Source organism: Burkholderia sp. Ac-20344, from assembly GCF_017104975.1.
In the GTDB taxonomy this organism is placed as follows: Bacteria; Pseudomonadota; Gammaproteobacteria; order Burkholderiales; family Burkholderiaceae; genus Burkholderia.
This window is the reverse complement of record NZ_JAAGPP010000080.1, coordinates 1-40,589: the sequence shown is the minus strand read 5'-3', so window position 1 is coordinate 40,589 and position 40,589 is coordinate 1. Positions and strand designations below refer to the sequence as shown.

The following is a 40,589-nucleotide window of genomic DNA, read 5'->3' as shown; positions in this document are numbered from 1 at the left end:
ACCGCGGGCCCGCGTCGTCCGGGGGCGGCAGCGCTCGCGCGTCGCGGCTGTCGATGCGGGGCACGGCGCGGCGTCAGACGGTGATGCGGCCGATCGGGCGCAGATCGACGTGCTCGCCCAGTTCCTGGTACGAGTACACGGGCAGCCAGCCCAGCTTCGCCTCGATCATCCGGCGCACGTAGCGGCGGATGTCCATCGACGTGACGAGCGCGACGCCGTCGGTCGGCTGCGGCCCGACGACCGCCTGGATCTTGTCGATCAGCAGGCCGATCTCGTCCGGCGCGAGCGCGAGGAAATTGCCCGTCGGCGTCTGCTTGATCGCCTGCCGGATGTGCTGCTCGATCGGCAGGTCGAGCAGCACGGCCGGCAGCGTGCGCTGGCCGCGTGTCGCGCGATGCGCGAGGAAGCGCGACAGGTCGCCCCGCACGTACTCGGTGAGCATCAGCATGTCCTTTTCCTTCGGCCCCCACGCGATCAGGCTTTCCATGATGGTCCGCACGTTGCGGATCGAAATCTGTTCCTCGAGCAGGCGCCGCAGCACGTCGGCGATCCGCTGCGGCGGCAGCACCTTCTGGACTTCCGCGACGAGCCCCGGGTGATCCTCTCCGAGCTGCTCCATGATCCACTGCACTTCCTGGATACCGAGGAACTGTGTCGCATGGTGGCGCATCAGCGCGACCGACGCGTGCGCGATGACCTGCTCGGGGCCCCACGCCGGAATGCGCGCCGGCACCTCGCGCGCGTCGACCCAGTGGGTCGGCCGGCCGCCGGGATCGATCGGCGGGCGCGGTTCGCCTTTCGCGACCAGCGCGTCGCGCTGCTGCACGTCCTCGGGCGACAGCGGCGTGCCCGTCGCGACGCGCTCGGGCTCCGGCAGCATGACCATGCCGGCCGGCAGCTCGACCAGCAGATGCGGCACGTCGTGGATCAGGATCTCCGCGTGCATCGCGGGCAGGCCAGCATGGGTCCACATCGTGATGCCGGGAAACGGCAGCCCCAGTTCTTCCTGCAGCCGCGCGCGCTCCGCGCCGAACGACTTGTCGAGCACGGGCAGCACCAGCCGCTGCATCAGGTCGGGGGCGACGCGCACGCCGATCGGGCAGGCGAACTGCGGTGCACGCGTCATGATCGAGGGCGTATCGGCCTTCGCGCCCGAACGCTGCATCGCCTGCAATCCGTCCTGGGCCGGCCCGTGCTGCGGCTGCCTGTCGTTCAGCTTGTACGCGATGAACGCGAGGATCGCGGACAGCAGCAGGAACAGCACGACGGGGAACCCGGGCACCAGCGCGAAGCCGAGCAGCAGCAACGCGGCGAAATACAGCGCGCGCGAACTCGAGCCGAGCTGGCGGCCGATTTCCTCGCCGAGGGAGCGCGGCTTGTGGCTGCGCTCGTCCGCGACCCGCGTGATCATCACACCGGCCGCGACCGACAGCAGCAGCGACGGGATCTGCGACACCATCGCATCGCCGACCGACAGCACCGAGAAGCGGTTCGCCGCCTCGCCCGCGCTCATTCCGTGATAGGCGACACCGACCGCGATGCCCGCGACGATGTTGATGGTCGTGATCATGAGGCCGGCGATCGCATCGCCTTTCACGAACTTCATCGCGCCGTCCATCCCGCCGTGCAGCTGGCTCTCGATGGCGAGCGTCGCGCGGCGGTGGCGCGCTTCCTCGGGGCTCAGCAGGTTCGCGCGCAGGTCGGCGTCGATGCTCATCTGCTTGCCCGGCATCGCATCGAGCGTGAAGCGCGCGCCGACCTCGGCCACGCGTTCCGAGCCTTTCGCGATCACGATGAACTGCACGGTCGTGATGATGATGAACACGACCAGCCCGACGACGAGGTTGCCGCCCACCACCAGCTTGCCGAAGCTGTCGATGATGTTGCCGGCCTCGGCATGCAGCAGGATCGACTTGGTCGACGCGATGTTCAGCGACAGCCGGTAGAGCGTCGTGAACAGCAGCAGCGACGGAAACGCGGACAGCGACACGATGTCCGGCACGTACATCGTGACCATCAGCAACGTGACGCTGATCGTGATGTTGATCGCGAGCAGGATGTCGATCAGCTCGGGCGGCAGCGGCAGGATCATCAGCGAGATGATCGCGGTCACCAGCAGCGCGATGCCGATTTCGCCGCCTGCCGGAATCTTGAGGGCCTTGAACATCGGAACGCTCAGTGAAGGGGTGGGGTAGAGGGCGAGCCGATCGCGTCGACCCAGCGCAGGATCGCGGCGACCGTCTCGAACAGCTCTTCCGGGATCGGCTGGTTCAGCGTGACCCTGTAGAGCGCCCGCGCGACGGGCGGGTTGCCGATGATCGGCACGCCGGCGTCGCGCGCCGCGCGCCGCAGCGACGCCGCGTCCGCATCCATGCCCTTCGCGATCACGACCGGCAGCGGGTGTTCGTCGGGCGCGTAACGCACCGCGACCGCGAAGTGGGTCGGATTGACGACCAGCACGTTGGCCAGGCCGACGCGCGGCTTCGGCGGCGTGCTCGCCAGCTCGCGCGCGAGGCGGCGGCGCTCGCCCTTGAGTTCGGGGCTGCCTTCCTGCTCCTTGTGCTCGCGCTTCACCTCGTCCTTGCTCATCTTCATCTTCTTGATGAACAGGAAGCGCTGCAGCTTGATGTCGACGGCGCCGACCAGCAGGAAAATGCCGACGGAAATCGCGCCGAGCTTCATCAGCATGTCCCGGAACATCAGCGACAGCCCGCCGAGCGGCTGGTAGATCGAACCGACCACGAGCGGGAACAGCCACTTGATCGACTGCCACATCACCCAGCCGAGGACGATCGCCTTGACGACCATCTTCGCGCAGTCGATCAGGCTCTTCGCGGAGAAGATCCGCTTGATGCCGCTCGCCGGATTCACCGTCTGCATGTTCGGCGTGACCGGCTTGGTCGCGATGCGGAAGCCGGTCTGCGCAATGGAGCCGGCCGTCGACGCCAGCGCGGCGGCGAACACGCACGGCACGATCAGCTTCAGCGCGGTAGCGCCGAGCCGGAACAGGTCGGCGTGCATGCGCTCCAGCGTGCGGTCCTGCGCGACGAACGACAGCGGGATCGACACGAGTTCGTGCAGCCCGTCGCGAAAGAGCGGCGCCGTCGCGACCAGCGCGATCAGCGCACCGGCCATCGACAGCGCGTCGGAGAAATCGGTGCTGCGCGCGACCTCGCCGTCCTTGCGCGCGTCCTCGAGTTTCTTGTCGGTGGGCTGTTCAGTCTTTTCGTCGCTCATGGATAAGCCCGCGGCACATCTCGGCCGGATCGGATCGATAAGGGGCACGCATTCGCGCCGCTGCGACGACCTTAGCGCCCGCCGCACGCGGCGAGCGGGCGCAATGCGAAGCGGCGCGGCGCCTGCCGAAGCGAGCGGCCGGCCGACGCGGCCCGCCCGGCACGCTTCGCCTCGCGCGCGCTGGCTTCGCATGCGCGGTGGCCGGCCGGGACGGAATTGCTATGTTGGCAGGCGTCGGCATGCATCCGACGGCGCGCCGCCGGCCGCACGACCGGCCGGCCCGTTTCCCTCTCATCGCAGGAGTGCGTTGCCATGACCGTAGACACGCCGGAGTACCTGAACTGCAGCCCGGAATTCATTGGCGGGCTGATCGAGACCGTCTCCGTGGCGCTGCTGGACAATTTTCCGAATACGCACGTCGACCTGTTCGACATCGAACAGGTGATCGACGCGCTGCGGCTGCTGCGCCCGCGCGTCGTCGAGATCGATGCGCTCGACGGCCTCCTTCGCATGGCGAAGGGACAGTGGCAGGAAGCGAACCAGGTCCTGCTGCGGGTCATCGAGATGCGCCCGCAGTTCGGCTATGCGAAGGCGCTGCTCGCGTTCTCGCTGTCGTCGATGGGCGATCCGTCGTGGCGGCAGATCGCGACCGAAGCGCTCGCGGACGATCCGGACAACAAGGACACGCGCGCGCTGGTGCGGGCGCTCGAAGTGAAGGACGAGGTCGATCGCGCGATCCGCGAGCATCGTCCGGGCCAGCCGTTCGTCGCCCCGGCGTCGCTCGAGGAAGCCGGCGCAAGCGCCGACGAACCGGAGCACGCCGCGCAGCACGACCCCACGCCGGCGGCCGAGATGTTCCACGGCGGCGCATTCCTGCGCGCGTAATTCAGAGGAGGTTCGACATGTCCATCGATCCCGTCAGCCAGCTCGCACCGGCCGCCCTGGATGCAACGACGGCAACGGCGGCAACGCCCGCGGCCGCCGCTCCCGCGACGACCGAGCTGGGCGACAAGTTCACGGCGCTGATGGCGCGCGCGCCGATGGCGCCACCCGAGCAAGCGGGCAGCCATCTGTCGTCGTCGGTGTCGAAAGCGATCGAAGCGCAGGACGTGCAGTTCCGGCACACGATCGAGGACGTCGGCAAGCTGACGGCCGACCTGCCGGGCATGTCGATGACGGAGATGACCCAGCGCACCATCCAGATGATGTACGAGATGACCAGCATGCAGATGAACATGCAGGTCAAGATGAGCCTCGCGGAATCGTCGAAGTCGTCGGTGCAGACGCTGATGAAGAACCAATGAGCACCGCGGTCCGCCAGCGTGCGGAGCGGAACGTCGCGAACGGCAGTGCCCGAAGGGCGGGGGGCAATTCCTTGAAGTCGAATCGTCGCGCGGCGCGCATTGCGGTCGTCGCGCTGTGCATCGCGCTGCTCGGCGGATGCAAGAAGGAACTGTACGGCAGTCTCACCGAGCAGGACGCGAACGAGATGCTGGTCGCGCTGCTGGAGCAGGGCGTGTCCGCGAGCAAGGACAGCCCCGACGGCGGCAAGAACTGGACGCTCAATGTCGACGACGCGCAGGTCGTGCGCGCGATGGAGGTTCTGCGCTCGCGCGGGCTGCCGCACAGCAAGTTCAACGACCTCGGCGAGCTGTTCAAGAAGGACGGCCTCGTGTCGACACCGACCGAGGAGCGCGTGCGCTTCGTGTACGGCATCTCGCAGGAGCTGTCGTCGACGCTGTCGAAGATCGACGGCGTGCTCGTCGCGCGCGTGCAGATCGTGCTGCCGAACAACGACCCGCTCGCGCAGGAGATCAAGCCGTCGTCCGCCGCCGTGTTCATCAAGTACCGGCCGGACGCGGACATCAACACGCTGATCCCGCAGATCAAGACGCTCGTGATGCACAGCGTCGAAGGGCTGACCTACGACCACGTGAGCGTCACGACGGTCGCCGCCGATCCGGTCGAGTTGTCGAAATACACGCCGCCCGCGTCGAACCCGTGGTGGATGGTCATGCTCGGTGCCGCCGTCGCGGCGCTCCTTGCGGGCGCCGGCTTCGCCGCGTACCGGTTCGGCGCAAGGTTCGGCGCGAACAGCGGCGCGCCGTCGCTGCAGGGGTGGCTCGACGCTTTCGCCGGGCGTTTCCGGCCGGCCCGCAAGGAGCCGTAGACGATGGCGGGATTCGCAGCGCCTGCCGGGCTCGACGCCGGCGTGCCGGCCGTGCGCGTCGCGACCGCGCTCGACCGCCATCGCGACAACGTCGATTCCGTCGCCGACTGGGTGCATCCGTCCTGGATCGCCGCATCGCTCGGCGTGCCCGAAGCCCGGCTGCAGGACTGGCGGGCGCTGCTCGCGGGCGCGCCGGCCGGCGCCGCCGTACGGTGCTCGCGCGCGCTGGTGCGCGCGCTCGGCGTGACGTCCCCGGGATTCGTCGAACTGTCGCAGGGCGGATTCGCCCGCATCGGCACGGCCGTCGCGCCGCAGCCTAACGCGTGCCTGCTGGACGTCGCGCCCGCGCCGCTGACACTGCGGATCTGGCGGATGCGTGCGCTGCTGCTGCGCCGCGGCGAGGTGCGGCGGCTGATCGACCGGCACGCGCAACGGCGGCTCGCCGACTGGACGGGGCTCGACGTGGACGTGCTGATGAGCGGCCCGAACACCGACAGCGCGAACGACGCGGCCCGTCTTGCCGCCGTCGCGATGCCGCCGCTCGCGTCGCTGGATGCGCAGACGCTTGCGGTCGAAGGGATGCTGCTGATGCTGCGCGACCTGAAGGGCGCGGCCGGGCTGCCGTTTCCGCTGTCGCGGCTCGCGTTGCCGCGCATGACCGACGTGCCCGCTTGGCTCAACGCGTTGCCGACGCAGCACGACGAAGCGGGCACGGCTCGATTGTTTCGTCGTCTGCCTGAATTGCTTCGGGAGTGGGCATGGTTATTTGGCTGAACAGCAGCCGGCTGACGGCCGGCACCGACGACGGGGGCGAGGGCGCCCCCGCGGTACGGTTCGGCGTGCACGGCGACGTGATCCGGCGCGAGACGTTCGGCCATCTGCTGTCGATCGCGGACGCCTATGCGCAGCTCGACGCGGATCGCGCGCGGGTGCTCGAGGACGCGCACGCCGAAGCCGCCGCGATCGTCGCGGCGGGCGAGGAACAGGCCGAGCTGCTGCTCGATGCGGCGCGCGACACCTACGAAACAGCTGAACAGCGCGGCTACCGCGAGGGCTCGAACCGCGCGCTGTCGGAATGGATGGAGCGGCTCGCCGACGCGACCGATGCGCAGAGCCGCCTGCAGGTCCGCATGCGCGAACGGCTGGCGGACATCGTCGCGTCGGCGGTCGAGAGCATCGTGCACAGCATGGATCGCGAAGCGCTGTTCGAGCGCGCGCTGTCGACCGTCGACCGGATCATCGACAATTCCACCTACCTGCGCGTCGCGGTGAATCCGCAGGATTACGAAGCGGCACGTGCCGCGTTCGACCAGCTCGCGGCGAAATGGCGCGACCTCGGCCGGCCGATTCCGGTGTCGATCGTGGCCGACCGGCAGCTCGAGCCCGGCGCGTGCGTCTGCGAGACCGATTTCGGCTCGGTCGACGCGAGCCTGAACACGCAGCTGCGGGCGATGCGCAGCGCCGTCGCGCGTGCGCTGAAGCGCTCGATCTACCTCGACGCGGCCGACGCGAACGGCGCCGCGGAGGACGCCAACGACCCGGCGGCCATCGCGGACGACGACGATGCGGAAAACGGCGATGCCGCGACGGCCGAGGTGTCGCGATGAAGGACGGCTGGTTCGACCGGACGCTCGGCTTCGAGCGCCTGACCGACGAAATCGAGCGCGAGATCCTCGCGCGGCCGGGCGTGCTGCGCACCGGCAAGGTGATCGAGGTGATCGGCACGCTCGTCAAGGTCGGCGGCCTCGACGTGTCGCTGGGCGAGCTGTGCGAGCTGCGCACGCCGGCCGGTGCGCTGCTGCAGCACGCGGAAGTGATCGGCTTCACGCGCGACTGCGCGCTGCTGTCGCCGTTCTCGCGGCTGACGGACATCTCGCGCTCGACCCAGGTGGTCGGGCTGGGCCGCTCGCTCGCCGTCAAGGTGGGCGACATGCTGCTCGGGCGCGTGATCGACAGCCTCGGCAATCCCGTCGACGGCGGCCCCGAGATCGAATCCGACACGCTGCAGCCGGTGTTCGCGTCGCCGCCCGAGCCAATGAGCCGGCGCATGATCGACACGCCGATGGCAACCGGCGTGCGCGTCGTGGACGGGATGATGACGCTCGCGGAAGGGCAGCGGATGGGCATCTTCGCGCCGGCGGGCGTCGGCAAGAGCACGCTGCTCGGGATGTTCGCGCGCGGCACCGATTGCGACATCAACGTGATCGCGCTGATCGGCGAACGCGGCCGCGAGGTGCGCGAATTCGTCGAGCTGATCCTCGGGCCGGCCGGCATGGCGCGATCGGTCGTCGTCTGCGCGACGTCCGACCGTTCGTCGATGGAGCGCGCGAAGGCGGCCTACGTGGCGACGGCGATCGCCGAATACTTCCGCGATCGCGGGCTGCGCGTGCTGCTGATGATGGATTCGCTCACGCGCTTCGCGCGCGCCGGGCGGGAAATCGGGCTGGCTGCCGGCGAGCCGCCGGCCCGGCGCGGCTTCCCGCCGTCCATCTTCGCGGAGCTGCCGCGCCTGCTGGAGCGGGCCGGGATGGGCGCGACCGGCTCGATCACGGCGCTCTACACGGTGCTCGCCGAAGACGAGAGCGGCAGCGATCCGATCGCGGAGGAAGTGCGCGGGATTCTCGACGGGCACATGATCCTGTCGCGCGACATCGCCGCGCGCAACCAGTATCCCGCCATCGACGTGCTGGGCAGCCTGTCGCGCGTGATGTCGCAGGTGATGCCCGCGCCGTTCGTCGACGCGGCCGCGCGGGTGCGCGCATTGATGGCGAAGTACCGCGAGATCGAGATGCTGCTGCAGATCGGCGAATACAAGCCGGGCGCAAATGCGCTTGCCGACGAGGCGATTGCACGGCACGACGCGATCAAGGCGTTCCTGTCGCAGCGCACCGACGAAATCGTCGCGCTGGCCGACACCGAGGCGCGGCTGCATGCGCTGACGGCAGCCTGATGGCGGACGCGAGCGGCCACCGCATCGCCGCGCTCACGCACGCGAATGCGCGGCGCACGCGCGAGATCGACACCTGGCGCGAGGCACTCGCCGCGCGGCACGACGAACGCGCGGGATTGCTCGCGCGCCGCGCGGCGAAGGTCGAGCAGATCGATGGCGAGACGCGGGTGATCGACGGCTATCAGGCGCGCGTCGCGCAGATGACGGGTGGCAGCGAAGGCTTTTCGATCGACGCGTTCAACCAGTGCGTGCGGTACATCGGCGTCGTCACCGACCGCAGGCGCGCGATGGTCGCGGAACTGGCCCAGCTCGACGGCTTGATCGACGCCGTGGAAAGCGAGATCGCGCGGATTCAGCGCGACATCGCACGCAACACGCAGCGGATCGACCAGTGCAGCGAACGGATCGCAGCGATCCGGCGGGCGATCGATCTCGCTCGCGAGGACGCGCAGGACGAAGAAAACGAGGAAATCGCCACGTCCCGGTTCGTCCGGGCGCGTGCCGCCCAGGGATGACACCGGATGATCCAGACGCTCGAACCGCTCGTCGGCCTCCATGGCCTCTTCATCGGCTACCTGACGGTCACCGGCGTTTGTTCGCTGAGGCTGTTCGTGCTGATGTTCGTGTTCCCGCCGACCGCGGACGGCGTGATCCAGGGCACGGTGCGCAACGCGATCGCGATCGTGTTCAGCGCGTACGTCGCGATGGGCCAGCCGATCGCGTTCATCGAAGCGCTGCACGGCCTGTTTCTCGCCGAAGTGATGCTGCGCGAGGCAGCCATCGGGCTGGTGCTCGGCTATGCGGCGTCGACCGTGTTCTGGGTCGCGGAAAGCGTGGGCGTCTATATCGACGACCTGACCGGGCACAACAACATCCAGATTACCAATCCGGCCAGCCAGGAGCAGAGCACGCCGGTCGGCACGTTGCTGCAGCAGGTCGCGATCATGGCGTTCTGGGCGCTCGGCGGGATGACGTTCCTGCTCGGCACGCTCTACGAATCGTATGGCTGGTGGCCGGTCGCGAAAGGCGCGCCGATCGCCGGCGATATCGTGGAATCTTTCGTGCTGCGGCAGACGGACACGCTGATGCAGTCGATCGCGAAGCTCGCCGCGCCGCTGCTGTTCATCCTGGTGCTGGTCGACATCGCGTTCGGCTTCGTGTCGAAATCGGCGTCGAAGCTGGATATTTCGAGCCTGAGCCAGCCGGTGAAGGCCGCGGTCGCGATCGCGATGCTCGCGATCTTTATCGGGTTGTTCGTCGACCAGGTGCACGGACAACTGGCCCTGAATTCCCTCGAAGCCCAATGGAATGGAATTTTCTCAAAACATGGGAAGGCAGATAATCATTAGTTTACTAATTCATTTCAAACTCAATCTTTCTCAAAAAATCGCCAGATATTAGATTAATTGAGTTTCTTCATATTTCATTCCATTACGCTGTTCTCCACGGCGGCCTGACAAGCCGGCACGCACTGGAGTCAGTTATGTTCTCGACACTTTATTTCCCGCTTGCGGCCTATCTGGGAACCCCGGATTTCGCCGCAGGGCGGGATCGTTTCGGCGCCATGCTGTTCAATGGCGACGTCGGCGTCGCGCGCCAGTTGGCGAGCCGCTGGGCGGACGAGGCCGATGCGACGCGCAATCCGCCACACGCGCTGCAACTGCACGCCGACATGCAGTTGCTGACCGGCGGCGACGTCGAAGCGGAGGAGTCCTATCGGGCCGCGCAGCGTCTGAGCAACGCATCGCGCCAGGCAATGCGCGCGGAATCGTGCCGCAACACCGCATGGCAGGCGCTCTTCCGCTACCGGCTCAATACCGCGCTGGCCTGCTTCGGCCGCGCAGCGGACGAAGACGACATCCCGATCGACCGCGTGCTCGAAGTCCGCGTCGGCATCGTCTGCGTGCTCTACGAACTGGGCCGCGTGAGCGAAGCGATCGGCGAACTGGACGAACTGCGCGAACTGGCCCGCGGGGCGCCGGAACCGACCATGCCGGCCTGGCATGAACTGCTCGCGGCGCTGAAGCTCGACATCGCGATGCAGTGCACGCTGCGTTCGTCGGCCGCGCTGCAGGATCACGTCTACTGGCAGTCCGGCTTGATGCACGGCCGATCCGCACGGGCGTCGCTGCACGCGTACCTCGATAGCGCGCAAAGCAGGATCGATCTCGCGAGCGTGCATATTCCCGTGCTGCGCGCACGCGTCGACTACCTGTGCCAGTTGCGCAATGCGACCGGCGCCGACCGGAATGCCGTCGACGGGTTGCTCAAGCATGTGAACTGGGCACGCGACCACAACCTGCGCGACTACCAGCGGACGCTGCGGCTCGAGATCGCACTCGCGATGCTGGCGTGCGATGCCGCGCAGATCGCCGACATGATCCTCGAGCCGCTGTACGGCGCCGCGCAGTCCGGCGTGGGCGGACACCGGCAGATCGAATACCTGTACTGCGTGGCCAAGACGCGCCAGGCGCAGGGGCGGCTGAAGGACGCGCAACAGTTCTACAGCCGCTATGCGCTGACCTCGATGGAGTGCCTGCGCGAAGCGCTGTCGGCACGCGTGCCGTTCCTCGAGCGCAAGATCCGCGAGACCGCGCAGCTCGACGACATTGGCGCGCGCTTGCCGGCCCGCTATCGGCGTGCCTACAGCTTCATGCTCGAGAACCTCGAGCACGCCGACCTGTCCGTGCGCGACATCGCCGCGGAAGTCGGCGTGACCGAGAGAGCGTTGCAAAGCGCGTTCAGGAAATTCCTGAACATGTCACCGACCGAGCTGATCCGCCGGCAGCGGATGGAGCGCATCCGCTCCGAACTCGTGGACGGCTCGGCGTCCGACGGCGGCGTGCTGGCCACCGCGAGCCGCTGGGGCGTGCAGAACCGCTCGACGCTGATCAACGGCTATCGAAAGCAGTTCGACGAAGCGCCATCGCACACGCTCGAACGATAACGAACCGATTTTTCCTTCCGTAACGGGTGTGCGACAGCGATGAGATCGAAGGCGATATTTTGCGCGGCGTGGGCCGTGTGGGTGATCGGCATGGGCGCGACGGCGGCAGCGCACGCGGACACGGTGCGCTGGCGCAGCAGCGTCGCGCACGTCACGGCCGAAGGCAAGGAACTGAAGGATGTGCTGCGCGACCTGCTCGCGAGCCAGGGCGTGACGGCGTCGATCGCCGACAACGTCCAGGGCACCGTGACCGGTCGCTTCGACATGCCGCCGCAGCGGATCCTCGACACGCTCGCCGCGACGTTCGGCTTCGTGTGGTTCTACGACGGCAGCGTCATGTCGATCAGCAATGCGAACGACGTCACGCGGCAGATCGTCCGGCTCGACAATGCGTCGATCGCCGATCTCAACAATACGCTGCGCGGCATGCGGCTCGACGACAAGCGTTATCCGCTGACCTACGACAGCAGCGCGCGCACCGTGATCATCAGCGGGCCGCCACAGTATGTGCAGATGGTGGCCGGCGTCGCGAAGCATCTCGACGAGAACATGCAGCGCTCGAACGGCACGGTGGTGCGCGCATTCAAGCTCAGCAGCGCGTGGGCGGCCGACCACAAGGTGCAGCTCGACGGCAAGAACGTGGTCGTGCCGGGCGTCGCGACGGTCGTGTCGAATCTCTATCACGCGCAGCAGTCCGGCGCGGGCGGCAGCAATGCGGCGCCCGCGATCGGCGGCCTGGAACGGCTGTCGCCGATGACCGACGCGAGCGGCGGCACCACGGGCGGCTCGCCGGTGCCGCCGCTGCCGCCGGGCATGGCGGGCGGTGACGCATCGCGCAGCCTGGTGAGCGGCCTGCTCGGCGGCGGCCAGTCCGGCGGCGCCAGGAACGGCGCGGTGACGGATGGGACGCAGGGCGGGGCGGGTGGTGCGATGGCGGCCGACCCGGGGCCGGGCGACCGGAGCCTGCCGGTGGTGGAAGCCGATCCGACCACCAACTCGGTGTTGATCCGCGACACGCCGCAACGCATCGGGCTCTATGCGCCGCTGATCGAGAAGCTCGATGCGCGCCCCAACCTGATCGAGATCGAGGCGCACATCATCGAGATCGACGACGACCTGCTGAGGCAGATCGGCGTGGACTGGCGCGCGCACAACAGCCACGTCGACCTGCAGACCGGCTCGGGCACGCTGCAGCAGAACGGCTACAACGGCAACATCAACCCGAACTTCGGCGTGACGACGCTGGCCGACGGCACCACGTCCGTCGCGGCCACGCCCGTCGGCGGTGCGATCACGGCGGTGCTCGGCAATGCCGGGCGCTATCTGCTCGCGCGGATCACCGCGCTCGAATCGACATCGGAAGCGCGGATCGACTCGAGCCCGAAGGTCGCGACGCTCGACAACGTCGAGGCCGTGATGGACAACAAGACGCGCTTCTTCGTGCGCGTGCAGGGCTATACGTCCGGCGATCTGTATTCGGTATCGACCGGCACGTCGCTGCGCGTGCTTCCGATGGTCGTGCAGGACAACGGCGCGACGCGGATCAAGCTCGACGTGCACATCGAGGATGGCCAGCTCACGGGCGATCTGGTCGATACGCTGCCGGTGATCACGAGCAGCGAGATCAACACGCAGGCGTTCGTCGGCGAAGGGGAGAGCCTGCTGATCGCGGGCTACAGCACCGACAAGGATTCGAACGGCGTCGCGCGGGTGCCGTGGGTGTCGAAGATTCCGCTGGTCGGCGCACTGTTCAGGAATACGGATCGATCGCACAAGCACATGGAGCGCGTGTTCCTGCTGACGCCGCGGATCATTCATTTCTGACCTGATCCGGCGCGGTGAGGCGAGGCGAGGCATTGAACGATGCGCCGGCCGGCGCTCGCCGCGCGTCGTCAATGCCGCGTCGCGTCCGACATCACGATATTGACCGTCTTGCTCGGATCGCCCGCGAGGCCCATCGCGGCCGCATCGTCGGTCGAATACAGGTACGGGCGGATCGCGTCGCCGTCGCCGGCAGTACGCCCGTCGGACAGCGTCACGGTCATGTTCTCGTCGTTGCCGGCGAAATCCTTGTCGCCGTCGACCTTGCTCACGTCCGGATTGCCCGCGCCGGACGCCTGACCATTGTCGGCCCCGCCGTCTTCGTACAGCACCTCGTCCGGATGCGTATTGCCGTTCGCGTCGGACGGCGAGATCCGCACGCCGATGTCGTGCGAACCGCCGACGAAGGTGCCGGTCTGGCCCGGCGCGAGCGTGAGGGTCGCCTTGTTCTGGCCTTGCACGGAGTACGTGAACGACTCGGGCCGGTTCGTGTTGTTGGTGACGTTGAAGGTCTTGTCGTTGCCCGTACCGGTGTTGACGGTTTGCGTCGACGCCGGGTCGATGCCGGCTATCGCGCCGGCCTGCGCCACGCCGCCGGCGTTGGTCGACCGTTTTGCCGGGCCGCCGGAAAGCGGCCCGACGGTCGGCGGGTTCTGGTCGTTCCGGGAGTTCTGCGTGTTCTGCGTGTTCTGCGTGTTCTGCGTGTTCTGCGTGTTCGGATCGTTCGGCGCATTCAGGCCGTTCGGCGGTGACGTCTGCGGCAAGGCCTCGTAGTTGGCCAGCGGCGCGGCGGACCGGCTCGTGCCGCCCACCGCCGGCGACGATGACGCATCGTCGCCGTTCTGTCCGGACAACAGGCTCTTGAGCGCCGCCATCAGTTCCTGGATGATCTGCGCGACCTGTTGCGAACCGGGGTTGTCCGCCGATCCTGCATCGGGCGCTGAATCGGCCCGGGAAATCGGGGCGTTGCCCTGGAGGGTAAGGGTGATCATGATCGCCGTTCTCCGCGGGGAGTGAGCAGGGTAGGCGCGTGCGTCGATCGACGAGCGTCGCCGTTTGCGCTGGCCGGACCGCGTCAGGCCTGCATCGTTTGCCGCTTGCCGCTTGCCGGCGGCATGCGCCGCAGGCCATTCGACTGTATGCCTCGGAGCAGCGTCCGGGCGGCGCGACACGAAACGCCGGCGCGCGGTGCGAAGCGCGGGAGCGACGCACGGAGCGCCCGTTCGGCCGCGACTTCGCCGCGACGGCGCCAACCGAGCGCGATTCCGCGCGCCGATTCGCAAACCCGTCGCCTGCTTCGCACCGGCCGCGCATGTCGCCCGCGACGCGGCCTATAGTCGGTCGAAGTGGCCCGTCAAGCGATTCCCGGAAGGAGACGTCATGTCCTTGTCAGTGAGTGTGAATTCCACAGGGTCGACGAATTTCGACCCTTCGCAGGATTCCGGTTCGAACCAGGCGCAGATCTCGCAGGTGCTGGCTCAGCTCGAGCAGATCCTGCAGGCGGTGTTCGCCGCGCTCAAGCAAGCATCGGCCGCCGACGGAACGCAGCCGGCCGGCGGGGGCAGCGGAGGCGGGATGCCGCAGATACGGCTCGCGAGTGACGACGGCGGCGGAAGCGGCGGCAACGGCACACCGCTTTCGTTCTCGCTGAACGGGCCGTCGTCGAACAACGCGGCGCCGGCCAACGACGCACCGCCGCCGAATGCCGGCGTACCGCAACCGCAAGGCGGCCCGAGCGACGGGCAGACGCGCGGCCAGAACGCGTCGACGCTGCCCGCGAACACCGGCGGCAGTGCGGCGAACGCGATCGCGGACGACCTGCGCAGCCGCTACGGGCTCAACGACACGCAGATCGCGGGCGTGCTCGGCAACCTGCAGCAGGAGAGCGGGCTGAAGCCGAACGTCAACCAGGGCGGCGCCGAAGGCGCGCCGTCGGGCAACTTCGCGGACGACAACGCGAACGGCTGGGGCCTCGCACAATGGGGCGGCGCACGCAAGCAGGGCGAGATCGCGTATGCGCAGCAGCACAACCTCGATCCGGGCAGCCTCGACGCGAACATCGGCTACATGAACCAGGAACTCGACGGCCCGTACAGCAAGACGATCTCCGACCTGAAGAACACGACGAGCGTGTCGCAGGCTGCCCAGGTCTGGGACACCGACTACGAGCAGGCGACCGATCCGCAAATGGACAACCGGCTCCAGTACGCGCAGAACTTCCTGAACGAAGGCCTCTGAGCCGTATCCGCCGTTCGGCGCGTCGGCGCAGGGCGGCGGCCCGTACACCCACCCGACTCGGCTCGGCCCGTATTGCGGCTGCAGCGGCGGCATACCCGCCGCGATCGTGACCGGCATCGCGCCCATCCCGACAGCGGCGTGCCCCCCTGACTGCGCGTCGGCGTCTCACGACACATCACCCACATCGTCCGATCGATCGGCGGCACTCGGCCGGACGGTGCGACGCGCGCCGGCTCGACAGCGACGAGAGGAATACGCGTCGCGGCGGTATCCCTGCGATTCGACAGGGCCTCGGCTGCCACACCGCCCGACATTTCTCCTTGCCCGACACCTCCTTCACTACGGCAAAAGCGTTCACACACACGATCCCGGGCCTGCCCGGGCCTGGATCGCTTTTGAAAGCCGTGGACGCGACAGGAGGCGACTCCAGATTCAACATTATAGAAATAATGTCAAATAATAGACTTCGATTAATTGGATATTTAACGGTTTACGTTATATTATTTACTAAATCATCGACCCAACCCCGCCATGTCCGATCTCGCCGCCGACGAATCCCGCCTGACCGCCGAAATCGAGCGCCTCAAGGCCGACTTCCCGAAAACTCGCGAGCTGTATCGCGAAGCCTGCGCGCTGCTGTTCTTCCGCTTCGGCATCACGCCCACCGCAAACCGCCTGTACCAGCTCGTCCGCAAAGGCAGCATGAGCACGCCGACGGCCGTCCTCGGCGAGTTCTGGGCCGAGTTGCGGGAAAAGAGCCGTGTCCGCATCGAGCATCCCGACCTGCCGGCCGATCTGCAGGCAGCTGCAGGTGAACTGGTTGCGGCGCTATGGAATCGGTCGAGCGCCGACGCGTCCGCTGCGCTCGAAGCCCTGCGCTCGGAAGTCGAGGCCGAACGGGTAGCAGCGCATGCGGAAGTCGCGGCACTGCAGGCCGAACTGGCCCGCACCGAAACCGCACTGGAGCAACGCACGGCCGCGTTGCTGGCCGCGCAGGTGCGCATTCAGGAACTGGAGCAGGCGAGGGCGGCGGACGACGCATCGCGGCAAGCGTTGCAAGCGGAGATCGAGCGCCTGACGGCCGACAACGCGGAAGGCGACCGCGCGCTCGCGCAGGCACGCGCCGATTTCACCACCCAGCTCGACCGGCTGCGCGACGACGCCGGCCGGGCCGAGGAACGCTTGCGCGCATCGGAGAAACGGGCGCTTCAGGAGATCGATCGCGAGCGGCTCGCAGCCGCGCGGCTGCAAAAGGAACTCGATGCGGCGGCCTCGCGCACGGAGCAGCGCGAGGCGCAGCAGCGGAAAGATGTGGCCGCGCTGCAGGCGCAACTCGGCGACGCGCTGCATCGATGCGGCGTGCTTCAGGGGCAGCTCGACGGTGCGCAGGCCACCGATGCGGCGCGCGGCAAGGAACTCGATGCGCTGCGGCGCGAGATGACGGTGCTCGCGCGCCGGGCACCGCTGCGTGGCGCCAAGGCAGCACCGGCCGCTCAACGGGACGAGCGGCGGGCGCGCACACGAAAGCGCGCAGATGAAGCGCCACGCTGACGGCGAAACCGCACGCGTGCGTCAGCCGAAGGCGACGCACGCCCGAAGCCTGCAAGCCCGAAGCCTGACAAGCAGGCAAGCAAGCAACCGAGACCACCACACCGCCGATCGCTCACCCACGCACCGATCCAAATCAACTCGCCACATACCGCGACGGCAGCGCCGGCGCGTCCGCCGGAATCGTGACGAGCGACGTGTTCAGCCAGGCCTGCGGCGTACCGTTCGACTGAGCATAAGCGCCGACGTAAGGCATCATCCGCGTCGTCTGATAGACCTGCGGCGTCCACCCGGCGGGCGCGAGAAAAATCGACGTCGCGCGCTTCTCGCTATACGCGGACGCACCATACGTCGAGATGTTCCACAGCGTCTGCTGATACGTCGCATAGTCGGCGTTGTGCCGCGACCCGCCTGCCTGCCAGCCTTCGAGCTGGATGAACGTGTTGTACGTGCCGGCGCCCGCGAGCAGGTTGTTCACCGTGCGCCCGTACAGGAACGACAGGATCAGCCCGCAATTCGCCGGCGCGAAATCGCTGCCGACGCTCAGGTAATAGCGGCCCGTCGTGTTCAGGACCGACGCGTAGTGCGAGTTGCCGATATCCGTCGACGTCGTCAGCCCGCTCGCACCCATGAAACTGTCGAACGCCTGCATCGTGACACCCGCCGGCAGGTCGCTCGCCGCGCTGATCGCGACGATATGCGAGCCGGCCGCCAGCAGCGTCAGGAAGGCGGAAAGCGTGCCCGCGATCCAGTTGCCCTGCGCATCGACGAACGGAAACGCGCGGTAGCCCGACAGCGCGAACACCGCCGGATCGGAGCCGGCCTGCCACGCGATCTGCGGCACCCACATCGTCAGCGGGCCGGCGTTCGATGCGCCGGACACGTACTGCTTCAGCGCATCGATGAGCTGCGCATCGGCAGCGGGCAGCACGCCATGTGCCGCGCCGTTCTGCCAGCGCTGCACCCATTGCGCGACGAAGCCCGCGAGCTGGCCGCCGGTGAAGTCGGCGGGCGGCACGTAGCCGAGCGGGCCCGTGCTTTGGTACGCGGACTGGATCGCAGCGGCCGTGCGCACGTTGCTGCCGAACATGCTGTTCGCGAAATCCTGGCCGTTGTTGGCCGGCGGCGTCGCGAGCTGCGCGAGCGGGACGACCCACGCGCCGTTCGCGGTCGCGACGCCGCGATACAGCGTGAGATTCGCGACCGAGTCGTGACCGGGGAACGTGGCGGCGTCGGCGCCCGACACGTAGCCGGCCGACGGCGTGACGCCGACGGTGGTCGGTTGCGACCCGAACGGATGCGTGTACGAGATCGCAAACGACGCATCGCCGCCTGCAAGACCGAACGATCCCGTGCAATCGCCCCAGCTGCTCGACGCGCTGACGGCGGTCGCTTGTCCGGTCGCGACCTGCGCTTGCGACGCCTGCGGCAGCGAGCCGCCCTGGCTTGCCGCATTGCCGTATGCGAGCGTCGTCGACGGGATCGCATTGACGACGTTGATCGTGATCGAGCGGTCGGCGATGCCGTAGCTGCGCGTGGACGCATCCGCGGCACCGGCGGCGGCAAACGACGACGCGGGCGTCGGGCTGCCGTCGCCGCCGCAGGCAGCCAGCGTGCCGACGAGCGGCGACAGGGTCAGCGCGGCGCCGCGCTGGATGAAGCGCCGGCGGTTCGGCGCGGACGGGCGTTCGGGTTTCGAAGCGGTCATGGGCGTTCCTGGTCACGGGTTCGATAGACGGCAGCGGACGATCCGGCGCATTGCACACGTGTGCAATGCCGACCGAAGCTTCCCGATTGCCGGCACATGCGCCGCACGTATTTAAGCGGGAGATCGATGAAACGCCCGCGACGAAACCGAGTCGAGCGTATGACGCCACGCACACCGCAACGTGCGGCAACGCGGGAGAGGAGGGAGGAATGCCGGCGCGGCGTTTGGGCGCCTGACCGGGATCGGGTAAAGTGCCGCTCAACATGCCGGATCGATGTTACTAGACGACCGGTCTAATCGTTGCTACCATACGCCATCATGAATGCATCTTCAGGCGCGGAAGTCCGCCAGCACATCCTGAATATCGCCAAGCCGATCATGCTCCACAAGGGGTTTTCGGCGGTCGGCCTGAACGAGATTCTCGCTGCGGCGGGCATCCCGAAGGGCTCGTTCTACCATTACTTCGGCTCGAAAGAGGCATTCGGCGAAGCGCTGCTCGAATCGTATTTCGACGGCTATCTCGCGCATCTCGACAACCTGCTCAAGCATCAGGCAGGCACGGGCGCCGAGCGCCTGATGACGTACTGGCGCAACTGGCTGCACACGCAATGCGCGGACGATCCGGAAGGCAAGTGCCTCGCGGTGAAGCTCGGCGCGGAAGTGTCGGACCTGTCGGAGGCGATGCGCGCGGTGCTGCGGCACGGCACCAGCCAGATCATCGAGCGGCTCGCGGGCGGCATCGAGGCCGGGCTGGCCGACGGTTCGCTGAGCGGGGTCGCCGATCCGTCGCATACGGCCGCGATTCTCTACGAGCTGTGGCTGGGCGCAACGCTGCTGGAAAAGATTCACCGCAACCGCAAGCCGCTCGAAAGAGCGATGGTCGAAACGCGGCGCATGCTGAACCTGCCGCCGATCGAGCATGACGGAGCGCAGTCGTAACCCGGGCGCGCATCGGCGCGCCTTGTTTTTACCCCGATTCTAGACGACTGGTCTACTCAAACACGTATGACGAACGTGCCACGCCGCGTTACGCTGTCCCGATTGTTTCAACCGCACGCAGGCGGCCGCGCCAGCCTGACCGCCGACGCTGCCGCCTGCGCGCGCCTTTCGCTGGTCCATCCCTGATTCGATCGTGCCCATGAAGCACGTCCATTCCTGTTGACGGAGGCTCACATGCCGCAAAGCAAGACCGTAAATCGCCAGATCATCCTGAATTCGCGCCCCGTCGGCGCGCCGACGCCGGGCAACTTCCGCGCCGAGACCGGCGACGTGCCGACGCCCGGTGCCGGCCAGGTGCTGCTGCGCACGGTCTGGTTGTCGCTCGACCCGTACATGCGCGGCCGGATGAGCGACGCGCCGTCCTACGCGCCGCCGGCCGAACTTGGCCAGGCGATGGTGGGCGGCACCGTCAGCCAGGTCGTCGCATCGAACCTGCCCGCGTTCCGCGAAGGCGATCTCGTCGTGGCCGGCGCCGGCTGGCAGGACTATGCGTTGTCCGACGGCCGCGACCTGATTCCGCTCGGCCGCGACTTCGCGCATCCGTCGTACGCGCTCGGCGTGCTCGGCATGCCGGGCTTCACCGCCTATACGGGGCTGCTGAAAATCGGCGAGCCGAAGGCCGGCGAAACCGTGGTCGTTGCGGCGGCGAGCGGCGCGGTCGGCGCGGTGGTCGGCCAGATCGCCAAGCTGAAGGGCTGCCGCGTGGTCGGCGTCGCGGGCGGCGCCGACAAGTGCGCGTACGCGACCGATACGCTCGGCTTCGACGTGTGCGTCGACCACCGCGATCCGGCGTTTGCCGCGAAGCTGAAGGACGCGTGCCCGAACGGCATCGACGTCTATTTCGAGAATGTCGGCGGGGCCGTGTTCGACGCGGTGTGGCCGCTGCTGAACGACCATGCGCGCGTGCCGGTATGCGGGATCATCGCGCATTACAACGACGCGGCATACGACGACAAGGCCGTGTCGACCGGCCGTGACCGCGTGCCGGCGCTGATGGGCACGATCCTGCGCAAGCGCATCCGGATGCAGGGTTTCATCATCCTGGATCACTATGCAACCGGTTATGCGTCGTTCCTGAAGGACATGAGCGAATGGGTCGCGCAGGGCAAGGTGAAGACGCTCGAGGACGTCGTCCCCGATCTCGCCGACGCACCGGAAGCGCTGATCGGATTGCTCGCCGGCAAGAACTTCGGCAAGGTCGTCGTGCGCGTGGGCCCGGACGAACTGGCCTGATGCCTCGGCACGGCGACACCCAACGGCTGCACGCTGGCGTCACGCAACGCCGGCTTGTGGCATGCTCGATTCCGCTATCGACGATAGGAGAATGACAAGATGGCGCTTCACGTGATTGCTTCCCTGTTCCTGAAACCCGAACACGCGGAGGCCGCCGAGGCCGAACTCCGCAGCATGGTCGCGAAGACGCGCACCGAACCGGGCAACCGGCGCTACGACCTGTTCCGCGAGCAGGACGGCTCGCCGAACCTGCACCTGTACGAGATCTACGACGACCAGGCCGCCTTCGACGCGCACCTCGCGAGCCCGTATTTCGGTGAATTCCGCACGAAGTCGGCCGACTGGTTCACCGCGCCGCCGGTCATCAAGGTGCTGTCGGCCATCGACGTCGCCGAGTAACACGCAGCAACACCGTCGCGGCCCGCTCCCACCCGGGTCGCACGGCGCCCGCTGCGCGGCGAGCGGCGGCGAGAACAACACCACGCGGCGCATCGTTCGCGCCGCTTCCCCAATACACCGGCCCCGGAGGCTGAATGATCACCCTCAACATCAACGGCGCAACCCGCTCGGTCGACGCCCCCGACGACATGCCCTTGCTCTGGGTGCTGCGCGACGTCGTCGGCCTCACCGGTACGAAGTTCGGCTGCGGGATCGCCCAATGCGGCGCGTGCACCGTGCATCTCGACGGTGTCGCCGCGCGCTCGTGCGTGCTGCCGGTCGCGGCCGTCGCGGGCCGCAAGATCACGACGATCGAAGCCGTCGGCGCGACACCGGCCGGCCACAAGGTCCAGCAGGCATGGCGCGAGCTCGACGTCGTCCAGTGCGGCTACTGCCAGTCGGGGCAGGTGATGGCCGCCACCGCGCTGATCGCGTCGAATCCGAACCCGAGCGACGCCGACATCGACGCGGCGATGGCCGGCAACATCTGCCGCTGCGGCACGTACAACCGGATTCGCGCGGCCGTGAAGCAAGCCGCGAAGGAGGCCTGAGATGTCGCGAGGACTGATCGAAGCCGGCCGGGCCGGCACAGGCGTGTCGCGCCGTTCGTTCATCAAGCTCGGCATGTCGCTGGGCGCGGCGGCGGGTGGCGGCCTGCTGCTCGGCTTCAGCCTGCCGGCCGCGGGCGACGATGCGCGCCGTTCGGTGATCGGCGGCGACGGCGATGAAACCGCGCGCGCCGGCGTGTTCGCGCCGAACGCGTTCGTGCAGATCGACCGCGCCGGCAAGGTCACGCTGGTGATGCCGAAGGTCGAGATGGGGCAGGGCGTCTATACGTCGATTCCAATGCTGATCGCGGAAGAACTCGAAGTGCCGCTGTCGAGCGTGACACTCGACCATGCGCCGCCGAACGAGAAGCTGTTCCTCGATCCGCTGCTCGGCGGCCAGCTCACCGGGGGCTCGACGTCGATTCGCTACGCGTGGGAACCGCTGCGCCGTGCAGGTGCGACCGCACGGACGCTGCTGGTCGCGGCCGCCGCGAAGCAATGGAACGTCGATCCGGCATCCTGCCGCGCCGCGAACGGCGAGGTGCAGCATCCGCCGAGCGGCCGTCGCGCGTCGTACGGCCAGCTCGCCGATGCCGCGGCCAAGCTGCCGGTGCCGAAGGACGTCGCGCTGAAGAAGCCGGCGGATTTCAAGCTGATCGGCACGCCCGCGAAGCGGCTCGATTCGCCGGAGAAGGTCGACGGCACCGCGCAGTTCGGGCTCGACGTGCGCCTGCCCGGCATGCTGTATGCGGTGATCGTGAACAGCCCGGTGTTCGGCGGTACGGTCGCGAGCGTCGACGATACAGCCGCGAAGAAGATCCCCGGCGTGCGTCAGGTCGTGCGCGTCGACAACGCGGTGGCGGTGGTCGGCGATCACACGTGGGCCGCGAAGCGCGGCGCGTCGGCGCTGGTCGTGAAGTGGAACGAAGGCGCGGACGCGAAGGTGTCGATGAAGGACATCGTCGCGGATCTCGCACACGCCGCGGAAAACGGCAAGGGCGGGGTCGCACGCAAGGAAGGCGACGTCGGCAAGGCATTCGCGAATGCGAAGACACGCGTCGACGCCGTCTACGAACAACCGTTCCTCGCACACGCGACGATGGAACCGGTGAACTGCACGGTGCACGTGCGCGGCGACGGCTGCGAGATCTGGGTCGGCACGCAGGTGCCGACGCGGGCACGCGATACCGTGCAGCAGCTCACCGGCCTCGCACCCGACCGGATCGTCGTGCACAACCACCTGCTCGGCGGCGGCTTCGGCCGGCGGCTCGAAACGGACATGATCGGCCAGGCCGTGAAGGTCGGCAAACAGGTCAACGCGCCGGTGAAAGTGATCTGGACGCGCGAGGAGGACATCCAGCACGACATGTACCGGCCGTACTACTACGACAAGATCTCCGCCGGGCTCGACGCGAACGGCAAGCCGGTCGCGTGGCAGCATCGGATCGTCGGCTCGTCGATCATCGCGCGCTTCGCGCCGCCCGCGTTCCAGAAGGGCGTCGATCCCGATGCGGTCGAGGTCGCGGCCGAGCTGCCGTACGACCTGCCGAACCAGCTGGTCGACTACGTGCGCCAGGAGCCGCGCCACATCCCGACCGCGTTCTGGCGCGGCGTCGGGCCGACGCGCAGCACGTTCGTCGTCGAGAGCTTCGTCGACGAACTGGCCGCGCAGACCAAGACCGACCCGGTGCAATACCGTCGCTCACTGCTCGGCAAGACGCCGCGCGCGCTGAACGTGCTCGACGTCGCGACGAAGGCGGCCGGCTGGGGTGGCGCGGCGCTGCCGACGGGGCAAGGGCGCGGTGTATCGGTGATGCACGCATTCGGCAGCTTCTTCTCGATCGTCATCGACGTCGCGGTGGATAACGGCGAGGTGCAAGTGAAGCGTGTCGTGTGCGCGGTCGATTGCGGCATGGTTGTGAACCCGAACACGATCGAGGCACAGGTGCAGGGCGGCATCATTTTCGGGATCACGGGCGCGCTGTATGGCGAGATCACGATCGAGGACGGCCGCGTCGTGCAAAGCAACTTCACCGATTACCGGATGATGCGGATCAACGAGACGCCGCCGATCGACGTGCATCTGGTGAAAAGCGGCGAAGCGCCGGGCGGGATCGGCGAACCGGGTACGGCCGCGACGGCCGCGGCGCTGTCGAACGCGATCTTCGCGGCGACCGGCAAGCGGCTGCGCAAGCTGCCGGTCGGCGACCAGCTGAAGACGGCTTGAGGAGAGGCGACGAACATGCACAACCTGATCCTGAAGATGCTCGGCACGTCGTTGCTCGCCGTGTCCGCGCTGCTGGCCGGCACGGCCGCACATGCCGCGCAGACGGCGCCGGCCGACAGCGCGCTCGTCGCGCGCGGCGCGTATCTCGCGAAAGCGGGCGACTGCGTCGCGTGCCACACCGCGCCGCGCGGCACGCCGTTCGCCGGCGGCCTGAAGATGGTCACGCCGATGGGCGCGATCTACACGACCAACATCACGCCCGATCCGGAGACGGGCATCGGCGGCTATACCGAGGCCGACTTCGCCAGTGCGTTGCGCAAGGGTGTCGCGAAGGACGGTCACAACCTGTATCCGGCGATGCCGTACCCGTCGTACGCGAAGCTGAAGGACGACGACGTGAAGGCGCTGTACGCGTACTTCATGCACGGCGTCGAACCGGTGAAGCAGGCGAACCGGCCGGCCGACATCCCGTGGCCGCTCAACATGCGCTGGCCGCTCGCGTTGTGGAATTGGGTGTTCCTCGATACGACGCCGTACGCCGACAAGCCGTCCAAGGACGCGGTGTGGAACCGCGGCGCGTATCTCGTGCAGGGGCTCGGGCACTGCGGGTCGTGCCACACGCCGCGCGGCGTCGGCTTCCAGGAGAAGGCGCTCGACGAAGGCGGCACGGCGTTCCTGTCGGGCGCGCCGATCGACAACTGGTTCGCGTCGAACCTGACCGGCGAGCACAACACGGGGCTCGGCCGCTGGAACGAGGCGGAGGTCGCGCAGTTCCTGAAGACCGGCGCGAACCGCCATGCGACCGCGTTCGGCTCGATGGTCAGCGTGATCAACCACAGCACGCAGGCGCTCTCCGGCGACGATCTGGCGGCGATTTCCCGTTACCTGAAATCGCTGCCGGCGGCGGGCGGCACGGGCGCGCCGCCGTACAACTACGATCCGAAGGCGACGCAGGTCGCGCTGGGGCGGCCGGCAGCCGATCCGGGCGCGAAGGTGTATAACGCTTACTGCCTGCATTGCCACGGTGCGGACGGGCGCGGCTACGCGCCGCTGCTCGCGCCGCTCGCCGGCAATCCGAACGTGCTCGAAGCCGATGCCGCGTCGCTGATCAACGTGACGCTGAACGGCAGCGAGACGCTCGTGATCGACGGCGTGCCGTCCGCGTACCCGATGCCGGCGTTCTCGAACCAGTTGAACGACCGGCAGATCGCCGACGTGCTGACGTTCATGCGCGCCGGCTGGAGCAACGGCGCGCCGGCCGTGCAGGCGGCGGACGTCGCGAAACTCCGCAAGGCGACGGCGGCCGCGCGCTGAGCGCGGCCCCATGCGGAACGATGGCGGGCCGGCGTGCCCGCCGCTGCCGGGTGCGTGCCTGCCCCGGCAGCCTGGCTTTTTCTGTCAACCGGCGCGCGGCCGCTCTCGGCAGCGCGCGTTTTATCGACGCAATGTAGGGGTGTCTGGATGGCTAACGTGACTTATACGGATACGCAACTGCTGATCGACGGCGAGTGGGTCGACGCCGCGAGCGGCAAGACGATCGACGTCGTGAACCCGGCGACCGGCCAGTCGATCGGCAAGGTGGCCCACGCGGGCATCGCCGATCTCGACCGTGCGCTCGCCGCCGCGCAACGCGGCTTCGAGGCCTGGCGCAAGGTGCCCGCGCACGAGCGCGCGGCGACGATGCGCAAAGCAGCCGCGCTGGTGCGCGAGCGCGCCGACGCGATCGCGCAGCTGATGACGCAGGAGCAGGGCAAGCCGCTCATCGAAGCGCGCGTCGAAGTGCTGTCGGCAGCGGACATCATCGAATGGTTCGCGGACGAAGGCCGCCGCGTGTACGGCCGGATCGTGCCGCCGCGCAACCTCGGCGCGCAGCAGACCGTCGTGAAGGAGCCGGTCGGCCCGGTCGCCGCGTTCACACCGTGGAATTTCCCGGTCAACCAGGTCGTGCGCAAGCTGAGCGCCGCGCTGGCAACCGGCTGCTCGTTCCTCGTGAAAGCACCGGAAGAAACCCCGGCGTCGCCGGCCGCGCTGCTGCGCGCCTTCGTCGACGCGGGCGTGCCGGCCGGTGTGATCGGCCTCGTGTACGGCGACCCGGCTGAAATCTCGTCGTACCTGATTCCGCACCCGGTGATCCGCAAGGTCACGTTCACGGGTTCGACGCCGGTCGGCAAGCAGCTCGCCGCGATGGCGGGCCTGCACATGAAGCGCGCGACGATGGAACTGGGCGGGCACGCACCGGTGATCGTGGCCGAGGACGCCGATGTCGCGCTCGCGGTGAAGGCCGCCGGCGGCGCGAAGTTCCGCAACGCGGGGCAGGTCTGCATTTCGCCGACGCGCTTCCTCGTGCACAACAGCATCCGCGACGAATTCACGCGTGCGCTGGTCCAGCATGCCGAAGGGCTGAAGGTCGGCAACGGCCTCGAGGAAGGCACCACGCTCGGCGCGCTCGCGAACCCGCGCCGGCTCACCGCGATGGCGTCGGTCGTCGACAACGCGCGCAAGGTCGGCGCGAGCATCGAAACCGGTGGCGAGCGGATCGGCTCGGAAGGCAACTTCTTCGCGCCGACCGTGATCGCGAACGTGCCGCTCGAAGCGGACGTGTTCAACAACGAGCCGTTCGGCCCGGTCGCCGCGATTCGCGGTTTCGACAAGCTCGAAGACGCGATCGCGGAAGCGAACCGTCTGCCGTTCGGTCTCGCCGGCTACGCGTTCACGCGTTCGTTCGCGAACGTGCACCTGCTCACGCAGCGCCTCGAAGTCGGGATGCTGTGGATCAACCAGCCGGCGACGCCGTGGCCGGAAATGCCGTTCGGCGGCGTGAAGGACTCGGGCTACGGGTCGGAAGGCGGGCCGGAAGCGCTGGAGCCGTACCTCGTCACGAAGTCGGTGACGGTGATGGCCGTCTGACGGTCGTCGATCGATCGCGTGCGCGGCGCCGCTGGCGTGGCGCGCGCGATCGGCGCGGGCCGGGCGCTACGCCCGGTCTCTCGCCGGTTTTTCCCGCCGGCCGTGCATTCGAACGGCAACCGGCCGGACATTTCAATACGCGCGCCACTTCGGCGGATTGTTTCAATTTCGTCATCAGCGACGACACACGCCACACCACACCCCTCGGTGAATGGGCGCCGGCACCCGGTGCCGGCCCGCGCGGAACGCGATCCGCTCGACACCGCTCAGGTCACATCGTCAGCAACCTGACAAGTACGGACTGCACCTCGTACCCGGGCGCCGCACTTTTTGGTATAGGTTATCCATAACCAACCATAACGACCGGTGCGTCAGCGTCGGCCCAATCTGAGAGGAAACGGATGCATCCGCGCTCGGCAGCGCCGTACTACGTCGTGCTCGCGGGGTCCTTGATAGCGTGCGCGCTGATGGGCCTCTGCGTGTTGCAGTTGTTCCAGAGCCGTCAGGACGCACTCGATCGCGCACGCGATACGTCGCGGAATCTGGCGCTCGTCGCCGAGCGCGATATCGAACGCAATCTCGAGTTGTACGGCCTGTCGCTGGAGGCCGTGATCCAGGGCCTTCGGCGCCCGGACGTGATGGCGGCCTCGCCGGCCTTGCGCCGCGGCTTCCTGTTCGATCACGCGATGACGGCGCAATTTCTCGGCTCGATGCTCGTGCTGGATTCGGCCGGCAACATCATCCTGGATTCGGCGAACGACGTGCCGCGACAGGGCAATTTCGGCGACCGCAAGTACTTTACGGTTCACCGGGACGATCCGAACGCCGGGCTTTACGTCAGCGATCCCTATGCGTCCCGCCTGCGCGGCGGCTCGCTCAGCGTGGCGCTGACGCGCCGCGTGTCGAATCCGGACGGCTCGTTCGGCGGCATCGTGATGATCGCGGTCAATCTCGAATATTTCCACACGCTGTTCGCCGGCCTCGCGCTCGGCTCGCATGGCGCGATTTCGCTGGTCGGCACGAACGGCATCATGTTCATGCGCCAGCCGTACGACGTGCACACCGTCGGTCGCGATATCAGCAAGGCGGCGACGTTTCGCCATTTCCGGACGGCGCCGGAAGGCTCGTTCGTCGAGACCTCGTCGATCGACCACGTGCGGCGCCTCTACTACTTCAAGACGCTGCCGCACCTGCCGCTGATCATCATGGTCGCCGAGGCGGAGCAGGACATCTACGCCGCCTGGCGGCGCCGCGCGATCACGATCGGCGCGCTGGTGGCGACCTTCGGCGCGGCGTTCATCGCACTGTCCTTCATGCTGGGCACCCAGCTGCGGCGCCGGATGCGAGCCGAATCCGAGCTGGTCATGCTCGCGCGCACCGACGGCCTCACCGGGCTCAACAATCGCCGGTCGTTCGGGGAAGTGCTGGACCTCGAATGGCGCCGAGCACGCCGGGCCCGCTCGGTATTCTCGCTGCTGTTCGTCGACGTCGACCGCTTCAAGGCCTACAACGACACGTATGGCCACCAGGCCGGCGACGACGCGCTGGCCGCGGTTGCCCGGTGCATCGGCGACAACATCCGGCGTCCCGCGGACACCGCGGCCCGCTATGGCGGCGAGGAATTCGTCGTGATCCTGCCCGATACGCCGGCAACGGGCGCGACCGAGATCGCCGAAAGGATTCGTGCGGCCATCGACGGACTGGCGATCGAACATGCGGAAAGCGAATTCGGGCGCGTCACCGCGAGCATCGGCGTGGCAAGCTGGGCCCCCGGGCAGGACGGGGAGGTCGAGTCGGTGATCAAGGCGGCCGACGACGCGTTGTACCTCGCGAAGGAAACCGGGCGAAACAAGGTCGCCGCGCGTGAAGCGGACACCTGACGCCACCGCCGGCGCGTATCGCCCGCTGCCGGTGGCGGGCGGTTCGACGCTCAATGCCGGCCGCTGCCGCGATAGCTTTCCACTTCCGCGTCGTACGCCGCCAGAAACGCCTTGCCGAATACCGACGCGAAATCGTCCTCGATCGCGAACACCGTGTCGCGATGGGTCGCCGCGTAGCGATCCCACATCCTCGCCTTGTACAGCACGGGCACGCGCTTCTCGTACCAGCGCATTGCGTCGCCCCGCTCGCGCAGACGTTGCGGCGAGAAGCGCGTCAGCAGGTCCATCAACGCGGCGCGCATGCCGGCGACCATGCCGATCTGGTGCGCATGCAGATCCTGGAACGCGTCGCTGACCGCGCTCTGCGGCGACATGAAGCCCGGCAGCGGCAGCCCGAACATCTGCCGCAGCACAGCGCCGCCGTCCGGCAGCAGCTTCAGCGGGTTGTTCTCGCGATCGAGCAGCATCGTCATGTGCGCCTTCACCTCGCGCTTCAGGATGCTGCGCGACGACAAAAGCTCGACCGTGCCGTTCGCGAACAGCGCCAGCAACTGGCCCGCGATGTACAGCTGTTCGGCCGACCACTGATGGGATTCGGCCGCCGTATCGAGCCCCGCGCCTTCGAAGAACGCGTTCAGCAGTTCATCGGGCGTCGGCGCGCGCGCCGCATGCGGCGCCGGTTCGTCGGCCGGCCGCGTATCGGTGCGCGCGGCGGCCGGCTGCACGCGCACGTGCTGGGTCCACTCGGGCGCATGGTCGGCCTGCGTCGCAGAGGACGCTTCGCGATCCGCGTTGCCGCGATCGACTTGCTGCGTCGTGCCGGCCGCGCCGAGATCGCCCGACGACTGCGCGAACAGGTCGAGCGGATCGGTCGACAGCTGGTGCAGGTCGCGCTGCGAAGGCGCGGGCGGGGCGGCCTGCGTCGCGCGGTTCGCCGGCTGCGCTGCATCCGCACGTGCGGGGCCGCTTGGCCGCGTACCGGCGTCCGCCACCTTGCCGCGCGGGGCGAGACGATCCTGGAGGAGCCCCCACAGCCGGTTGCCGGCGCCTTTCGTATCGACACGCGAAGGCGATGCTTGCCCGCGCGCCGCTGCTGCCGCTGCCCGCCTGTCGACGGGCAGGCCGGAATCGGGGGCCATGTCGATGACCGGTGCATCGCCGCCGTCGCCGCCATCGCCGCCGTCGTCACGTTCGGCACGCAGCACGTACGGCCCGATGCGGATGATGTCGCCGGTATTGAGCGGCCGCTCCTGCGCATAGCCGACCGGCTCGCGGTTCACCTCGATCGTCGATACGCTGCTCAGGTTCTTCAGCAGGCAGGCGTCGTCGCCGACCTGCAGCAGCGCCTGCAGCCGCGAGATCTGCCGCGTGTCGTCGCGCAACACGAGATGGTTGTCGCTGGCCCGGCCGATGGTGCCGCCCGGCGGATGAAACACGACGGCGTCGTAGGAGTCGTTTTCGACCGGCTCGCCGGCATGTTCGATCACGATCAGTTGCATGTCATACGTCGCTCGGTGAAGCGCTCGCGTGGAAACCGGCTCGTTCAGGATGACGACGCATGCTTGCGGCGCGCGAATTCGAACGCGGGCCCCCAGATCGGATGCCCCTTCTCGGCAGGGGACAAGTCGAAGCGCGGGTTGAGGTCGAGAATTTTCGAGAACTCGGCGCGGCACGGCGTGATGCGGTTCGTCACGCAATAGCTGAACGCGAGGAGCTTGTGCGCGGCAACCTGCGTATCGGTGTCGGCGCCGTCGACCTCCTTCGCGTGGCTCAGCAGCGCGATCGTGCGCCCGTAGTCGCCGCTGGCGTACGCGGCGCGTGCGCTGTCGACCGTCGCGCGGGCCGCCGACTGTGTCGGGGACGTACTGCACCCGCCGGCCCCCAGCAACCATGCGCCGAGGAAAAGAACGAGCGATGAACGACCTTTCATTATCGAAATTGAAGATTTGCGTAATTGGAAGGTGCCACACAAGCGCTGTTGGATTCTAGTGCCAATCATAAGCGCCGAACCAGCTGTTACGTTTTGTTTCATTTCGCCAATCCATTTCCACCTGAATACAGAATCGACTACGAATTTCAGCACTTGTGAATCCGGAAAAACGGCCTATAGTTCGCTGTGTTTTTCGGATTCGTCTGTTGTTTGGTCGGCGCACGTCAATGCACGAGAAACCGGAGCGTCCGTTCGTGCGCAACGAATAGCCGGTACACCTTCTGCGTCGCGAGCGCTCGTTGCCCGGTGGCCGGCCGGCTTGCGCCCCGAGCCCATCCGACAGGTGTTCACGCCATGAAACCGGGCCGCCAGGGCGCACCGGCCGGATTAACTTTTCCCATTAATCTATCAGTCTCAATTAAATAGCCCATCATTTATAAAAATCGACTTTCAAAACCCAGAATGATACGACCCGGCTTTTTACAAGAATAATTTGCCGGAACGAATTTCATTGGATGGATATGCGAGCCACACAATTACCGATCAATTAATTGTCCCTTTTAAAATCAGATCACCCGGTTTCGAAGTTGAAAACCGGCGCGCGGCTATTGGGTGGCGAGGGTGGAATATGCAATGGCGGTCGAGCAGTTTCATTGTATGGGGATGCGTGATGCTGTTGCCGGGATGCGGCGCGACGGAGCACGCCGCGGCGGTGCCGTATGCGATCACGGTTGACGTTGCGCCCGACGTCAACCCTGACATGAACCGCAAGCCTTCGCCGATCGTGCTGAAGGTGTTCCAGCTTCGCGCGGCGTCGTCGTTCGACAGTGCCGATTTCTTCTCGCTGCAGGACAAGCCGGAGAATGTGCTCGGCGCGGACCTGCTCGGCACCGACCGCGTGATCCTGCGGCCCGGCGAGTCGCGCACGCTGCACTATCGCGGCAACGTCGAGGCCGGCGCGATCGGCGTGGTCGCCGAATACCGCATGCTCGACAAGAACCGCTGGCGGCTGACGGTGCCATTGCCGCGCGCGAAGCAGCTCAATCTCTACAAGTTCTGGCAGACGTCCCCGGGCGAGCTGAAGCTGGCGATCGCGGTCAGGAACGGCGGCATCGCGCTGAACGATGCGAAGGGGCGCCCATGACCGAACCGACGATGTCCGCGACGCCGGTCGCGGCGCTCCGCCAGCGGGTGGTATGGACCGAGGGGATGTTCCTGCGGCCGCAGCATTTCCAGCAGCTCGAACGGCACTGGGAACGCTACGTCGCGCTGCGCTGCCTGCCGCTGCAAGGCTTCTACTGGGGCTTCGACATGCTGGAGCTCGATCGCGAGCAACTGGCGCTCGGCAAGGTCGCGCTGCGCACCGCGTCGGGCGTGATGCGCGACGGTACGCCGTTCGACCTGTCCCATCCGGACGATCTCCCCGAACCGCTCGACGTGCCGGCCGACGCGAAGGACCAGCTCGTCGTGCTCGCGCTGCCGCTGTGGCGCGGCGGCGGCGAGGAGGTGTCGTTCGGTGCTGGTGCTGGTGCTGGTGCTGGTGCAGGCGGCGGCCATGCCGCAACCGGCTCGAACGGTAGTGCCGACGTCGCACGCTACGTCGTGCGCGAATACGAAGTGGCCGACGCGAACGCAGTTGCGCTCGGCCCCGCGCTGCTGCAGACGGGCCGCCTGAACGTGCGGCTGATGCTCGAAGCCGAGCTGACCGGCGACTGGCATGCACTCGGCGTCGCGCGGATCGTCGAGCGGCGCACCGATGCGCGGCTGCGCGTCGACGACGGCTACATTCCGCCGCGCCTCGTCGCGCAGCACGACGCCGTGCTGCTGGCCTATACACGCGAGCTGCACGGGCTGCTCACGCAGCGCAGCGAAGCGCTCGCGGAACGGCTGTCGGAGCCCGGGCGCGGCGGCGTATCGGAAGTCGCGGATTTCCTGCTGCTGCAGCTCGTGAACCGCTATCTCGCGCTGACCTGGCATGCGCAGCAGCACGTGTCGACGCATCCGGAGACGCTGTTCTGCGACTGGCTGAAGCTCGCGTGCGACCTGAGCACGTTCACGGCGGCCGGCCGGCGCCCGCAGTCGCTCGCCGTCTACGTACACGACGACCTGCGCACGAGCTTCGCCGAACTGATGACCGAGCTGCGCCGGTCGCTGTCGACGGTGCTCGAGCAAAACGCGATCCAGATCGAGTTGCGCGATGCGGGCAACGGCATCCGCGTCGCGACGCTGGCCGACCCGGCGCTGCGCGACACGGCCGGCTTCGTGCTCGCGGTGCGCGCGGACGTGCCGGCCGACAGCCTGCGCACGCGGTTTCCCACGCAGGCGAAGCTCGGGCCGGTCGAGCGGATCCGCGATCTCGTGCAGTTGCAGCTGCCGGGTATCACGATGCGCCAGTTGCCGGTCGCGCCGCGGCAGATCCCGTATCACGCGGGCCATACGTACTTCGAGATCGACAAGGGCAGCGACCTGTGGAAGCAGCTGGCGCGCTCCGGCGGTCTCGCTTTTCATTTCGCCGGCGAATTCCCTGGGCTCTCGATGGAGTTCTGGGCGATACGCGGGTAAGGGCGGGGCGACGCGATGAATTCCTCCTCCGATTCGATCTCCCCCGGCACAGGCGGATTCGTGCCGCCGAATCCGGGCGGCATGCATCCGGCCGCGGCGGGCGCGGCCGGCCCGACCGCGACGCAACCGCGCCCCGGGCGCTGGGCCGCGAGCGGCACGAACCCGCTCGTCGCGGCCGCGAATCCGTTGCTCAACCTGGTGCCGCAGATCCGCTCGACCGTCCATCATCCGAATCCGGCGTGGCTGCGCGAGCATCTGGTGGTCGAGATCCGGCAGTTCGAGGCACGTGCGCAGGAGGCCGGCGTGCCGTCGGAAGCGATCATCGGCGCGCGCTACTGCCTGTGCACGGCGCTCGACGAGGCGGCCGCGCTGACGCCGTGGGGCGGCAGCGTGTGGTCATCGCACAGCCTGCTCGTGTCGTTCCACAACGAGACCTGGGGCGGCGAGAAATTCTTCCATCTGCTCGAACGTTTGTCGCAGCAGCCGCGCCAGCATCTCGACCTGCTCGAGCTGCTGTATTTCTGTCTCGCGCTCGGCTTCGAGGGCCGCTATCGCGTGCTCGACAACGGCCATGCGCAGCTCGACGCGCTACGCCACCAGCTCGCACTGACGATCCGCTCGGTGCGCGGCGAATTCGAGCCGGCGCTGTCGCCGCACTGGCGCGACGTCGTCACGCGCGACGTCGCGCGCCGGTTCGTCGTGCCGCTGTGGGTATGCGTGGCGCTCGCGCTGCTGATCGGTTTCGGCGTGTTCGTCGGGCTGCGGATCGCGCTCGCCGGGCATTCGGATCGGCTGTTCGCGTCGATCGACGCGCTGCACGTGCCGAAGCTGCAGCCCGCGCAGGCGCCGCCGCGCCCGGCGCCGGCGCCGCGCATCGCGAAGTTCCTGGCACCGGAGATCGCGGCCGGCCTCGTGTCGGTGCGCGACGACGCCGATCGCAGCGTGATCGTGCTGCGCGGCGACGGGTTGTTCAAGTCCGGCTCGACTTCCGTGATCGACCGCTACGTGCCGGTGCTCGCGCGGGTGGCCGATGCGCTGAACCAGGTGCCCGGCAACGTACGCGTGACCGGCTATACCGACGACACGCCCGTGCATACGGCACGCTTTGCGTCGAACTGGGACCTGTCGCGCGAACGCGCGGAAGCCGTGCGCGGCATGATCGCCGCGCGGCTCGACCATCCGGAGCGGCTCGCGGCGGAAGGGCGCGGCACGCTCGACCCGGTTGCGCCGAACGATTCGCCGGCGAACCGCGCGCTGAACCGGCGCGTCGAGATCACGCTGCTGCCGGCGCCCGGCAGTGCCGCCGCCGGCGCGAGCGCGACGCAGGGGGCCAACTGACATGAACCAGGCTGTCGCGCGTTTCGTCCGGCCGTTGCCGTCGCGGGAGATCTGGACCTTCGCCGGTCTTGTCGTGCTTGCGTGCTTCGTATGGCTCGCAGGCCCGCTGTTCGCGTTCGCCGAGGTGCGGCCGCTCGACAGCGGCTGGGCGCGCGGGCTCACGATCGCTGTGCTGTTCATCGCGTGGGGCGCCCGCGTCGCGTGGCGCAGCTGGCGCGCCGGCCGGCTCAACGCGCAGTTGCTGAACCAGCTGCGCGAGGCTGCTCCCGGGCCGGCCACCGCCGACGATCCGGCGAAAGCGCAGCTCGACGAGTTGCGCAGCCGCTTCGACGAAGCCGCGACGCTGCTGAAGAAAGTCCGCTTCGGGCAGGCCGACGCGGTGCGCAAGGGCCTGCCGCGCTGGTTCGACCGGATGTCGCGCCAGTACCTGTACCAGCTGCCGTGGTACGTGTTCATCGGCGCGCCGGGCTCGGGCAAGACCACCGCGCTCGTGAATTCCGGGCTCAGCTTTCCGCTCGCCGAGCAGTTCGGCCGCGCGGCGATTCGCGGCGTGGGCGGCACGCGGCATTGCGACTGGTGGTTCACGAACGACGCGGTGCTGATCGACACCGCCGGCCGCTATACGACGCACGAGGGCAATCGCGCACTCGACGAGGCCGAGTGGAAGGGCTTCGTCGACCTGCTGAAGAAATACCGCACGCGCCAGCCGCTGAACGGCGCGATGCTGACGATCAGCGTCGCCGATCTGCTCGGCGCGTCGGAGGCCGAGCGCACGCAGCACGCGATGGTGCTGCGCAAGCGGCTGCTCGAACTGCGCGCGCAGCTCGGGATCCGCTTTCCCGTGTACCTGCTCGTGACGAAGGCCGACCTGCTCGCGGGCTTCGCTGAGTATTTCAGCAGCTACGGCCGCACGGAATGCGCGCAGGTGTGGGGCTTCACGTTCCCGCTCGCGCAAAGCGAGGCGCCGGGCTTCGACCTGCGCGCCGCCTTCGACCGCGAATACCGGCTGCTGCACCAGCGGCTGAACGACGGTCTGCCCGAACTGCTCGCCGCGCAGACCGACGCGCGCCAGCGCGAGATGACGTACCTGCTGCCGCAGCAGATCGCCGACCTGCAGGACATGCTCGGCCAGTTCGTCGCCGAGGTGTTTTCCGTGTCGAGCTACGAGCCGATGCCGATGCTGCGCGGCGTGTACCTGACGAGCGGCACGCAGGAAGGCACCGCGTTCGATCGCGTGATGAGCGGCATCAAGCGCTTCCTGAAGATCGAGGGCGTGCCGCCGGTCGCGCAGGTCGGCTCGACCGGGCGCAGCTTCTTCCTGAAGGCGCTGCTGCAGGAACACATCTTCCGCGAAGCCGCGCTCGCCGGCAGCGACCTGCGCTGGCACCAGAAGCGGCGCGTGCTGCAGATTGCCGGCTACGTGCTGCTCGCGCTGGTGTGCGTGGCCGTGCTGGTCGCGTGGCTGCGCAGCTATTCGAACAATCGCGCGTATCTCGGCCAGATCGCCGCGCGCGTGCCGGCCGTCGATGCGCAGGTCGCCGGCGCGAAATTCTCCGATGCCGCCGACGTCGCCCGCCTGTTGCCCGTGCTCGATGCGCTCGGCGGCCTCGCGAATACGGGCGGCGTCGACTTGCAGCATCCGCCGCTCGCGTACCGGTGGGGGCTGTTCCAGGGCGAGAAGATCGACGAAGCCGTCGACGCCGTGTACCGGCGCGCGCTCGAAGACGTGCTGCTGCCGATCGCGGCGAGCCGGATGGAGGCCGCGCTGCGCGACGCACGGCCCGACGAGACCGAATACGCGTATGCGGCGCTGAAGGCGTACCTGATGCTGTACGACAGCGCGCACTACGATCCCGCGTTCGTGCAGGCCGTCGTCGATCTCGAAATGGAACGTGCGCTGCCGCCCGATTTCTCGCCGGCCGAGCGTACCGCGCTGCGTGCGCATCTCGCCGCGCTGTTCGGCAACCGCGTCGCGGTGTCGCCGTATCCGATGAACGAGCGGCTCGTGGCCGACGTGCGCGACCGGCTGCGGCAGGTGCCGTTCTCGCAGCGGCTGTACCGGCAACTCACGCTCACGCTGCGGCCGGCAACCGCCGCGTTCGACTTCAGCGTCGCGCGGGCGGTCGGCCCCGATGCTTCACTGGTGTTCCGCCGTCAGAGCGGCAAGCCGCTGTCGGAAGGCGTGCCGGGCCTCTATACGCGCAACGGCTATCGCAACGTGTTCGCGCCGCGCCTGGCCGGCGAGGTCGAAGCTTACGGTCGCGAGGAAGTGTGGGTGCTGAACCTCGGACTGTCCGAGATTCCCGGGCCGAACGATGCGGCCGCGTGGGCCCGCGATATCCGCCAGCTCTACCTGAACGACTACCTGAAGATCTGGGACGACTCTCTCGCCGACATCAAGCTGCAACGCACCGCGACGCTCGCGCAGAGCATCCAGGTGGCGCGCGCGCTGTCGTCGGCCGATTCGCCGCTCACGCGGCTGATGGTCGCGCTCGCGCGTGACACGGCGCTCGGCGATGCGCCGGGCGGGGCGCGCAATCTCGCCGCGCGCGCGCAGGACAAAGTCGACGAGGCGCGCAGCTCGCTGTCGCAGATCTTCGCGGGCCAGGGCAGCAATGCGAACGCGTCCGCGGCGGCGCCCGCGAGCGCCGAGCAGATCGTCGACAGCCACTTCGCCGGGCTGCGTGCGTTCGCGCCGGGCAGCGGCGACCAGGCCCAGGCGTTCAACGAGGTGTTGAAGTCGATCGACGCGCTGTACACGTACCTGACGGCCACCGACGACGCACTGAGGAGCGGCGCACAGCCGCCGCCGTCCGACGCGCCCGCCAGGCTGCGCGCACAGGCCGGCCGCCTGCCGACGCCGTTCCGGGAAGTGCTCGACGACCTGTCGAACGTCGCGAACGGCAGCGTCGCGACCGTCGAGCAGCGCAGCGTCGCGACGCGGGCCGGCGCGAACGTCGGCGACTTCTGCCGGCAGGCGATCGCGGGCCGCTATCCGTTTGCGCGCGGCGCGTCGCGCGACGTCGCGCCGGCGGATTTCGCGCAGATGTTCGCACCCGGCGGGCTGATGGACGACTTCTTCCAGAAGAACCTGCAGTCGATCGTCGATACGACGTCGCACCCGTGGCGCTTCGCGAACCGCAACGCGGACGCCGATCCGTCGGCCGCCGCGATGCTGTCGTCGTTCGAGAAGGCGGCGGTGATCCGCGATGCCTATTTCGGCGGCGGTGCGCGCACCGCGCAGCTGAAGGTGCAGATCCAGCCGCTCGAAATGGACCCGGCGATCACGGAGATGGTGCTCGACGTCGACGGGCAGATCGTCCGCTACGCGCACGGCCCGCTCGTGCAAAGCGCGGTGGACTGGCCGGGCCCGCGCGGCAGCAACCAGGTGCGGCTGCAGGTGTCCGGGCAGGCCGGTGCGACCGACGGCTTCACGGCCGGCGGGCCGTGGGCGCTGCACCGGCTGTTCGACCGCGCGGCCGTGTCGGCCGGGCGCGGCTCCGACCAGATGATTGCGCGCTTCACGGTCGACGGCAAACCGATCGTGCTGCAAGTGAATGCGGGCAGTGTCCGCAACCCGTTCAGGCTGCCCCAGATGGAGTCCTTTACATGCCCTCCGAAGCCATGAGCCCGACACCGCCGTTCACGCGTACCGACAGCGATGCGCCGGCCTGGTACGGGAAGATTCCCGGCGCCGGCGACTTCGTGAACAGCCGGCTGCCGCATGCACTCGCGCTGTGGTGGGAGCGCTGGCTCCAGCAGGGGATGGCCGCGATGCGCCAGCGCGGCACGGACGAGATCGAGCGCCATTACACGGTCGCACCGATCTGGAATTTCCTGATTCCGGCGGGCGCCGGCGCGTCGTGCGTGCAGCCGGGCTGCCTCGCGCCGAGCTGCGACCGCGTCGGGCGCTACTACCCGGTGATCGTCACGCTGCCGATGCGCGCGGCCGATTACTGGAACGGGCTGCCGGATGCCGCCGACGCGTTCTACTGGCAGGTCGGCCAGGCGCTGCTCGACGCGATCCGCCATGCGCGCGCGCCGGGCGATCTCGAGCGGACGCTCGAGCGCGTGCGGCTCGCACCGGGCGACGACCGGTACGCGGACATCGTCGACGGCATGCCCGCGCCGCCGCCGCAACGGCCGGCGCCGGCTGCGTGGCCGGGGCTGTCCGGTTACTTCGATCCGCACGGCGGCACCAGCTTCTGGTGGACCAACCGCGCGGACGGATCGCCGCTGCGCACGCATGCGCATACGGGCACGCCCGACAACGCGCTGTTCCTGACGCTGTTCGGCGGCGGCTAGCGACCCGGCTTGGGGCGGCGGGCTGGCGGGCTGGCGGGCGGAAAGGACGCGGTTTCGAGAGGTGGTGGAGATGAAGGACGCTGGATCGAGAGACAACGAGCACGACACGGCGACACGCGGCGACGCATCCGAATTCACGGTGCGGCCGCTGCCGCTCGGCCATCGCCTGGGCGAACTGCAGCTCGACGAGGTGCTGGGCATCGGCGGTTTCGGGATCGTCTATCGCGCGTTCGACCGCACGCTGCGGCGCGCGGTCGCGATCAAGGAGTACATGCCGTCGATGCTGGCCACGCGCGGCGGCGACTATACGGTGTCGCTGCGCTCCGAGCGGTTCGCGCAAGCCTTCGACGCCGGGCGCGGCGCGTTCCTCAACGAGGCGCGCCTGCTCGCGCAATTCGATCATCCCGGGCTCGTCAAGGTCCTGCATTTCTGGGAAAGCCACGGCACCGCGTACATGGTGATGCCGTTCTACGAAGGGCGCACGCTCAAGCAACTGCTCGACGGCGGGATGCGGATCAGCGAGACGCAGTTGCGCAACATCGTCGGCGCGCTGCTCGGCGCGCTCGACACGCTGCATCGCGCGCAGTGCTTCCATCGCGACGTCGCGCTCGACAACGTGCTGATTCGCCCGAACGGCAGCGCGATCCTGCTCGACTTCGGCGCGGCGCGCAAACGGATCGGCGATCTGGTCGACGATGGCGCGATGATGATCAAGCCCGGTTACGCGCCGATCGAGCAGTACACCGACGATCCGGCGTTCAGCCAGGGGCCTTGGACGGATCTTTATGCACTCGGCGCGGTGATGCACGCGATGATCACCGGCGAACTGCCGCCCGCGGCGGTCGTGCGCAGCATCAAGGACACGTACCGGCCGCTCGCGTCGCGCGAACTGCCGGCCGGCGAGGTGTACAGCCCCGCGTTCCTCGCGGCCGTCGATCATGCGCTGCAGCTGCGGATTCCGGACCGGCCGGAATCGGTCGCGGCGTTCGCGGCGGAGCTCGGGTTGCGGGACTTCGACCGGACAGGCGGTGGGTATGGCGCGGCGGTCGTGCCGCCGGTGAGTGATGCGGGCAGGAGCGGGGAAGGGAAGGGTGAGGCTTCTGCTGCGTCCGGCACTGCGGCCGCCGCCGCCGCGACGTCGATCGGCGCGGGCGGGAACGCTTCGGGCAACGCTGCGCCGGATGGGCGGGCGTCAACGCCCGCGGGTGGGGATCATGCGTCCAAGCCCACGGACACGGCATCCGTATCGTCCGGCGTGTCCGGCGCGTCCGGCGCCCAGCCGGAGACCGATGATGCGCCTTCGACGCTCAAAACGGCCGCGCAAGGCGCTGCGATTGCGGCTGCGGGCACGACCGCACCGTATCCCGCCGCATCGGCATCGACATCGTCATCGGGCGGCGCATCCGTGCCGACCGGCGCCCAACGCAGCCAGGCCATCGCCGGATCGCGCAACCGCCGCCTGCCGGTCTACGTCGGCAGCGCGCTCGTCGCACTGATCGCCATCGGCCTCGCCGCGACCTATCTGTCGCGTCCCGCCCGCGTCGCCGACGAGCCCGCGCCCGTCGCGAGCCAGCCGCAGGCCGGCATGCCGCCACCCGCGAGA

32 protein-coding genes are annotated in these 40,589 nt (G+C 68.2%); 26 read left to right on the top strand and 6 right to left on the bottom strand.

Translation table 11 applies throughout. The annotated features are described in order from the left end of the window. Positions 1-73 precede the first annotated feature (73 nt). Together sctV and sctU are read right to left on the bottom strand one after the other, a co-directional pair. Complete coding sequence (gene sctV, locus G3N64_RS23400; RefSeq protein WP_205786029.1) at positions 74-2,167, bottom strand: type III secretion system export apparatus subunit SctV; 2,094 nt, start codon at positions 2,165-2,167, stop codon at positions 74-76. Positions 2,168-2,175: 8 nt separating this feature from the next. Then, the gene (gene sctU / locus G3N64_RS23395; RefSeq protein WP_205786028.1) at positions 2,176-3,237 is read right to left on the bottom strand and encodes a type III secretion system export apparatus subunit SctU; all 1,062 of its coding nucleotides are present in this window, start codon (positions 3,235-3,237) and stop codon (positions 2,176-2,178) included. 312 nt (positions 3,238-3,549) lie between these two features. Between sctU and G3N64_RS23390 the strand changes: the two genes are divergently transcribed. The 10 genes from G3N64_RS23390 (at position 3,550) to sctC (ending at position 13,128) form a co-directional block, all read left to right on the top strand. Further along, positions 3,550-4,122, top strand: coding sequence for an HrpB1 family type III secretion system apparatus protein (locus G3N64_RS23390; protein WP_205786027.1), 573 nt, complete (start codon positions 3,550-3,552; stop codon positions 4,120-4,122). A 17-nt stretch (positions 4,123-4,139) separates the two neighbouring features. After that, positions 4,140-4,541, top strand: coding sequence for a type III secretion protein HrpB2 (locus G3N64_RS23385; protein WP_205786026.1), 402 nt, complete (start codon positions 4,140-4,142; stop codon positions 4,539-4,541). A gap of 71 nt (positions 4,542-4,612) precedes the next feature. Beyond that, positions 4,613-5,407 carry a type III secretion inner membrane ring lipoprotein SctJ gene (gene sctJ / locus G3N64_RS23380; protein WP_241021166.1) on the top strand — a complete coding sequence of 265 codons (795 nt, stop codon included), beginning with the start codon at positions 4,613-4,615 and terminating at the stop codon, positions 5,405-5,407. A gap of 3 nt (positions 5,408-5,410) precedes the next feature. Beyond that, on the top strand, positions 5,411-6,181 hold the full coding sequence (locus G3N64_RS23375; protein WP_205786024.1) for a type III secretion protein HrpB4: 771 nt from the start codon (positions 5,411-5,413) through the stop codon (positions 6,179-6,181). After that, positions 6,166-7,014, top strand: coding sequence for a type III secretion system stator protein SctL (gene sctL, locus G3N64_RS23370; protein ID WP_205786023.1), 849 nt, complete (start codon positions 6,166-6,168; stop codon positions 7,012-7,014). The genes G3N64_RS23375 and sctL overlap by 16 nt, the downstream gene beginning before the upstream one ends. Beyond that, a complete protein-coding gene (gene sctN, locus G3N64_RS23365) occupies positions 7,011-8,357 on the top strand; it encodes a type III secretion system ATPase SctN (RefSeq protein ID WP_205786022.1) in 1,347 nt (448 codons plus the stop codon). The genes sctL and sctN overlap by 4 nt, the downstream gene beginning before the upstream one ends. Further along, complete coding sequence (locus G3N64_RS23360) at positions 8,357-8,872, top strand: type III secretion protein SctO (RefSeq protein ID WP_205786021.1); 516 nt, start codon at positions 8,357-8,359, stop codon at positions 8,870-8,872. Before sctN ends, G3N64_RS23360 begins: the two co-directional genes overlap by 1 nt. A gap of 6 nt (positions 8,873-8,878) precedes the next feature. Continuing rightward, the gene (gene sctT, locus G3N64_RS23355; protein ID WP_205786020.1) at positions 8,879-9,706 is read left to right on the top strand and encodes a type III secretion system export apparatus subunit SctT; all 828 of its coding nucleotides are present in this window, start codon (positions 8,879-8,881) and stop codon (positions 9,704-9,706) included. Positions 9,707-9,840: 134 nt separating this feature from the next. Next, complete coding sequence (locus G3N64_RS23350; RefSeq protein WP_205786019.1) at positions 9,841-11,304, top strand: helix-turn-helix transcriptional regulator; 1,464 nt, start codon at positions 9,841-9,843, stop codon at positions 11,302-11,304. A gap of 39 nt (positions 11,305-11,343) precedes the next feature. Then, the gene (gene sctC, locus G3N64_RS23345; protein WP_205786018.1) at positions 11,344-13,128 is read left to right on the top strand and encodes a type III secretion system outer membrane ring subunit SctC; all 1,785 of its coding nucleotides are present in this window, start codon (positions 11,344-11,346) and stop codon (positions 13,126-13,128) included. 68 nt (positions 13,129-13,196) lie between these two features. On the opposite strand, the gene G3N64_RS23340 is transcribed toward sctC, so the two are convergent. Continuing rightward, complete coding sequence (locus G3N64_RS23340; RefSeq protein WP_205786017.1) at positions 13,197-14,117, bottom strand: hypothetical protein; 921 nt, start codon at positions 14,115-14,117, stop codon at positions 13,197-13,199. Between the two features lie 388 nt (positions 14,118-14,505). Between G3N64_RS23340 and G3N64_RS23335 the strand changes: the two genes are divergently transcribed. Beyond that, complete coding sequence (locus G3N64_RS23335) at positions 14,506-15,363, top strand: phage tail tip lysozyme (RefSeq protein ID WP_241021165.1); 858 nt, start codon at positions 14,506-14,508, stop codon at positions 15,361-15,363. A 531-nt stretch (positions 15,364-15,894) separates the two neighbouring features. Beyond that, positions 15,895-16,914, top strand: a complete 1,020-nt coding sequence (locus tag G3N64_RS23330) for a DNA-binding protein (RefSeq protein WP_205786016.1) — start codon at positions 15,895-15,897, stop codon at positions 16,912-16,914. Between the two features lie 133 nt (positions 16,915-17,047). On the opposite strand, the gene G3N64_RS23325 is transcribed toward G3N64_RS23330, so the two are convergent. Beyond that, positions 17,048-18,619: a hypothetical protein gene (locus G3N64_RS23325; RefSeq protein ID WP_205786015.1), complete on the bottom strand. Its 1,572-nt coding sequence runs from the start codon at positions 18,617-18,619 to the stop codon at positions 17,048-17,050. Positions 18,620-18,937: 318 nt separating this feature from the next. Here G3N64_RS23325 and G3N64_RS23320 point away from each other — a divergent pair, with 318 nt between their 5' ends. The 8 genes from G3N64_RS23320 (at position 18,938) to G3N64_RS23285 (ending at position 28,851) form a co-directional block, all read left to right on the top strand. After that, positions 18,938-19,558, top strand: coding sequence for a TetR/AcrR family transcriptional regulator (locus tag G3N64_RS23320; protein ID WP_205786014.1), 621 nt, complete (start codon positions 18,938-18,940; stop codon positions 19,556-19,558). 234 nt (positions 19,559-19,792) lie between these two features. Further along, on the top strand, positions 19,793-20,851 hold the full coding sequence (locus tag G3N64_RS23315) for an NADP-dependent oxidoreductase (protein WP_205786013.1): 1,059 nt from the start codon (positions 19,793-19,795) through the stop codon (positions 20,849-20,851). Positions 20,852-20,950: 99 nt separating this feature from the next. After that, on the top strand, positions 20,951-21,250 hold the full coding sequence (locus G3N64_RS23310; RefSeq protein WP_205786012.1) for a putative quinol monooxygenase: 300 nt from the start codon (positions 20,951-20,953) through the stop codon (positions 21,248-21,250). Between the two features lie 134 nt (positions 21,251-21,384). After that, a complete protein-coding gene (locus G3N64_RS23305) occupies positions 21,385-21,840 on the top strand; it encodes a (2Fe-2S)-binding protein (protein WP_205786011.1) in 456 nt (151 codons plus the stop codon). A gap of 1 nt (position 21,841) precedes the next feature. Further along, on the top strand, positions 21,842-24,064 hold the full coding sequence (locus G3N64_RS23300; protein ID WP_205786010.1) for a xanthine dehydrogenase family protein molybdopterin-binding subunit: 2,223 nt from the start codon (positions 21,842-21,844) through the stop codon (positions 24,062-24,064). Between the two features lie 15 nt (positions 24,065-24,079). Next, positions 24,080-25,378 (top strand): cytochrome c, encoded by a 1,299-nt coding sequence (locus G3N64_RS23295; protein WP_205786009.1) that lies wholly within the window; start codon positions 24,080-24,082, stop codon positions 25,376-25,378. A gap of 147 nt (positions 25,379-25,525) precedes the next feature. Then, positions 25,526-26,971, top strand: coding sequence for an NAD-dependent succinate-semialdehyde dehydrogenase (locus G3N64_RS23290; RefSeq protein ID WP_205786008.1), 1,446 nt, complete (start codon positions 25,526-25,528; stop codon positions 26,969-26,971). Between the two features lie 401 nt (positions 26,972-27,372). Beyond that, complete coding sequence (locus tag G3N64_RS23285) at positions 27,373-28,851, top strand: diguanylate cyclase (protein ID WP_205786007.1); 1,479 nt, start codon at positions 27,373-27,375, stop codon at positions 28,849-28,851. 50 nt (positions 28,852-28,901) lie between these two features. Here the strand turns inward: G3N64_RS23285 and tagH are convergent, their stop codons facing one another. Next, a complete protein-coding gene (tagH, locus tag G3N64_RS23280; protein WP_205786006.1) occupies positions 28,902-30,350 on the bottom strand; it encodes a type VI secretion system-associated FHA domain protein TagH in 1,449 nt (482 codons plus the stop codon). 44 nt (positions 30,351-30,394) lie between these two features. Further along, positions 30,395-30,781, bottom strand: a complete 387-nt coding sequence (locus G3N64_RS23275) for a TssQ family T6SS-associated lipoprotein (protein WP_205786005.1) — start codon at positions 30,779-30,781, stop codon at positions 30,395-30,397. A 628-nt stretch (positions 30,782-31,409) separates the two neighbouring features. On the opposite strand from G3N64_RS23275, the gene tssJ reads away from it, so the two are divergent. The 6 genes from tssJ to G3N64_RS39870 form a co-directional block, all read left to right on the top strand. Continuing rightward, positions 31,410-31,925, top strand: a complete 516-nt coding sequence (tssJ, locus tag G3N64_RS23270) for a type VI secretion system lipoprotein TssJ (RefSeq protein ID WP_205786030.1) — start codon at positions 31,410-31,412, stop codon at positions 31,923-31,925. Further along, on the top strand, positions 31,922-33,343 hold the full coding sequence (gene tssK / locus G3N64_RS23265; RefSeq protein ID WP_205786004.1) for a type VI secretion system baseplate subunit TssK: 1,422 nt from the start codon (positions 31,922-31,924) through the stop codon (positions 33,341-33,343). The genes tssJ and tssK overlap by 4 nt, the downstream gene beginning before the upstream one ends. A 15-nt stretch (positions 33,344-33,358) precedes the next feature. Then, on the top strand, positions 33,359-34,681 hold the full coding sequence (locus tag G3N64_RS23260) for a DotU family type VI secretion system protein (protein ID WP_205786003.1): 1,323 nt from the start codon (positions 33,359-33,361) through the stop codon (positions 34,679-34,681). Between the two features lies 1 nt (position 34,682). Beyond that, positions 34,683-38,309 carry a type VI secretion system membrane subunit TssM gene (gene tssM, locus G3N64_RS23255; protein ID WP_205786002.1) on the top strand — a complete coding sequence of 1,209 codons (3,627 nt, stop codon included), beginning with the start codon at positions 34,683-34,685 and terminating at the stop codon, positions 38,307-38,309. Next, positions 38,291-38,986: a type VI secretion system-associated protein TagF gene (tagF, locus tag G3N64_RS23250; RefSeq protein WP_205786001.1), complete on the top strand. Its 696-nt coding sequence runs from the start codon at positions 38,291-38,293 to the stop codon at positions 38,984-38,986. The genes tssM and tagF overlap by 19 nt, the downstream gene beginning before the upstream one ends. 70 nt (positions 38,987-39,056) lie before the next feature. Beyond that, positions 39,057-40,589, top strand: a 1,533-nt coding sequence (locus G3N64_RS39870; protein WP_241021164.1) for a serine/threonine-protein kinase, incomplete at its 3' end; no start/stop codon positions are given.

Excerpts from the sequence above, each read along its gene's own strand:
- G3N64_RS23315 (WP_205786013.1), top strand. The coding sequence starts at position 19,793 with ATGCCGCAAAGCAAGACCGTAAATCGCCAGATCATCCTGAATTCGCGC.
- tagH (WP_205786006.1), bottom strand. The coding sequence starts at position 30,350 with ATGCAACTGATCGTGATCGAACATGCCGGCGAGCCGGTCGAAAACGAC.
- G3N64_RS23360 (WP_205786021.1), top strand. The coding sequence starts at position 8,357 with ATGGCGGACGCGAGCGGCCACCGCATCGCCGCGCTCACGCACGCGAAT.
- G3N64_RS23320 (WP_205786014.1), top strand. The coding sequence starts at position 18,938 with ATGAATGCATCTTCAGGCGCGGAAGTCCGCCAGCACATCCTGAATATC.
- G3N64_RS23305 (WP_205786011.1), top strand. The coding sequence starts at position 21,385 with ATGATCACCCTCAACATCAACGGCGCAACCCGCTCGGTCGACGCCCCC.
- G3N64_RS23325 (WP_205786015.1), bottom strand. The coding sequence starts at position 18,619 with ATGACCGCTTCGAAACCCGAACGCCCGTCCGCGCCGAACCGCCGGCGC.
- G3N64_RS23330 (WP_205786016.1), top strand. The coding sequence starts at position 15,895 with ATGTCCGATCTCGCCGCCGACGAATCCCGCCTGACCGCCGAAATCGAG.
- G3N64_RS23340 (WP_205786017.1), bottom strand. The coding sequence starts at position 14,117 with ATGATCACCCTTACCCTCCAGGGCAACGCCCCGATTTCCCGGGCCGAT.
- G3N64_RS23275 (WP_205786005.1), bottom strand. The coding sequence starts at position 30,781 with ATGAAAGGTCGTTCATCGCTCGTTCTTTTCCTCGGCGCATGGTTGCTG.
- G3N64_RS23295 (WP_205786009.1), top strand. The coding sequence starts at position 24,080 with ATGCACAACCTGATCCTGAAGATGCTCGGCACGTCGTTGCTCGCCGTG.
- G3N64_RS23310 (WP_205786012.1), top strand. The coding sequence starts at position 20,951 with ATGGCGCTTCACGTGATTGCTTCCCTGTTCCTGAAACCCGAACACGCG.
- sctT (WP_205786020.1), top strand. The coding sequence starts at position 8,879 with ATGATCCAGACGCTCGAACCGCTCGTCGGCCTCCATGGCCTCTTCATC.
- G3N64_RS23375 (WP_205786024.1), top strand. The coding sequence starts at position 5,411 with ATGGCGGGATTCGCAGCGCCTGCCGGGCTCGACGCCGGCGTGCCGGCC.
- tssM (WP_205786002.1), top strand. The coding sequence starts at position 34,683 with ATGAACCAGGCTGTCGCGCGTTTCGTCCGGCCGTTGCCGTCGCGGGAG.
- G3N64_RS23390 (WP_205786027.1), top strand. The coding sequence starts at position 3,550 with ATGACCGTAGACACGCCGGAGTACCTGAACTGCAGCCCGGAATTCATT.
- sctL (WP_205786023.1), top strand. The coding sequence starts at position 6,166 with ATGGTTATTTGGCTGAACAGCAGCCGGCTGACGGCCGGCACCGACGAC.
- tssJ (WP_205786030.1), top strand. The coding sequence starts at position 31,410 with ATGCAATGGCGGTCGAGCAGTTTCATTGTATGGGGATGCGTGATGCTG.
- tssK (WP_205786004.1), top strand. The coding sequence starts at position 31,922 with ATGACCGAACCGACGATGTCCGCGACGCCGGTCGCGGCGCTCCGCCAG.
- G3N64_RS23290 (WP_205786008.1), top strand. The coding sequence starts at position 25,526 with ATGGCTAACGTGACTTATACGGATACGCAACTGCTGATCGACGGCGAG.
- G3N64_RS23300 (WP_205786010.1), top strand. The coding sequence starts at position 21,842 with ATGTCGCGAGGACTGATCGAAGCCGGCCGGGCCGGCACAGGCGTGTCG.
- sctC (WP_205786018.1), top strand. The coding sequence starts at position 11,344 with ATGAGATCGAAGGCGATATTTTGCGCGGCGTGGGCCGTGTGGGTGATC.
- G3N64_RS23385 (WP_205786026.1), top strand. The coding sequence starts at position 4,140 with ATGTCCATCGATCCCGTCAGCCAGCTCGCACCGGCCGCCCTGGATGCA.
- G3N64_RS23350 (WP_205786019.1), top strand. The coding sequence starts at position 9,841 with ATGTTCTCGACACTTTATTTCCCGCTTGCGGCCTATCTGGGAACCCCG.
- sctV (WP_205786029.1), bottom strand. The coding sequence starts at position 2,167 with ATGTTCAAGGCCCTCAAGATTCCGGCAGGCGGCGAAATCGGCATCGCG.
- G3N64_RS23335 (WP_241021165.1), top strand. The coding sequence starts at position 14,506 with ATGTCCTTGTCAGTGAGTGTGAATTCCACAGGGTCGACGAATTTCGAC.
- sctU (WP_205786028.1), bottom strand. The coding sequence starts at position 3,237 with ATGAGCGACGAAAAGACTGAACAGCCCACCGACAAGAAACTCGAGGAC.
- tagF (WP_205786001.1), top strand. The coding sequence starts at position 38,291 with ATGCCCTCCGAAGCCATGAGCCCGACACCGCCGTTCACGCGTACCGAC.
- G3N64_RS23285 (WP_205786007.1), top strand. The coding sequence starts at position 27,373 with ATGCATCCGCGCTCGGCAGCGCCGTACTACGTCGTGCTCGCGGGGTCC.
- sctN (WP_205786022.1), top strand. The coding sequence starts at position 7,011 with ATGAAGGACGGCTGGTTCGACCGGACGCTCGGCTTCGAGCGCCTGACC.
- G3N64_RS23260 (WP_205786003.1), top strand. The coding sequence starts at position 33,359 with ATGAATTCCTCCTCCGATTCGATCTCCCCCGGCACAGGCGGATTCGTG.